The 57,671-nt window shown below is 63.4% G+C and carries 48 protein-coding genes and 1 pseudogene (2 of these 49 running past the window's edge); 39 read left to right on the top strand and 10 right to left on the bottom strand.

The genetic code is table 11. From position 1 onward, the window contains the following. The 4 genes from IG196_RS25125 to IG196_RS25110 form a co-directional block, all read left to right on the top strand. Nucleotides 1-1,024 carry the 3' portion of a CoA transferase gene (locus IG196_RS25125; RefSeq protein WP_192193493.1) on the top strand. It extends 194 nt beyond the left edge of the window, so the window shows 1,024 of its 1,218 coding nt (coding positions 195-1,218); its start codon lies off the left edge, out of view; it ends in the stop codon at nucleotides 1,022-1,024. 23 nt (nucleotides 1,025-1,047) lie between these two features. Next, complete coding sequence (locus tag IG196_RS25120) at nucleotides 1,048-2,313, top strand: DUF1254 domain-containing protein (RefSeq protein ID WP_192193492.1); 1,266 nt, start codon at nucleotides 1,048-1,050, stop codon at nucleotides 2,311-2,313. Between the two features lie 30 nt (nucleotides 2,314-2,343). Further along, on the top strand, nucleotides 2,344-3,321 hold the full coding sequence (locus tag IG196_RS25115; protein WP_192193491.1) for a Bug family tripartite tricarboxylate transporter substrate binding protein: 978 nt from the start codon (nucleotides 2,344-2,346) through the stop codon (nucleotides 3,319-3,321). A gap of 241 nt (nucleotides 3,322-3,562) precedes the next feature. Continuing rightward, nucleotides 3,563-3,703 (top strand): hypothetical protein, encoded by a 141-nt coding sequence (locus IG196_RS25110; protein ID WP_225616788.1) that lies wholly within the window; start codon nucleotides 3,563-3,565, stop codon nucleotides 3,701-3,703. 134 nt (nucleotides 3,704-3,837) lie between these two features. Here the strand turns inward: IG196_RS25110 and IG196_RS25105 are convergent, their stop codons facing one another. Next, nucleotides 3,838-4,521, bottom strand: coding sequence for a TetR/AcrR family transcriptional regulator (locus IG196_RS25105; RefSeq protein WP_192193490.1), 684 nt, complete (start codon nucleotides 4,519-4,521; stop codon nucleotides 3,838-3,840). A 220-nt stretch (nucleotides 4,522-4,741) separates the two neighbouring features. On the opposite strand from IG196_RS25105, the gene IG196_RS25100 reads away from it, so the two are divergent. From IG196_RS25100 to IG196_RS25065, 8 genes are all read left to right on the top strand, one after another. Continuing rightward, a complete protein-coding gene (locus IG196_RS25100; RefSeq protein WP_192193489.1) occupies nucleotides 4,742-6,208 on the top strand; it encodes an MFS transporter in 1,467 nt (488 codons plus the stop codon). Nucleotides 6,209-6,248: 40 nt separating this feature from the next. Then, on the top strand, nucleotides 6,249-7,229 hold the full coding sequence (locus tag IG196_RS25095; protein ID WP_192193488.1) for a Bug family tripartite tricarboxylate transporter substrate binding protein: 981 nt from the start codon (nucleotides 6,249-6,251) through the stop codon (nucleotides 7,227-7,229). Nucleotides 7,230-7,270: 41 nt separating this feature from the next. After that, nucleotides 7,271-8,092, top strand: coding sequence for a TauD/TfdA dioxygenase family protein (locus tag IG196_RS25090; protein WP_192193487.1), 822 nt, complete (start codon nucleotides 7,271-7,273; stop codon nucleotides 8,090-8,092). Between the two features lie 153 nt (nucleotides 8,093-8,245). Further along, nucleotides 8,246-9,406, top strand: a complete 1,161-nt coding sequence (locus tag IG196_RS25085) for a porin (RefSeq protein ID WP_192193486.1) — start codon at nucleotides 8,246-8,248, stop codon at nucleotides 9,404-9,406. Between the two features lie 225 nt (nucleotides 9,407-9,631). Next, nucleotides 9,632-11,968 (top strand): xanthine dehydrogenase family protein molybdopterin-binding subunit, encoded by a 2,337-nt coding sequence (locus tag IG196_RS25080; RefSeq protein ID WP_192193485.1) that lies wholly within the window; start codon nucleotides 9,632-9,634, stop codon nucleotides 11,966-11,968. Continuing rightward, entirely contained in the window at nucleotides 11,961-12,842 is an 882-nt protein-coding gene (locus IG196_RS25075) for an FAD binding domain-containing protein (RefSeq protein ID WP_192193484.1), read from the top strand. Before IG196_RS25080 ends, IG196_RS25075 begins: the two co-directional genes overlap by 8 nt. Next, on the top strand, nucleotides 12,839-13,318 hold the full coding sequence (locus tag IG196_RS25070) for a (2Fe-2S)-binding protein (RefSeq protein WP_192193483.1): 480 nt from the start codon (nucleotides 12,839-12,841) through the stop codon (nucleotides 13,316-13,318). The genes IG196_RS25075 and IG196_RS25070 overlap by 4 nt, the downstream gene beginning before the upstream one ends. Continuing rightward, nucleotides 13,308-14,150, top strand: a complete 843-nt coding sequence (locus IG196_RS25065) for a CoxG family protein (protein WP_192193482.1) — start codon at nucleotides 13,308-13,310, stop codon at nucleotides 14,148-14,150. Before IG196_RS25070 ends, IG196_RS25065 begins: the two co-directional genes overlap by 11 nt. Before the next feature lie 45 nt (nucleotides 14,151-14,195). Here the strand turns inward: IG196_RS25065 and IG196_RS25060 are convergent, their stop codons facing one another. Further along, nucleotides 14,196-15,203, bottom strand: a complete 1,008-nt coding sequence (locus IG196_RS25060; RefSeq protein WP_192193481.1) for a GlxA family transcriptional regulator — start codon at nucleotides 15,201-15,203, stop codon at nucleotides 14,196-14,198. Between the two features lie 160 nt (nucleotides 15,204-15,363). Between IG196_RS25060 and IG196_RS25055 the strand changes: the two genes are divergently transcribed. From IG196_RS25055 to IG196_RS25045, 3 genes are read left to right on the top strand one after another with little or no spacing between them, the layout of a single operon-like run. Further along, nucleotides 15,364-16,470 (top strand): S-(hydroxymethyl)glutathione dehydrogenase/class III alcohol dehydrogenase, encoded by a 1,107-nt coding sequence (locus IG196_RS25055; RefSeq protein WP_099796121.1) that lies wholly within the window; start codon nucleotides 15,364-15,366, stop codon nucleotides 16,468-16,470. Continuing rightward, nucleotides 16,470-17,333, top strand: a complete 864-nt coding sequence (fghA, locus tag IG196_RS25050; protein WP_192193480.1) for an S-formylglutathione hydrolase — start codon at nucleotides 16,470-16,472, stop codon at nucleotides 17,331-17,333. The genes IG196_RS25055 and fghA overlap by 1 nt, the downstream gene beginning before the upstream one ends. A 20-nt stretch (nucleotides 17,334-17,353) precedes the next feature. Beyond that, nucleotides 17,354-17,959 carry a glutathione S-transferase family protein gene (locus IG196_RS25045; RefSeq protein WP_192193479.1) on the top strand — a complete coding sequence of 202 codons (606 nt, stop codon included), beginning with the start codon at nucleotides 17,354-17,356 and terminating at the stop codon, nucleotides 17,957-17,959. A 304-nt stretch (nucleotides 17,960-18,263) separates the two neighbouring features. Here IG196_RS25045 and IG196_RS25040 read toward each other — a convergent pair whose 3' ends face one another. Next, nucleotides 18,264-19,427, bottom strand: a complete 1,164-nt coding sequence (locus IG196_RS25040) for a porin (protein WP_192193478.1) — start codon at nucleotides 19,425-19,427, stop codon at nucleotides 18,264-18,266. A gap of 214 nt (nucleotides 19,428-19,641) precedes the next feature. On the opposite strand from IG196_RS25040, the gene IG196_RS25035 reads away from it, so the two are divergent. The 4 genes from IG196_RS25035 (at nucleotide 19,642) to ltaE (ending at nucleotide 23,915) form a co-directional block, all read left to right on the top strand. Then, entirely contained in the window at nucleotides 19,642-20,583 is a 942-nt protein-coding gene (locus IG196_RS25035) for a LysR family transcriptional regulator (RefSeq protein ID WP_192193477.1), read from the top strand. Between the two features lie 106 nt (nucleotides 20,584-20,689). Further along, nucleotides 20,690-21,682: a tripartite tricarboxylate transporter substrate binding protein gene (locus IG196_RS25030; RefSeq protein WP_192193476.1), complete on the top strand. Its 993-nt coding sequence runs from the start codon at nucleotides 20,690-20,692 to the stop codon at nucleotides 21,680-21,682. Next, entirely contained in the window at nucleotides 21,679-22,878 is a 1,200-nt protein-coding gene (locus tag IG196_RS25025; protein WP_192193475.1) for an amidohydrolase, read from the top strand. Before IG196_RS25030 ends, IG196_RS25025 begins: the two co-directional genes overlap by 4 nt. Further along, nucleotides 22,875-23,915: a low-specificity L-threonine aldolase gene (gene ltaE / locus IG196_RS25020; protein WP_192193474.1), complete on the top strand. Its 1,041-nt coding sequence runs from the start codon at nucleotides 22,875-22,877 to the stop codon at nucleotides 23,913-23,915. Before IG196_RS25025 ends, ltaE begins: the two co-directional genes overlap by 4 nt. 141 nt (nucleotides 23,916-24,056) lie before the next feature. On the opposite strand, the gene IG196_RS25015 is transcribed toward ltaE, so the two are convergent. Then, nucleotides 24,057-24,590 carry a MarR family winged helix-turn-helix transcriptional regulator gene (locus tag IG196_RS25015; RefSeq protein WP_192193473.1) on the bottom strand — a complete coding sequence of 178 codons (534 nt, stop codon included), beginning with the start codon at nucleotides 24,588-24,590 and terminating at the stop codon, nucleotides 24,057-24,059. A 257-nt stretch (nucleotides 24,591-24,847) separates the two neighbouring features. Here IG196_RS25015 and IG196_RS25010 point away from each other — a divergent pair, with 257 nt between their 5' ends. The 11 genes from IG196_RS25010 to IG196_RS24960 all read left to right on the top strand — a co-directional run bounded on the left by IG196_RS25010 (nucleotide 24,848) and on the right by IG196_RS24960 (nucleotide 37,027). Next, complete coding sequence (locus IG196_RS25010) at nucleotides 24,848-25,834, top strand: Bug family tripartite tricarboxylate transporter substrate binding protein (protein ID WP_192193472.1); 987 nt, start codon at nucleotides 24,848-24,850, stop codon at nucleotides 25,832-25,834. Nucleotides 25,835-25,839: 5 nt separating this feature from the next. Beyond that, entirely contained in the window at nucleotides 25,840-28,137 is a 2,298-nt protein-coding gene (locus IG196_RS25005; RefSeq protein ID WP_192193471.1) for a xanthine dehydrogenase family protein molybdopterin-binding subunit, read from the top strand. Further along, nucleotides 28,130-29,017 carry an FAD binding domain-containing protein gene (locus tag IG196_RS25000; protein ID WP_192193470.1) on the top strand — a complete coding sequence of 296 codons (888 nt, stop codon included), beginning with the start codon at nucleotides 28,130-28,132 and terminating at the stop codon, nucleotides 29,015-29,017. The genes IG196_RS25005 and IG196_RS25000 overlap by 8 nt, the downstream gene beginning before the upstream one ends. Next, the gene (locus IG196_RS24995) at nucleotides 29,014-29,493 is read left to right on the top strand and encodes a (2Fe-2S)-binding protein (protein WP_192193469.1); all 480 of its coding nucleotides are present in this window, start codon (nucleotides 29,014-29,016) and stop codon (nucleotides 29,491-29,493) included. Before IG196_RS25000 ends, IG196_RS24995 begins: the two co-directional genes overlap by 4 nt. Continuing rightward, nucleotides 29,483-30,277 carry a CoxG family protein gene (locus tag IG196_RS24990; protein ID WP_192193468.1) on the top strand — a complete coding sequence of 265 codons (795 nt, stop codon included), beginning with the start codon at nucleotides 29,483-29,485 and terminating at the stop codon, nucleotides 30,275-30,277. The genes IG196_RS24995 and IG196_RS24990 overlap by 11 nt, the downstream gene beginning before the upstream one ends. A gap of 292 nt (nucleotides 30,278-30,569) precedes the next feature. Continuing rightward, a complete protein-coding gene (locus IG196_RS24985; RefSeq protein WP_192193467.1) occupies nucleotides 30,570-30,995 on the top strand; it encodes a hypothetical protein in 426 nt (141 codons plus the stop codon). Between the two features lie 284 nt (nucleotides 30,996-31,279). Then, a complete protein-coding gene (locus IG196_RS24980; protein ID WP_192193466.1) occupies nucleotides 31,280-32,230 on the top strand; it encodes a hypothetical protein in 951 nt (316 codons plus the stop codon). Between the two features lie 230 nt (nucleotides 32,231-32,460). Next, a complete protein-coding gene (locus IG196_RS24975; RefSeq protein ID WP_192193465.1) occupies nucleotides 32,461-32,673 on the top strand; it encodes an excisionase family DNA-binding protein in 213 nt (70 codons plus the stop codon). Next, a complete protein-coding gene (locus tag IG196_RS24970; protein ID WP_192193464.1) occupies nucleotides 32,670-34,322 on the top strand; it encodes a DUF927 domain-containing protein in 1,653 nt (550 codons plus the stop codon). Before IG196_RS24975 ends, IG196_RS24970 begins: the two co-directional genes overlap by 4 nt. 422 nt (nucleotides 34,323-34,744) lie before the next feature. Continuing rightward, a complete protein-coding gene (locus IG196_RS24965; protein ID WP_192193463.1) occupies nucleotides 34,745-35,821 on the top strand; it encodes a hypothetical protein in 1,077 nt (358 codons plus the stop codon). A gap of 153 nt (nucleotides 35,822-35,974) precedes the next feature. Next, nucleotides 35,975-37,027: a hypothetical protein gene (locus tag IG196_RS24960; RefSeq protein WP_192193462.1), complete on the top strand. Its 1,053-nt coding sequence runs from the start codon at nucleotides 35,975-35,977 to the stop codon at nucleotides 37,025-37,027. A 129-nt stretch (nucleotides 37,028-37,156) separates the two neighbouring features. Here the strand turns inward: IG196_RS24960 and IG196_RS24955 are convergent, their stop codons facing one another. Continuing rightward, nucleotides 37,157-37,693, bottom strand: coding sequence for a hypothetical protein (locus tag IG196_RS24955; protein ID WP_192193461.1), 537 nt, complete (start codon nucleotides 37,691-37,693; stop codon nucleotides 37,157-37,159). 179 nt (nucleotides 37,694-37,872) lie between these two features. Between IG196_RS24955 and IG196_RS24950 the strand changes: the two genes are divergently transcribed. Then, entirely contained in the window at nucleotides 37,873-38,223 is a 351-nt protein-coding gene (locus IG196_RS24950; protein WP_192193460.1) for an H-NS histone family protein, read from the top strand. 78 nt (nucleotides 38,224-38,301) lie between these two features. Here IG196_RS24950 and IG196_RS24945 read toward each other — a convergent pair whose 3' ends face one another. From IG196_RS24945 to IG196_RS24935, 3 genes are all read right to left on the bottom strand, one after another. Beyond that, a complete protein-coding gene (locus IG196_RS24945) occupies nucleotides 38,302-39,534 on the bottom strand; it encodes a hypothetical protein (protein WP_192193459.1) in 1,233 nt (410 codons plus the stop codon). A 396-nt stretch (nucleotides 39,535-39,930) separates the two neighbouring features. Then, on the bottom strand, nucleotides 39,931-40,863 hold the full coding sequence (locus IG196_RS24940) for an IS5 family transposase (RefSeq protein ID WP_192192124.1): 933 nt from the start codon (nucleotides 40,861-40,863) through the stop codon (nucleotides 39,931-39,933). A gap of 983 nt (nucleotides 40,864-41,846) precedes the next feature. Beyond that, entirely contained in the window at nucleotides 41,847-42,041 is a 195-nt protein-coding gene (locus IG196_RS24935) for a hypothetical protein (RefSeq protein ID WP_192193458.1), read from the bottom strand. Between the two features lie 691 nt (nucleotides 42,042-42,732). Here IG196_RS24935 and IG196_RS24930 point away from each other — a divergent pair. From IG196_RS24930 to IG196_RS24920, 4 genes and pseudogenes are all read left to right on the top strand, one after another. Next, nucleotides 42,733-43,677, top strand: a complete 945-nt coding sequence (locus IG196_RS24930; RefSeq protein ID WP_192193457.1) for a LysR family transcriptional regulator — start codon at nucleotides 42,733-42,735, stop codon at nucleotides 43,675-43,677. Nucleotides 43,678-44,821: 1,144 nt separating this feature from the next. Next, nucleotides 44,822-45,190, top strand: a complete 369-nt coding sequence (locus IG196_RS24925) for a hypothetical protein (RefSeq protein ID WP_192193456.1) — start codon at nucleotides 44,822-44,824, stop codon at nucleotides 45,188-45,190. Nucleotides 45,191-45,506: 316 nt separating this feature from the next. Next, nucleotides 45,507-45,647, top strand: a pseudogene (locus tag IG196_RS32395) (ESPR domain-containing protein); the annotation flags it as partial. A 3-nt stretch (nucleotides 45,648-45,650) separates the two neighbouring features. Then, the gene (locus tag IG196_RS24920) at nucleotides 45,651-51,671 is read left to right on the top strand and encodes an autotransporter domain-containing protein (RefSeq protein ID WP_263864223.1); all 6,021 of its coding nucleotides are present in this window, start codon (nucleotides 45,651-45,653) and stop codon (nucleotides 51,669-51,671) included. A 57-nt stretch (nucleotides 51,672-51,728) separates the two neighbouring features. On the opposite strand, the gene IG196_RS24915 is transcribed toward IG196_RS24920, so the two are convergent. Together IG196_RS24915 and IG196_RS24910 are read right to left on the bottom strand one after the other, a co-directional pair. Continuing rightward, nucleotides 51,729-52,046 carry a hypothetical protein gene (locus IG196_RS24915; RefSeq protein ID WP_192193454.1) on the bottom strand — a complete coding sequence of 106 codons (318 nt, stop codon included), beginning with the start codon at nucleotides 52,044-52,046 and terminating at the stop codon, nucleotides 51,729-51,731. Between the two features lie 256 nt (nucleotides 52,047-52,302). Next, nucleotides 52,303-52,839, bottom strand: coding sequence for a hypothetical protein (locus IG196_RS24910; protein WP_192193453.1), 537 nt, complete (start codon nucleotides 52,837-52,839; stop codon nucleotides 52,303-52,305). A 469-nt stretch (nucleotides 52,840-53,308) separates the two neighbouring features. On the opposite strand from IG196_RS24910, the gene IG196_RS24905 reads away from it, so the two are divergent. The 4 genes from IG196_RS24905 to IG196_RS24890 all read left to right on the top strand — a co-directional run. After that, complete coding sequence (locus IG196_RS24905; RefSeq protein WP_192193452.1) at nucleotides 53,309-54,253, top strand: LysR family transcriptional regulator; 945 nt, start codon at nucleotides 53,309-53,311, stop codon at nucleotides 54,251-54,253. Nucleotides 54,254-54,653: 400 nt separating this feature from the next. Next, nucleotides 54,654-55,538: a response regulator transcription factor gene (locus tag IG196_RS24900; RefSeq protein WP_192193451.1), complete on the top strand. Its 885-nt coding sequence runs from the start codon at nucleotides 54,654-54,656 to the stop codon at nucleotides 55,536-55,538. A gap of 687 nt (nucleotides 55,539-56,225) precedes the next feature. Next, entirely contained in the window at nucleotides 56,226-56,792 is a 567-nt protein-coding gene (locus tag IG196_RS24895; RefSeq protein WP_225616786.1) for a hypothetical protein, read from the top strand. A 197-nt stretch (nucleotides 56,793-56,989) separates the two neighbouring features. Continuing rightward, nucleotides 56,990-57,671, top strand: the beginning of a protein-coding gene (locus IG196_RS24890) for a beta strand repeat-containing protein (protein WP_192193450.1). It continues 2,246 nt past the right edge of the window; 682 of the gene's 2,928 nt are visible here — the first part of the coding sequence; it begins with the start codon at nucleotides 56,990-56,992; the stop codon falls past the right edge of the window.

Genomic DNA, 57,671 nt, shown 5'->3' with positions numbered 1-57,671 from the left:
GTCGATGATCCGCGCCTACAGCCGCGGCAAGCAGTCCATCGCGCTCAATTTGAAAAGCGAGGCGGGCCGCGAGATCGCGTGGCGACTGATTGAGAACTGCGACGTCGTGATCCAGAACCTGCGCCCCGGCGCCGTGGAAGCGCTGGGCCTGGGGCCGTCCGCGGTGCGCGAGCGCTTTCCCAAGGTCATCTACCTGTCGATCTCGGGCTTCGGGGACCTGGGGCCTTCGAGTGCACGTCCCGGCTACGACATTGCGGCACAGGCCGAGAGCGGCTTGATGTCGGTTACGGGAGAGCCGGACCGCCTCCCGCAGAAGGTGGGGGTGCCGATCATCGATGCGGCCGCGGCGCACCTGGGGGCCCAGGCGGTGCTCGCAGCGCTCTACGGGCGCGCGCAGACGGGTGTCGGCGAGACGCTGCGCACGTCGCTGCTCGAGGTGGCGCTGCATCTGCAGGCCACCACCTGGTGTGACTACCTGGGCGGCGCGCCCGAGCCCACGCGCATCGGCGACGGCCAACCCAACAACGCACCCGCTGCCGAAGTGGTGCCCACGCGCGACGGCCACATCGTGCTGTCGGCCTATGCGGACGAGCACTGGGCGCGCTTCTGTCGTGTGATGGGCCGCGAGCCGCTCGCGACCGACCCGCGCTTTTGCACCAACGCCCTGCGGGTGCAGCACCGCAGCGAGTTGCGCGTCGTGCTGCGTGAATGCCTCTCGTCCTTCACCAGCGAAGAATGCGTGACGCTGCTCAGCCGCAACCAGATCGTGGTCGGCTTTGTCCGCAGCTACCAGCAGGTGCTGCAAAGCGCAGACGTGCAGGCCAGCGGAATACTGGTCGATGCACTGGGGGCGAACGGCGAGCGCTACCCGTCGCTGGCATTGCCCTACCGGCTGGGCGACGCGCCACGTGCCACACCGCCCGCCGCGCCCGCGTGCGGGGCCGACACCGATCGGCTCCTGGCCGAACTCGGGCTCGCGTCGAACGAGATCGACGAGCTTCGCCGCGCCGGCGCGGTGGCATGACACAAGAAGAGAAGGCACCCCTCATGAATTCGAAGATCGATCCCCTCTCGCACGGCTGCGACGCCGTCGTGATCCAGACGCTGCCGCTGTTCGAGATGATGCGGATGCGCGCGGCGACCACCGCACGCCGTCACCCCGTGCTCGGTTTCGCTGCGCCGGACGCAGCGTCGGCCGTGCGGTGGGTCAACCAGTTCACCCACACGCACCGCCGCCTCGGCCCGGACGACAAGGAAGTCGTCAGCCCGAACAACGACACGGTCTACAGCAATGCCTGGCTCGATCTGTCCGAAGGCCCGGTCGTCATCGAGTCGCCCGAGATGGGCGACCGCTACTGGACCCTCGGCCTGCTGGACGCGTGGACAAATCCGTTTGCCTACGTCGGGCGCCGCACGACAGGCAACCGGCCCCAACGCACGCTGGTGCACGGCCCCGCATGGCGCGGCGTCGTCCCTTCGGACGTCACGCAGACGATTGCCGCGCCAGGCGATGACGTGTGGCTGATCGGCCGCCATCTGGTGGAGGACGACGGCGACGATGCGGCGCGCGTGCGCGAGACGCAAGCCAGGATGCGGCTCGTGCGCCTGAACGGCAGCGACGCGGCGATGCGGGTGGACACGTGGATGGACGGCCGCGATGCCGGCATTCCACCGGCCGACCTATACCTGTCGATCGTGAGCGCCGCGCTGCAGCGCAACCCGCCGATGGCAAGGGAGTGCCAGGCGTGGCCTCCTGCCGCGGCCGCGCTTGAGGCGTCGCTGCCTGCTGTCTACGACCGGCTGCGCACCAGCAACCAGCCGCACGACCTGGGCGGTGGCTGGGCGATCCCGGTGATGGTGAAGACCCACTGGGACGACGACTACCTGACGCGTGCCCGCATCGCGCGCAACTTCATCGGCGCGCTGGGCGTCGAGGAGGCGATGTATCCCACCGCCGAGGTGGACGCGCGCGGCGCGCCGCTCGACGGATCGCAGCGCTACGAGCTGCGGTTTGCGCCGGGCAAGGGACTGAAGGTGGGCGCCTTCTGGTCGCTCACGATGTACCGCCGCAGCGACTGTCTTTTTGTCGCCAACCCTATCCACCGGTACTCGATCGGCGATCGCACGCCCGGCTTGCACCACGACGCCGATGGCAGCCTGGCCCTGCGGCTGCAGGCCGACGACCCGGGGCCGGGTGTCAACTGGTTGCCCGCGCCGAAGGGCGAGTTGTTCTATGTCGTGCTGCGGCTGTATCAACCGCATGCCGACCATCTGGAACTGCGATACGACTACCCGCCGATCCAGCCGATCTGAGACCCACAAAATCAACGGAGACACGCACGCATGACCTCAATGAACCGCCGACACCTTCTTGCCGCCGCAGCCGGCCTGGCCCTGCCCTGGAGCACGTCGAGCCACGCACAGGGCTGGCCGGCGCGGCCGATCCGCATGGTCTCTCCCTACGGTGCGGGTGGGTCGAACGACATCCTGACGCGCGTGCTGGGTGACTTCCTCGGACGGCGGCTCGGCCAGGGCATCGTCATCGAGAACAAGGCCGGCGCCGGCACGCGCATTGCCAACGACTTCGTGGCCAAGGCGCCGGCAGACGGCTACACGCTGCTGCACGCGGCCGCACCCATTGCCATCGGCGAGGCGCTGTACAAGGGCCTGCCTTACGATGTGCACAAGAACTTCGCTTCGATCGCCAGCACGGCCATTGCGCCCTTGTTCCTGGTGGTCAATGCCGATGCGCCGTACAAGACGGTCGCGGAGTTCATCAAGCAGATGAAGGCCGATCCGAAGGGCGCAACCTTCGGATCGCCGGGGGCGGGCTCGGCGCCGCACCTCACGGCCGAGCTTCTGCTGCGCGCCTCGGGCACGAAGGGCATCGTGGTGCAGTACCGCGGCGATGCGCCGGCCTACACCGAGCTCCTGGCCGGGCGGATCGACGCCACCCTGACGGCCATCTCGACCGCGATTCCCCACATCCAGGCCGGCAAGCTGCGGGTGCTGGGGGTCGCCAACGAAGAGCGCTCGCCGCTGTACCCCAACGCACCGACCTTTCGCGAGCAGGGCCTGCCTTCCGTCGTGGGCTATGGCTGGTACGGCGTGCTCGCGCCGGCCGGAACGCCGGCCAACATCGTCGAGCGGTTGAATGCAGAGGTCAACGCGGCGGTGGCCGACGCGGACGTCCGTCGCAAGGCCGAAGCGGCGGGACTGCAGCTGCGCGGCGGCAGCGCTGCGGACTTCAGTGCGTTCATTGCCAGCGAAACACGCAAGTGGGCGCAGATCATCAAGGCCGCGAACATCACGGCTGAATAATGAACGGGGCGCCTTGGGTGCAGCTATGGGCTGCACGTGCGTAGGTTGCTCCCTGAACGCGTCCGATTGGAGTACGAAAGGGCGCACGGCGATGCTAGGTAAAAACGCCTGCAGGCTGTTCGATCTGCGGTGAGGTGGTGATCGGCGGTGAAGGCGTTCAGAAGTCTGAATTCTCTTGGATGCCCATCGCCGCAATGTATGGCCCGGGTGATTGGCATTGGCTCCGCGCTCTTCGGTCACGATGCCGGACGTCCAGGTGAAGATGGCCGAGCGCGGCCTCGAGATGCTCAACACGACGCCCGAGCAGTTCACTCAGAACTACAAGCGGGATTTCGAAGTGATCATCCAGCGGATGCAGGAGTTCGGCATCGAGGCGCAGTAGGTTTTCCGCGGGAGGTCGGCAGGCGCGCTGCACCCGCCAAGACGCACATTGGCGAAGGGGCGAAGCCTGTGTCGCGCTGGCTCATTCCATTGGGCCGGACAGACTCCGACATAGTTCGCGATGGTTTTCGGGGGTCAGGGGCGCTGCTGAATCCTATCCGCGAGCATCTGTGAGACGAATCGCAGGTACTTTTCTATTTCACGGTCGGCTTTCGGACCTTTGCCAAACAGGTGGTCCAGCAGGGGTTGAGCTGTCGGAATAAATGCCGAAACGCTAAGTATCGTGAGGTGGATGTGTCGTGAGTCCACGTCGGCCGGAGAGTCGTCCAAGAGCATCGCTGTCAGCTCCATGGCACGTCGGCTGATTCGCTGCAGAGAATTTCCCGTTTTACCCTGCGACCCGTTGGCATCCTCTCCGTGATAGATCTCCGACAGTGCCAGTCGCTCGAAGTGGGGGTGTTCACGCATGAATTCCAACCGAAGCAAAAGGCGCTGATACACGCGCTCGGGTAGCGGCCCGCGAGAAACCAGCGCTGCTTCCATGCGGTCCTGCAGTTGCCCCATCAGTTGCTCGGTCGCTTCCCTGAGAACCCCCCTCAGGTCACCAAAGTAGTAGCGCACCAAGGTGCGAGTTACGCCGGCGATGCCTGCGATCTCCAGGATGCTCAGATGCTCCGGCGCTCGCGTCTTCAACAGCAAGATCGTGGCGTCGAGGATGCGCTGCTGCCCCACCGCTGCATCGGCAAGAGGGCGTCCGCTTGCACGCGGAGCTTTACGTTTGGGTGTGACCTTCTTTGACGGGGCGTTTTCAGTGGACATGCGGGATGGAGAACCATGAGCAGGATTGCATGCGCAAGGCTATCACCCCAGCGAATCTGACAGCGGTAGGGGTGCGCATGGCGCGCTCGTCAACGGCCGCGCGAACAAGGAGGCTGGGCCTCAACCCCTAAAAAAGATCGCTGTGTGGGCAGTGTTTTCCCTGATTCATTTAATTGCCACTAGTGGAAATATCTGGTCCTCGAGTGCTCTTGCTGCGCTGTTGAGCGAAGCACAAACTGATTCGCAGACGGGCAAGCGCATTCGCCATCCGGTCATCCGGCGTTGTTCGCTCCACGAGGAGAAATCCATGAAAACAGCTAGCACTTCCGCCTCACCCACAACATGGGGTGACGCACGGCATCCCGCATCGCTGAACCCAGATGCTCACAACCCCGCTGCATTGGAGGTAGAGCGACAAACGATCAGAACGGTCACCTGGAAGCTGGTGCCGCTGCTGTTCATTGCCTGGTTCGTCAACTATCTGGACCGCGCCACCATCGGTGTGATGGCCTTGCAGATGAATCAGGAGATTGGCCTTGGCCCCGAGGCGTTCGGCTTTGCGGTCGGGATTTTCTATGTCGGGTACGTCCTCTTCGAGGTGCCCAGCAACATGGTCATGCATCGGGTGGGTGCACGGCGCTGGCTTTCGAGAATCCTGGTTTGCTGGGGCGTTGTGCTGATCGGCACGGCTTTCGTTCGAACGCCCATGCAATTGAATGTCGCGCGCTTCCTGCTGGGTGTCGTCGAAGCGGGGCTCCTGCCTGCGATCGTCTACTACCTGGGGCTGTGGTTTCCCGCCAAGTACTTTGGCAAGCCGGTCAGCGTGGTGTATGTCGCTTGCATCATCTCGTTGATCGTGGGGGGACCCTTCTGCACGTTCCTGATGGTCCATTTCAACGACGTCGTGGGCTTCACTGGTTGGCGTTGGACCATGGTGCTCGAAGGCGTGATGGGCGTCGCAGTGGGGGTGGTCGCGCGCTTTTACCTGGTCGATCGACCGAGCGAAGCCACGTGGTTGAGCCAGGCGCAAAGGCTTTGGCTGTCTTCCGAGATGGACAAGGTTGCGCGAGAAGCGGCAAGCCAAGGTGCATCGAGCGCGTCTGAGGCATTCAAAAGCCCGATCGTCTGGCTGATGGGGCTGCTGTACTTCTGCACCGGCATTGCGTTCTTCGGAATCTCGACGTGGTTGCCCCAGGTGATCAATCAGATGGCGAAGCTTCCGCTCCTCACGATCGGCTTTGTCTTCTCCTTCCCATTTGCCCTAGGGGCCATTGCGATGATCTTGAATGCCCGACATTCGGACCGAACGCTGGAGCGCCGTTGGCATCTGACGGGAGCGTTGGCGGTTGGCGCTATCGGCATGTTTGCAAGCGGCTGGACCTCGGCTTCGCCCGGAATCGCCTATGCGCTGATCTGCGTGGCAACCATTGGGCTCACGGCTTCGCTCGGCGTGTTTTGGGCCATTCCGTCGACCTTTCTTTCGGGCTCTGGAGCAGCCAGCGGCATGGCCCTGATCAATGCCATCAGCAGTCTTTCGGGATTGTTGGGCCCCTGGCTGATTGGCATCGTTCTCGGCAGGACTTCCGACGTCACCGAGACGCTCTATTGGATGGCGGCGAGTCTGATCGTGGCGGCCGTACTGGCTGCACTGCTTCCGTACCCGAACGGCCGCAGCCAGCGTCGCTGAGGTGCTTCGACATGCGCGCAATGCCCAAGGAGTTTCCATCGTGGTGAAAACCCGACGCCAGTGGTTCGCTGCTGCGCTGTTGTGCGCTGTGGCCTGCTTCAACGGCCACGCCTCGGAGCCGGCACAACTCGACAGGCCTGTCACGATCGTGGTGGCCTACCCTTCGGGCGGCGATACCGATGCGCTGGCAAGGCTTCTGGCCGAGAAGTTGTCGGTCAGGCTCAAGCAGCCTGTGATCGTGGACAACCGGCCTGGCGCCAGTGGTGTCATCGGAAGCAGCTATGTCGCCAAAGCACCGGCAGACGGCCACGTCCTGCTGCTGGCACCAAGCACCTTCTCGATCGCGCAGTGGGTGCTCAAGACGGGCGTAGGGAATGGATACGACGTGCTCAATGGCTTCACGCCCGTCATCGAACTCGCGTCCGTATCGCTGTTCCTTGTCGCGGGTGAGCAAGCCGGGCTCAAGACCGTTGCGCAGGCGATTGCGGCGGCAAAGGCTCGACCGATGGTCTATGCGAGCCCCGGCGCCGGTTCGCCTATGCACATTCTTGGAGAAATGCTCAACAGGACAGCGAAGGTGCGCATCGACCATGTTCCCTACAAGGGGGTCGCGCCCGCGGTCAGCGACCTGCTGGGCGGCCACGTGCCGCTCAGCTACGTCACGTTGGGCTCAGTGGCGCCCCATGTTGCGACCGGAAAGATCCGGGTGTTGGCCGTGGCCGATCCGCAGCGCTCGCCCCTGGCCCCTGACGTGCCGACGCTGCGCGAACTGGGTTATCGGGACGTGGAAATACGCGCTTGGTACGGCCTGTTCGCCCCCAAGGGGATGAAGGCCGAGACGGTGAGGGCACTGAATGCGCACCTCAACGAGATCCTCCGACTGCTCGACGTGGCGTCGCGCATGGCAACGCTTGGCGCGGTTGCGGTGGGCGGGCCTGCAGAAGTATTGGGAAAAACCAACGCGCAAGATTTTGAGCGCTTCGGCCGAATCGTCCAGGAGCTTGGCATTCGCGCCGAGTAGCACCACACGCACAGAATCATTTACATCATCGAAACAGAATCATGCATATCGAACACATGACGCCGTACATCGGCTCCGAAATCAGCGGCATCGACCTGTCAGACCCCGTCCAGGTGGAAGCCCATGCAGATCAATTGCGCGCTACGCTGCACGAGCGCCAGGTGATCTTCTTTCGCGACCAATCGCTGAGCCCCTCGGATCAAGTCCGCTTCGCTCGGCTCTTCGGCAAGGTGGACCCAGTTTCTTCCACCTTTCCCGCGCATCCGGAGGAGCCCTTCGTCGAGTTGCTCATCAGCCAGGGAACTCGGACCGGAACCGACATCTGGCATGCAGACCTGACCTGGCAAGCCGTACCGCCCGCAGGTGCGTGTCTTTATGCGGTGGATGTACCCGATGCAGGCGGCGACACGATGTGGGCCAGCATGACCCAAGCCTATGCATCGCTGGACGGTGACATGCAGAACTACCTGCGAAAACTGAGGGCCGTGCACAACTGGGAGGCCCCAGCGCTGAGCGACAACCTGGCACGTCGAGATCCGAGTGGCGCACTTTATCGCGCGGCTCGGGAAAAAAACGTTCCGATCGAGCAACCCGTGGTGCTGGAGCATCCCGTGACAGGGAAGCCGCTGGTCTTCGTGAATGCGCTCTACACCACGCACATCCGAGGTGTCACGAACGACGAGAGTTCGGCACTGATCTCCATGCTCAGCGGGCTGGCCAAAGTCCCCGAATGGCAGGTACGGTTTCGCTGGCGGAAGGGCTCTGTGGCCGTGTGGGACAACATCGCCACCCAGCACTACGCGATCAACGACTACCACCCGTCGGCGCGCCGCATGCACCGCGTCGCCATCCGCCAGGGGTAGCCAAGTCCATCGGCCTTCGAGCCGAACCACCGTTTGACATCCAGGGCGCGCATCCGTCGATGCGCTCGCCAGGGATGCGTGTCGCCCGTCTCCGCCGCGGCGGTCAAAACCGTCGTGAATCCGTTCCGATCCCTATCCAGAGGAGTTCCTCCCATGAAATACCTTGGCGCATTGCTTGCGGTCTCTGTTCCCGGCCTCGTGTGGGCCCAATCGTCGGTCACGCTGTTCGGAACGGTCGATACGGCCGTCAGCCAGCAGTCGATCACTTGGCGCGATGCTGTGACGGGGCAGCGAGTCAAGCAGAGCAAGACCAGCTTGAACACGATGGCCAATCGCCCCAGCCATATCGGGTTTCGGGGAACGGAAGATCTGGGGGGCGGGCTCGCTGCCAGCTTTTGGCTGGAGGCCCCCGTCGCGACCGACAACGGATCGACCGGCATTGCCACGTTCAGCCGCCGCTCCACGCTCAGCCTGTCCGGCGGATTCGGTGAACTGCGCGTGGGCCGCGACTACACGCCCACATCCTGGAACGATCTCGTCTTCGATCCGTTCCAGACGCTGGGCGCAGGCGCGAGCGCGATCGCGTCGGTCTCCATCGGGGCAGCGGTGAACAACAACAACTACGTTCGGGCCAGCAACACCGTCGGGTATTTCCTGCCGTCCAGCCTCGGCGGCTTCTATGGCCATCTGCAGTATGGATTTTCCGAGACGACCCGTCTGTCCGGTGCCGAACCGGGCGCCGGGGCGTCTTCGCACAAAGGGCGCTATGCCGGTGCGCGCTTCGGTTACGCGAATGGTCCACTCAACATGGCGGTCTCGTACGGCAGCACCGTGCCCGTGGACGCTGCGGTGCAAGACCGAAAGGTGGTCACCACGAACCTGGGCGCATCGTATGACTTCGGCGCTGTGGCGCTGATGATGGAGCTTTCCCGGGTGCGCAATCACACGGCGACGGCGGGGTTTCCCAGGTCCGAAAACTTCGACGGTGCGCTGTTGGGGGTGACCGCACCGGTCGGCCCGGGGCTGGTCCGGGCGTCGCTCTCGACTGTTCGCTATGACGAAGGAGGCATCTTCGTCCAGGGGCCACGTCCCCGCACCACGAAGCTCGCTCTGGGCTACGTGCACAACCTGTCGAAGCGCACCGCCCTCTATGCGACCGTTGCCCGCGTGACGAATCGCAACGACGGCCGCTATTCGGGGGCGCTCCAATCTGCCGTCTCCGCTGGCTATGCCCCGGCCGATCCCTACTTCGGTCCCGGCCAAGTGCCGCGTGGCGCGACGGGATACGACTTCGGCATCAGCCATTCCTTCTAAGGTCATGAATCAGGATCAATTGAACTCTGGACAGGCGGTCGAAGGTCGATCATTGTTCTTTCCGAAGCAGCACAGTTTCAACGCCAGATCCCGTTGCCTGCCAACGGCCTGTAACGCCTGCCAGGAGACCTCGATGCCCACCATTCGCTGTCATGTTGTGGAATCCGCCCTGGCCCAAGGTGGGCATCCGCGAGCTGGGAATCTCCATAGGGAAAGGTGGATCTGATGCAGCCCGTTGCCAAACACACAACGGCTATTGCGGCACAAGATTCGCGGTCCACCCTGGGCCTGGAAATTCCGCAGGTCACGGCGCGTGCCAAGGTGCTGGGACGCGCCGTGTATGCGGGGGACATCAAGCTGCCCGGCATGCTGCATGGCAAGGTGCTGCGCAGTCCCTATCCGCACGCGCGCATTGTGGCCATCGACACCGCGGCGGCACGGGCGCTGCCGGGGGTGAAGGCCGTGCTCACCGGTGACGACGCGCCCGCCACACTCTGGGGCGTACACCACAAGGAGCGCGCTGTGCTGGCCAAGGGACTGGTGCGCTACTGCGGCGAAGAAGTGGCCGCTGTGGCGGCTGCGTCTGAAGAAATCGCGCGCGACGCGCTGGATCTGATCCAGGTCGAGTACGAAGAGCTGCCCGCCATCCTCACCACCGCCGAGGCGATGGACGAGGATGCTCCCGGCGTGCATCCGGGGCGCGACAACATTGCGCGCGAGATTCGCTTCGACCGCGGCGACGTGGACGCAGGCTTCGCGGCGGCGCACCTCATCCACGAGGCGACCTACACCACCCATTCGCAGTACCCCGGCTACATGGAACCCATGGCGACCGTGGCCGCCCTCGATCCGGACGGACGGCTCGTGCTGTGGACTTCCACGCAGGCCGTCAACCTCGTTCGCGAGCAGGTGGCGGCGACGCTGGGCCTGTCGGTCTCGCGCGTGCGGGTAGTGCAGGCCACCACAGGCGGCGCCTTCGGCGGGAAGATCGTTGAAGACGACAACCAACTGGTGGCGGGCCTGTTGGCATTGCGCACCGGCAGCCCCGTGCGGCTGGTGAACAATCGGCTCGAAGACTTCCAGGCCTGCTGCGCGAGCGTGCCGGAGCACATCACCCTCAAGATTGGCATGGACCGCGACGGCGTGATCGTCGCCAAGCAGGTTCACATCATTGCCGAGTGCGGCGCCTACGCTGGCCTTGCGGGCGACGTGATGCACGTGAGCGCAATGCGCAGCGACAACATGCACCGCAACCCGAACATTCGTTCGCATGCGACCCTGTACTACACCAACAATCCGCCGCGCGGTGCCTTCCGCGGCTTTGGCGGCACCCAGATGCTGTTTGCACTGAACAGCCATCTGCACACCATGGCCGAGCAACTCGGCTTGGACCCGGTGGTGGTGCACAAGCGCAACGCAGTGCGGGTGGGCGAGACCACGGTGCACGGCTGGCATATTGGTAGCACGGGCCTTGTCGAATGTATCGACCAGGCCACCGAGGCCATCGGCTGGGCCGAGAAGCGAAGCAGGAATCACCAGGAAGTCGGCGTGGCGCGCCGCGGCGTGGGCATGGCCGCTGCCATGCACGTGAGCGGCAACCGGACCATCGGCAACTGGGACGGCGCCACGGTGATCGTGAAGATCAACGAAGACGGTCGCGTCTTCGTGATCAGCGGTGAGTGTGACATGGGCCAGGGGGCGACCACGATGATCAATCAGATCGTTGCGCACGAACTCGATTTGCCGCTCTCGGACCTGTATGCGGTCCCGCCCGACACCGATGTGGCGCCGGTCGCGGTGGGTTCGTTGGCCTCGCGCGTGACCATGTCTGCGGGCAATGCGGCCATCGTGGCCGCGCGCAAGGCACGCGACGAACTTTTCGCGCTGGCTGCACAGCGGTGGAGCGTGGAGCCAAATGCGCTGGCCATCGGTGGTGGCACCGTGTTCGTCGTCGACCAACCTGAGCAGCGCGCGACCGTGGCGGAGCTGGCACGCCTGCACATCTGGCGCCATGGCGGCGGTGGTATCCAGGTCAGCGGCAGTTGGGACCCCAAGACCGTCATGCCTGACGACACGCTCTTCGGCAACGTTGCTGCCGCCTATTCCTTCGCCGCCCAGGCGGTGGAAGTCGAGGTGGATACCGAAACCGGCCGCGTGACAGTGCTGGACAGCTACGTCGCAGATGACTGCGGCAAGGCGCTCAACCCGATCGCGGTCCACGGTCAGACCAACGGCGCCACCGTGCAGGCCATCGGCTGGGCGCTGTACGAAAAGCTTCACTACGAGGGTGGTCGGTTGTCGAATGGAAACTTTGCCGACTACACGATGCCCACGGCCGATGCGGTGCCCATGTTGCGGGGCGGCTTCGTTGAATCCAATGACCCGAACGGCCCCTATGGCGCCAAGGGCGCGAGCGAGACGGCCATCCTTCCGGGGGCTCCGGCCATTGCGAATGCGGTCTACGACGCCGTCGGCGTGCGCATCCGCGATCTGCCCATCACCCCAGAGAAAGTGCTTGCCGCACTGCAGGCCCAGAAAAACGAAGGGGCAGACCATGCGTGAATTTGACTACCTGGAGCCTGCCTCGGTGGCCGAGGCCAGTCGGATGCTGGCCGAGTGGGGAGACGACGCGCGCGTGATCGCCGGTGGTACGGCGTTGATGCTGGGGATGCGCCAGCGCATGCTGGCCCCCGCGTGCCTCGTTTCGGTGGCGAAGATCGAACGGCTCCGTGGCATCTCGTTCGATGCGACGCAAGGCCTGCGCATTGGCGCACTGGCTCGTCATGCAGACATCGCCCGTTCACCACTGGTGCGAGCGCATGTGCCGGTCCTTGCCAGCATGGCCGAGCGCGTGGCCAATCCGCAGGTGCGCAATCAGGGCACGATCGGCGGAAATCTTTGCTATGCCGACCCTTCCACCGATCCGCCGGGCTGTCTGCTGGCATTGGATGCCCAGGTGGTGCTCGGCAGTGTGCGCGGTGAGCGTGTGTTGTCTATCGAGGAATTTCTGGTCGACTACTACGTCACGGCGCTGGAGCCCGACGAGCTCGTCATCGAAATCCTTGTTCCGCCGTTGGCGGCCGGCATCCTTGGCGTGTACTCGCGCTTCCTGCGCACTGCTGCAGAGCACCGGCCGCTGGCCAGCGTGGCTCTCGTCGCGCGGCGTGAAGGCGCGCTGTGCCGCGAGGCGCGAATCGCGGTGGGCGCTTCGACGCCGATTCCTCGACGGTTGCGGCGGGCCGAGGCCTTTCTCGAAGGGCGTGTGGTAACGGTCGAGATCGCCGCCGAGTTGGCCGCCATCGTGGCGCAAGACATCGACCCCATGTCGGACTTGCGCGGTAGCGCGGACTACCGGCGCGAGATGGTGCGGGCGGTTGCCCGCCGGACCGTGGCTGAACTGTTCGGCCTGGATATCTACGAAGGAGCCGCGGCATGAGCACCCATCGCATCGAATGCACCGTCAACGGTGAGGCGCACAGCGTCGATGTTCCGGCCCGCCGGTTGCTGTCCGATTTCTTGCGCGACGACCTGCACCTCACCGGCACCAAACGCGGCTGCGAAACCGGCATCTGCGGCGCCTGCTCGGTGTTGCTGGACGGTGAAGTGGTCAAGTCTTGTCTGATGCTCGCGGTGCAGGTGAGCGGCCGTGAACTCACAACCATCGAGGGCCTGGCCCATGGCGACGAATTGCATCCGCTGCAAAAGAGCTTCATGCAGTGCGGTGGCCTGCAGTGTGGCTATTGCACGCCGGGCTTCATCATGGCCTCGTGCGATCTGCTCAACAACAACCCGAATCCCGACTGCGACGAAGTACGCCATGGCCTGTCCGGCAACTTGTGCCGTTGCACGGGCTACACGCAGATCGTGGAGTCGGTGCTCCATGCTGCCAAGGAGATGAATCATGGAAATTGAGAAAACGCTGCTCGTGTCGGCCGCGCGCGAACAGGTGTGGGCCTTGCTGCTGGACCCACAAGTGATGGGAGGCGCAGTGCCCGGGATGAAGTCCATCGAAGTGATCAGCCCCACCGAATACGTGGCCGTGATGCACCAGAAGATCGCGTTCATCAGTGCCAAGTTCAAGCTGCGCACCCACATCGTCGAGCAACGTGTCCCGGAGTACCTGCGCGCTGAGGGCACGGGGGAGGATGCGTCGGTGGCCAGTTCGCTCAAGCAGAGCAGCGAGGTCTTTCTCACGGCCACGCCCGAAGGCGGGACGGAGCTGCGCATCAAGGTCAACGTGGACGTGTTGGGCCGCCTGGGCACCTTCGGCCTGTCGGTGATGAAGACCAAGGCCGACCGCATGTGGGAGGAGTTCGGTGCCAACCTCAAGGCGCGAATCGAATCGGGGGAGCTGCCTGCGACCGCGACAGCCACGTCGACGCCTGCAACGACGATGCCCGCTCCGGCTGCGTCGCCCACGGTGGCCGTGGCGGGTGTCTCCGCCCCCAAGGGTCTCATCGAACCCACCCCGTCGCCCGCCGTGGTTGCGGGAACGCCAACGTCCGGCGCACCGTCTCCTGCGGCGCCTGTGCAGTCCGTGAGCGTCGCTGCATCGGCTGAATCAGGCTGGTGGTCGCGCCTGTTTGGAGGGGGCCGTGCCGGACCTGTCGACTTTCCGTCGGCCGCGCAAGGCCGAAATATTCGAATTGAAGTGCGTCAGATGAACCAGACCGTCACCATCGACTGGCCGATCGAGCAGGCACCTCAATGCCGTGAGTGGCTGCGGGAACTGCTCAACAAGTAGCACGAGAACCAAAAGGGGGAGCGTGCCGCCCCGCTGCATGCGCGCTCAGGCGACAGGAAGGCCCGAGCCGCCGAAGCGAGCCCGGTACTCGTGCGGCGTGATACCGAGATGCTTGACGAAAAGCTTGCGCATCGGCTGCTCAGAACCAAAGCCGATGCGGCCGGCGATGGACTTGAGCGGAAGGTCGCCGTCTTCTAGCAAACGCCGCGCTGCTTCAAGACGGGCGCGCTCAACGAAGCTCAATGGGCTTTCGCCGACCTCCCGACCGAACACGCGGCGGAAGTTGCGTTCGCTCATCGCGGCGCGTTCAGCCATGTCAGACAGAGCAAGCGGCTCGTCGAGGTGCGCCAGGATCCAGTCCTGCACGGCGCGGATTCCAGGATGGCTGGTGTTCTGGCTCGCCAAGTGAACGCTGAACTGCGACTGTCCTCCCGGACGCTTGAGATACACGACCAGATCGCGCGCCACTTCCAGCGCCAGGCCGCGTCCGAAATCTTCCTCGACCAGCGCCAATGCGAGGTCGATGCCCGCTGTCACACCGGCGGAAGTCCAGAGGCGCCCAGCGCGCAGATAAATGGCGTCCGCCTCGACCTGGACTTTCGGAAAACTGGTCTGAAGCAGCGTTGCGACGCTCCAGTGTGTCGTGGCACGGTGGCCGTCCAGCAGTTCGGCCGCTGCGAGAAAGAAGCTTCCCGAGCAAAGGGCGACCAGTCGATCAATGCGCGGAGCCACCGCACGCGCCCAGCGCACCAATGATGGATTGCGCTCGAGTGCCGCTTCGATCTCGCGTGCCCCGACGATCACCGCAATGTCAGGCAGGTCGGCTTCGTCGATGGCGCGGGTGGCAACGAGCGACATCAGCATGTCGGAAGGCACCGGTCCTGCGGACGTTGACGCAATCTCGATCTCGTAGCCCCTGGGTTGTCCTTGGCGCACGAGATGGATGTTGGCGTACTCGAACACACTCATGGTGCCGACGGCCTCGAGCGCCTTGAAGCCTGGGTAAACGACGATGTCGACGCGACGAGCCCGGGATGCGAAGGGCGAAGGCATGAGCGTTTGTAGTGCGATTTTTTGGGAAGTATCCGATCCGATTCGGCCAACTTGGTTTGTGTCGCGGCCAAGTTGCCGAGGGTTGCGCCGCACCTTACTACATCGACGCACTTGCGCCTCTACATTGAACGCCTTCACATATTGCGTTCAAGAGAAGAGCATGAAAACCAAAGCCGCCGTCGCCTGGCAAGCAGGCCAACCCCTCACCATCGAAACCGTGGACCTCCAGGGCCCCAAGTTCGGTGAAGTGCTGGTCGAGATCAAGGCCACCGGCATCTGCCACACCGACTACTACACGCTCTCGGGCGCCGACCCCGAAGGCATCTTCCCCGCCATCCTCGGCCATGAAGGCGCGGGCATCGTGGTCGACGTCGGCCCCGGCGTCACCACGCTGAAAAAGGGCGACCACGTCATTCCGCTGTACACGCCCGAATGCCGCCAGTGCAAGTTCTGCCTGAGCCGCAAGACCAACCTGTGCCAGCTGATCCGCGGCACGCAGGGCAAGGGCCTCATGCCCGACGCCACCTCGCGCTTCAGCCTCGACGGCAAGCCGATCTTTCACTACATGGGCACCAGCACCTTCAGCAACTACACGGTCGCGCCCGAAATTTCGCTGGCCAAGATCCGTGAAGACGCGCCCTTCGACAAGGTCTGCTACATCGGCTGCGGCGTCACCACCGGCATCGGCGCGGTGCTCTTCACGGCCAAGGTCGAAGCCGGCGCGAACGTCGTGGTGTTCGGCCTGGGCGGCATCGGCCTGAACGTGATCCAGGGCGCCAAGATGGTGGGCGCCGACAAGATCATCGGCGTCGACCTGAACCCCGAGCGCGAAGCCATGGCCCGCCAGTTCGGCATGACGCACTTCATCAACCCCAAGACCACCGAGAACGTGGTCGACGCGATCGTGCAACTGACCGACGGCGGCGCCGACTACAGCTTCGAGTGCATCGGCAACACGCAGGTGATGCGCCAGGCGTTGGAATGCACGCACAAGGGCTGGGGCCGCAGCATCATCATCGGCGTGGCCGAAGCCGGCGCCGAGATCAGCACTCGCCCGTTCCAGCTGGTCACGGGCCGCAAGTGGGAAGGCTCGGCCTTCGGCGGCGCGCGCGGCCGCACCGACGTGCCAAAGATCGTCGACTGGTACATGGAAGGCAAGATCAACATAGACGACCTGATCACGCACACCATGCCGCTGGAAGACATCAACAAGGGCTTCGACCTGATGAAGCGCGGCGAGTCGATCCGCGGCGTGGTGCTCTACTGATGTCGGGGCTGCTTCGAACACTGACTGAGCATCCTTGCTTCGGCGGGGTGCAGCGATTTATCGAACATGATGCGCACGAGATCGGACTGCCGATGCGCTTGTCGGTGTTCCTGCCGCCGCAGGCGGCGCTGGCCAAGGTGCCGGCGTTGCTCTACCTTGCCGGGCTGACTTGCAACGAAGAGACCTTTGCGGTAAAGGCCGGTGCCCAGCGGCTCGCCGCAGAGTTCGGCATCGCGCTGATCGCACCTGACACGAGCCCGCGTGGCGCAGGCGTTGCCGGCGAGGCCGACGACTGGGACTTCGGTGTCGCCGCAAGCTTCTATCTCGACGCCACGCAGGCACCGTGGGCACCGCACTGGCGCATGGAGAGCTACCTTGTACGGGAGTTGCTCCCCCTTCTTGGCGAGCGTCTGCCTATCGATGTGGAGCGGCTGGGCATCTTCGGTCACTCGATGGGCGGACACGGCGCACTCACGCTCGCGTTGCGGCACCCGGGGCTGTTCAAGTCGGTGTCGGCGTTCGCGCCGGTGTGTGCGCCTGCGCAATGTGCGTGGGGCCGCAAGGCGTTCACGGGCTATCTCGGCGGCGATACCGAAGGCTGGCAGGCCCATGACGCGAGCCGCCTGATGCAGCGCCAGCAGGCCGCGCCTTTCCCCGAGGGCATCCTGATCGACCAGGGCCTGGAAGACAAGTTTCTCGCCGACCAGCTGCATCCGCACCTGTTCGAAGCAGCCTGCCGCGAGGTCGGGCAGCGGCTCACCTTGCGCCGCCACATCGGCCACGACCACGGCTACTACTTCGTGCAGAGCTTCATGGCCGATCACCTGAAGCACCACCAACGCATTCTTTTCCAACCCTCCTGACCTCAACGAAAGAAGACACCATGCCCAAGCTCTATGACTGTGACATCTCTGGCAGCTGCTACAAGATCCGCCTTTTCTTGAACATCCTCGACGTGCCCTACGACGCGGAGCCGGTCGATTTTGTGAGCAAGGCACACAAGACGGCGTCGTACCTTGCGCTGAACCCCTTCGGTGGGATTCCGATCTTCGAAGACGGCGATCTGCGACTGCGCGACGCCCAGGCCATCCTGATCTACATCGCGCGCAAGTACGACAAGTCGGGCAGTTGGTTCCCCGAAGACGCCCGCTCGCAAGGCCAGATCGCGCAATGGCTGTCGACCGGCGGCGGCGAGGTCATGAACGCTGCGGGTGCGCGGCTGGTGAAGGTGTTGAACTATCCGCTCGATCTGGCCAAGCTGCAGGCGGGCGCGAACCGCGTGTTCGGCATCATGGACGCTCACTTGGCCGGCCGCGAGTTTCTGGAGCTGGGCCATCCCACCATCGCGGACATCGCCTGCTTCCCGTACACCGCGCTGGCGGGCGAGGGTGGCATTGACCTGGCGCCGTATCCGAACGTGCTGGCGTGGATCGAACGGATGAAGCGTCTGCCCGGATTCATTTCGATGCCGGGGATCTGCAAGGCCTGACTCCCCGAATCCGAGTTTGGCGTTTGCCTCTCCGTGGCTGACTGAAGGCGATGAGGGGCCGCATGACCGTGCGTCGTCGATGTCCCCACCGGCCATCGTTCAGCCGCCGATTGGGTGCATCGATGGTGAAGCAGATGCGGCACTGCTTCAACATCCAGTGCTCGCATTCAGTCGTGGCGCTGTCCGCGTACGCGGCAAGCGCGCGCGAATTCGGTGGTGTCCAGTGCGTTTTTTTTTTGCCGGAGCCGAACAGTGACATCGCGTGCGCCGCAGCGCAGCGAGGGTCATCATTGCTGCCAGAAGGCTAGAAGCTGTGTCGAATGCCGACGTCGTAGCCCGTTGACGTCGTCGGCACGAGCGACGCGCTGCGCATGTAGGCCGGTCCGCCGATGGTGATCGCCGCACCGTTCTTGTTGCGCAACCGGGCCACGGTGGCGTACAGCGCAGTGCGCTTCGACAGGTGGTGCATGTAGCCCAACGCGATCTTGCTGGCCTGCGGGTCGGGGCGGTTGTCGTTTTTCAGATGATCGTCGTAGACGGCCCGTGAATAGGTCGCACGGATCACGCCGACACCCACCGGCACGGTGACGCCGACCAGCGCGCTGTTGAGCGTGGCGTCGGGCAGCGGCGACATCGGCGCCTTTGCGTAGTCGCGGCCGGCCTTGCTGCGGTTGACGCCGGCATGGAACTTGGCGAAGTTGAAGTCGTAGGTCAGCCCCAGGCTCGCAAGCTGCACTTCGTCGGTGGTGCCTGCGTTGTAGTCGTCGCCGGTCGTGCTGCGTCCGACGGCGACACCGATGTCCAGCGGGCCCTTCGCGTAGCCGATGCGCGCGCCGATGTGGCGGCCGGTGCGCGTGCTGTTGGGCGGCGCCGGCGTGGTCCACAGCGTCTGCTTGGTGCCTTCGTGCAGCGCGTACATCGCCTGGCCGTAGAAGCCACCCAGGTTGGGCGGCAGGAAGTAGCCGATCGAATTGCTCGCACGTGAGACGCGGTCCAGCCGCGAGCCCGTATTGGCGATGAAGGTAAGGGCGGCTCCGGCACCGTTGAAGCTGAAGGGATCGACGAGCACGTCGTTGACGAACACCGGCATGTAGTCGCGGCCCACCCGCAATTCGCCGAAGGTGCCCAGCAGGCTCAAGGTCGAGCGGCGAGAGAACGTGGCGATGCTGGTGGCGCCGTCGTCGTTGGTGACGGGCGCTTCGAGCCAGAACGCCGCCGCCATGCCGCCACCCAGGTCTTCCTGGCCCATGAAGCCCAGCCGGCTGCTGGCGCTGCGGCTGTTGGTCAGCTCGGTCCGCGAGAGCGAGACGCTGCCGCCGAGCGGCGACAGGTTCTGCGCCCGGTTGGTGGTCGACGTGATCGACGCGTCGAGCACGCCGAAGATCGTGAGGGTGGACTGGGCGTGCGCTGCACCCGATGCGGCAAGGGCCAGGGCCAGGGTGGCCGGGGCGGTCAATCTCTTCTTCATGCGTTGTGTCTCCGTTGTGGTGCTGAGGGCTGCGTAGCCGGCCGCGATTCTTCTTTTGGCGCGAGGGCACAACAAATGAAAATTGAGGGCCAGGGGTCTGCTTTGCTTATGGCTGGGTGCCCAGGTCTCAGGGACACAACCCATGGCCGCGCGTGCAACGGGCGCTTAGCATCCGAGCTTTCCCGCCGAGGCCGTTGCGGCCTGCTCCCGTGCCATGACTCCGTCGTCTGCTGTTCTTTATGCGCGTCTCATGACGGGGGCGCGCTTTCGTCATCTGCAGGCCTTCGCTGCCATCGCCGAGTTCGGCAGTGCGCAGCGCGCGGCCGACGCGATCGGTCTCACGCAGCCCGCGGTGACGCACCTGGTGGCCGACCTGGAAGAGTTTCTTCAGTGCCCGCTGTTTCACCGCCATGCGCGCGGCATGCGCATGACGGACATGGCGCGCGAGCTGCTGCCGTTCGTGCAGCGCTCGCTCGCCACGCTCGAGGCGGGCACGCAGTTCGTGGCGTTTCGCCAGTCGAGTGGTCACAGCATCGTGCGCGTGGGCGCGATCCATGGCGCCATCAACGGCCTGCTGGTGCGCGCGCTGCCGGCCTTCGGGCAATCGAAGCCCGACATCCTCGTGCAACTGCAGGAGGCCAACGCCGCAGAGTCGAGCGCGTTGATCTCGAACCGCGAGGTCGACCTCATGCTGTGTCGCGAACCGCCCGTGTGGCCCGAGGGCTGGGAGTTCGCCGAGTTGCTGCCCGACCGGCTCGTGGTCGTTGCCGGCCCGAATCATCCGCTGGTGCGCAAGCGCGGGCTGCGCCTGCCCGACCTTCTGGATGAGATGTGGCTCATGCTGCACCCCGCGACCCATGCGCGAAAGACCTTCGACGCCCTCATGGCCGCGCACGGCACGGCGCCGCGCTACCGCAAGCTCGAGGTCCGTTCCAGCGCGATGGTGCTGGCCCAGTTGCAGAGCGAGACGCTGCTCAACTTCACGCCCTACAGCGCGATGCGTCAGTTCATCGACATGGGGCAGATCGCGCTGATCGACGTGACGGACCTGCCCGCGTTGCCGCCGTTAGGCATCCTGAGCGTGCGCGACGAGCGCGGCGAGGCGGCGAACCTGCTGAAGGAGCATCTGTTCCGCTACGCCAGGAAGCACCCCTGAAGCTATAAGTAGGATGCATGGCTGGGGGCCACAAGGCATTGGTTCACCGTGGGGCAGTCATTGAAGAATGGCATTTCCAGTTCATTCCAGCGAACACGATCCGACCATGCCAAGAAGAACCCGACTCCTCGCCGCCGCGCTGCTGTGCGCCGCGGCCTTTCACGGCCATGCGGCACCGCCCGAGGCCTACCCGAACAAGCCTGTCACGGTCGTCGTGCCGTACCCGGCGGGCGGCTCCGTCGATGCCATGGCACGAGCGCTGCACGTGGCACTGGGCAAACAGCTGGGGCAGCCGGTGCTGATCGAGAACCTCGGCGGCGGTGCCGGCGCCATCGGCGCTGCCAAGGTGGTGCGTGCCCGCGCAGACGGCTACACGCTGCTGCTCGGTTCGGTCAACGAGGTGGTGCTGGCGCCGCTGACCAACAGCGCGGTCTCGTACAAGTCGGACGACCTGACGCCGGTCGCCCGCGTCGGTGACTCCACGTTCATCCTTGTGGGGCGGCCGGGCATCGCTGCGCGCAACACCGACGACCTGATCGAGTTTGCGCGCAAGAACCCCGGCACGCTGAGCTATGCCACCTCGGGCGTCGGCACCTTGCAGCACGTGATCATGCGGGACATCCAGGAGCGCAGCGGCACGTCGATGCTGCACGTGCCGTACAAGGGCGGCTCCACACAGGTGACCGACCTGCTGGGTGGCCAGGTCGACCTGATGCTGGTGGCTCCCGCCACCTTTCCCGACGCCATCGAAAGCGGTCGCGTGCGCGGTTTCGGAACCACGGGGCTGCAGCGCGAAGAGTTGCTGAAGAATGTACCTACTCTCAATGAGAGCAAGTACCTCAAGGGCATCGACCTGAACAGTTGGCTGGGCATCTTCGTGCCGCGCAACACGCCACCGGAAGTGACCCAACGCCTGCAGGTCGCCATCGGCTTGGTGCTCGGAGACGCAAAGGTTGCTGCGCACCTCAAACGAATTGGGTTCACGCCGGCCGACGCAGGGGCGCGGCCCGGGTTTGCCGAGGTCGTGGCCGACACGCAAAGCAAGATGCAGGGCGTCGTTTCGCGCATGCCTGCCGAGAAGAGCGAGGTGACGCGATGAGCCTGCTCGACCTCGCCAGCCGGCACATCGACGAGATCGCGGCCATCCGCCGCGACATCCACGCCAACCCCGAGCTGGGGTTCGAAGAGGTGCGCACCTCCGCACTGATCGCGGGCAAGCTGCGCGACTGGGGCATCGAGACCCACGAGAAGGTCGGCAACACCGGCGTGGTCGGTGTCGTGCGCGGCCGGCGTGCGGGGGCGGGCGCCATCGGCCTGCGCGCCGACATGGACGCCCTGGCCCTGTGCGAGCAGAACACGCTGGGCCATGCGTCGACGGTTCAGGGCCGCATGCACGCCTGCGGCCACGACGGCCACACGGCGATGTTGCTCGGCGCGGCCCAGGCCCTGGCCGAGAACCCGGACTTCGGCGGCACCGTGCACCTGATCTTCCAGCCCGCGGAAGAAGGGCGGGGCGGCGCGCTGGCGATGCTCGAGGCGCAGCTGTTTGAGCGCTTTCCCTGCGACCGCATCTTCGGCATGCACAGCCTGCCCGCGTTGCCGCTGGGTCAGTTCGGTATTCGCTCGAACGCGATGATGGCGGCGTCGGGGCGATGGCAGGTGCGCTTCAACGGCACCGGCGGACATGGTGGCGCCTACCCGCACCTGTCGACCGATCTGAGCGTGGTGCTCGCGCACTTTCTGCTCGGTCTGCAGTCGATCGTCAGCCGCAACGTGGCGCCGATGGACCCGGCCACCATCAGCGTGGGCCACATCGGCGCGGGCGACCCCGAGGCCATGAACGTGATCCCCGCCGAGCTGCGCATCTCCGGCACCCTGCGTGCGTTCTCGGACGAGGTGCAGGCGCTGCTCGAAAAGCGCCTGCGTGCGCACGCCGAACTGGCCGCCGCCACCGAGGGGGCGTCGGTGCATGTGAAGTGCTGGTGGAACTCCGTGCCGCTGGTGAACGACCCCGACGTAACGCGCAACGCGGTACGCGCCGCACACGACGTGGTGGGCCTGCAGGCCGTGAACGCCGATCTGGCCCCTCTGTCGGCTGGTGATGACTTCGCCTTCTTCGCGCGCAAACGGCCCGGCGCCTACATGCTGATCGGCAATGGCCGAGGCAAAGGCGATGGCCAGGGCGACGTGCACACGCCGTACTACGACTTCAACGACAAGGCCTTGCCGCTGGGCATCGCCTATTGGCTCTCGGTCGTCAACAAGGAACTCGGCGGCACGCTGGGCGCGGCATGAACGCGTGCGTCGATCTGCGCAGCGACACGGTCACGCGGCCCACGGCCGCCATGTACGAGGCCATGCAGCGCGCGCCCGTGGGCGACGACACCTACGGCGAAGACCCGACCGTCAACGCACTGCAGGCGCGCATTGCCGGCATGCTGGGTTTCGAGGCGGCGATGTTCGTGTCGTCCGGCACGCAGGCCAATCTGTGCGCGGTGCTGGCGCATTGCGGGCGCGGCGACGAGTACATCGTCGGCCAGATGGCGCACTGCTACCGCTGGGAGGCCGGCGGCGCCGCGATGTTCGGCGGCGTGCAGCCGCAGCCGCTGGACCATGCGGAAGACGGCACCTTGCCGCTGGTGGCGATCGCTGAGGCGATCAAGCCGGACAACGAGCACTTCGCCGTCACGCGGCTTCTTGCGCTGGAGAACACGTTGGGCGGGCGATGCCTGCCCGAGGCGTACCTGAGCGCGGCGACCGATCTGGCGCGGCGGCATGGCCTGTCGACGCACCTGGACGGCGCGCGCTTGTTCAACGCGGCCACGGCCTCCGATGCGGCGTCGCCCGAGTCCGGCGCGCGGCGCATCGCGGGGCATTTCGATTCGGTGTCGGTGTGCTTTAGCAAAGGGTTGGGCGCGCCGGTCGGCAGCGCACTGTGCGGCAGTGCGGCCTTCATTGCGCGTGCGCGGCGCGTGAGAAAGGCGGCGGGCGGCGCGATGCGGCAAGCGGGTGTGCTGGCCGCTGCGGCCTTGCATGCGCTGGACCACCATGTCGAGCGACTGGCTGAAGACCATCGGCTGGCGAGGCTGCTGTACGAGGGCGTGTGTGATCATCCCGGCGTGCGCGTGGAAGCGCCGCAGACCAACATCGTGTTTCTTGACCTGGTGGATCGTGGGCAAGACACGGCGCGTGCGCTTCAACAGCACCTGCAAGAGCGGGGCATGCTTGTTTCGATGCTGTACGGCCGCTTGCGTTTTGTCATCCATCGGGACGTGCAGGAAGACGCGGTGCTGCGCGTCGTCGACGCCATACGCAAGAGCTTGGACCGGTAGCAGGCGGGTGGCTCCGTCCGAAGTGCGGTGAGCGATGGGCGTGGTCGATTGTTTGAAGATCGAGAGCGAGGCCGACGCTCATCGCGGTCGTGGCGCCAAGCGCAGTATCGGCGAGCCGCGGCGACGTTAGTCGCCAGTCGTTCAATCCTCTCCGTTTTTCGCGTCGACGTCGAGGCACTGCCGGTGAATGCGCTTCAGCGCCGCATACATCACGCGGCGCTCTTGCGACGTCATGAGCTGGATGATCGACGCCTGTGCCTTGCGCGCGACCGGAATGACCTGCGCATGCAGCGCCTCGCCGGTCGGAGTGATGCTGCAGGTAAGCCGCTTTCTCGGCGTGGGGCCTTCGGCCTCCAGCAACACCAGCCCGCGCTGCTCGAGCAGGCGCAGTGTGCGGCTCACCAGCGCCTTGTCGGAAGTCGATTGCACGACCAGTTCTGCGAAGGGCATTGAGCGCGCGTGCGCCATCAGCGCCAGGATGCGCCACTCCGACACCGTGAGTCCGAAGCGCCTGGCATAGGGCAGCGTCGTCACGCGCCGCAGCGCGTTCACGGTCTGGCTCATCACGGTGGTGATGAAGTTGTCGACAGTCAGGTCGTCGCCGGATTCGTTGAGGCCTGACCACGGATCGATGGGCGCGGCGGCGGAGCGCTCGCTCAGGGCGTCTTCTTGCATAGGTTGTCTCGTCGATGAGGTGGATTTTCGCTTTGGGTCACACTTAATAGTTATTTTCCTATATGAAAAATATCTACTGTCAATTCGATGTTTCACTTGGTTGATTGATCAACAGCTTCATTCTACGATTCGTCAGCGTTTCTTATATGGGTCATTGTTTCGTATATGAAACGTCAAGTGAGATCCCGTTGTTGATCGGATGGTGCGCCGGTTCCGCTTCGAGCGCCCCGGCGCGCACTCCTTACGAAAGCTCCAAGATGAAAGTCAGCCGTAAGTTGTTTCTTGCCCTGGGTGTTCTGGCGGGGGGTCTCTGGGGAAGTGCCGTGCACGCCCAGGCGCCGGCCTACCCGACGAAGCCGATCACCGTCGTCGTCTCATACCCGGCCGGCGGCGACACCGACGCCATGGCGCGGCTGTTTGCCGAGAAGCTGCAGGCGCGGCTGGGCCAATCGGTGATCGTGGACAACCGGCCCGGCGCTGGCGGAACGGTCGGCAACACCTATGTGGGTCGCGCGGCGCCCGATGGCTACACGCTGCTGTTCACGCCCAACCCGTTCACGACTGCGCCGCTGGTGATGAAGCTCGCGCCCGCGGCGTCGTACGACGTGGTCCACGGCTTCGCGCCGGTGATTCACTCCGCCAACCAGGCGGTGCTGCTCGTAGCGAACCCGGCCTCCGGCATCAAGAGCGTGGCGGACCTCGTGGCGCAATCGAAGGCGGGCAAGGCACTGTCGTACGGCACGCCGGGCGCCGGCTCGCCGATGCACATCGCGGGCGAGTGGCTTAACCGTGCGGCTGGCATCCAGGTGCAGCACGTGCCTTACCGCGGCGTGGCGCCGTCGGTCACTGATGTGGTTGCAGGGCACATTCCGCTGGCCTACGTGACGCTCGGCCCAGTGGCCCAGTACATTGCGCAGGGCAAGCTGGTTGCGCTCGCCATCTCCGACGCCAAGCGTTCGCCCCTGCTGCCCAATGTGCCCACGCTCGCCGAGTTGGGTTACAAGGACATCGACGCGGGCGCATGGAACGGCTTCTTCGCGCCGCGCAACACGCCACCTGCGGTGGTGAACGTGCTGAACGCCCAACTCAACGAAGTCCTGAAGATGCCCGACGTGATCGCGAAGATGGGCACCTTCGGCGCGGCGCCGGTCGGCGGGCCGCCCGCTGCGATGGCCAAGCTCAACGCTTCAGACTACGAACGTCTCAGCAAGGTCATCAAAGACCTGAACATCCAGGCCGATTGACACGCATGACCATGACGACGCAATCGACCCTGGGGCGCGACACGCCGCAGGTCACGGCGCGCGCCAAAGTACTCGGCAAGGCGCAGTACGCGGGCGACATCAAGGTCGCCGGCATGCTGCACGGCAAGGTGCTGCGCAGCCCGTACCCGCATGCGCGCATCGTCTCGGTGGACACCTCCGAGGCGCTGGCGTTAGCTGGCGTCAAGGCGGTGCTGACCGGCGCCGATGCCCCGCGCGCGCGCTGGGGCGTGAGCCATAAGGAGCGGCGAATTCTTGCGGAAGGCGTAGTGCGCTTCTGCGGCGAAGAAGTCGCCGCCGTGGCTGCGACCTCCGAAGAGATCGCCAGAGACGCCCTCGACCTGATCCGCATCGAGTACGAAGAACTCCCCGCCGTGCTGCTGCCAGAGGAGGCGATCGACGAAGAGGCGCCGAACATTCACGACGGCCGCAAGGACAACATCGCGCACGAGATCCGCTTTGAGCGCGGCAGCGTCGACGAAGGCTTTGCGCAGGCCGACCTGGTCCACGAAGCCACCTACACGACGCATGCGCAGTATCCCGGCTACCTGGAGCCGATGGGCTCGGTCGCCATGCTCGACGCGGAAGGGCGACTGGTCGTATGGACCTCGACGCAATCCGCCTTCCTGGCCCGCGCACGCCTAGCCGCGGCGCTGGAACGGCCGGTGTCCACCGTCCGCGTGATCCAGGCGACCACCGGCGGCGGCTTCGGCGGCAAGATCGTCGAAGATGCGAACCAGCTGGTCGCCGGCCTGCTCGCGGTGAAGACCGGCAAGCCGGTGCGCCTGGTCAACAACCGGCTCGAAGATTTCCTGGCCTGCCCCACGAGCGTTCCCGAGCGCATCACGCTCAAGCTCGGCATGACGCGTGACGGCCTGATTGTTGCGAAGGACGTGCGCATCGTCGCGGACTGCGGCGCCTATGCGGGCCTGGCCTCCGAGGTGATGCACGTGAGCGCCATGCGCAGCGACAACATGCACCGCCTGAAGAACGTGCGCTCGCACGCCACCATGGTCTATACCCACACGCCGCCGCACGGGGCCTTCCGCGGCTTCGGCGGCACGCAGATGCTGTTCGCGCTCAACAGCCACATCCACACGATGGCGGTGCAACTCGGGCTCGATCCGGCCGAGGTCCACAAGAAGAACGCCATCGGCGCCGGCGAGGTGTCGGTGCACGGCTGGAAGGTCGCGAGCACCGGCCTCGTCGAGTGCATCGACCAGGCGACGCGCGCGCTGCGCTGGGGCGAGCCGCGCAAAGCGGCGGCGCCGGGCAGCCCGAAACGCCGCGGCGTGGGCATGGCCGCGGCCATGCACGTGAGCGGCAACCGCACCATCGGCAACTGGGACGGCTCGACCGTGGTCGTGAAGATCAACGAAGACGGCCGCATCGTCATCCACAGCGGTGAATGCGACATGGGCCAGGGCGCGATGACGATGCTCAGCCAGATCGTCGCGCACGAGCTCGCGGTGCCGCTCTCGCACGTGCACGTGATGGCGCCCGACACCGACGTCGCACCGTTCGCCATCGGCACGCTGGCATCCCGCGTGACCATCGTCGCGGGCAATGCTGCCATCGAAGCGGCCCGCAAGGCGAAGGCGAAGCTCCTCGCGCTGGCCGCCGAACTGCTGGAAGTGCCGGCCGAAGGGCTCGATCTGACCGACGGCGCCGTCCACGTGCGCGAGGCACCCGACCGCCGGCTTGCCATCGCCGATCTTGCGCGGCAGCACCTGTGGCGCCATGGCGGTGAGGCCATCCAGGTGAGCGCGACGTGGGACGCAAAGACCACGATGCACGACGACAAGGTCTACGGCAACATTGCGCCGGCATATTCGTTCGCGGCGCAGGCGGTCGAGGTGGAGGTCGACATCGACACGGGGCAGGTCACCGTGGTCGACAGCTTTGTCTCGGACGACTGCGGCAAGGCGCTCAACCCGATGGCGATCCACGGCCAGACCAACGGCGCGACGGTGCAGGCCTTCGGCTGGGCGCTGTACGAGCAACTGCACCTGGAGGCGGGCCGCATTGCCAACGGCAACTTCGCCGACTACACGATGGCCACGGCCGATTCGGTGCCCATGCTGCGCGGCGGCTTCGTCGAATCCAACGACCCGAATGGCCCCTACGGTGCCAAGGGCGCGAGCGAGACGGCCATCCTTCCGGGGGCGCCCGCGATCGCGAACGCGGTGTACGACGCCATCGGCGTGCGTATCGTCGACTTGCCGATCACGCCCGAAAAAATACTGGCCGCCTTGCGCGAACGAAAGGAGGCCCCTGGTGCGTGATTTCGATTTCCTGCAGCCCGTGTCCGTGTCCGAGGCCACCCACATGCTGGCCGACCTGGGCGACGAATGCCGCATCATCGCGGGCGGCACCGCGCTGATGCTCGCGATGCGCCAGCGCATGCTGACGCCCACGCACCTCGTGTCGCTCGGCACGCTGCAAGACTTGAAGGGCATTGCGTACGACGAAACCAACGGCCTGCGCATTGGCGCACTGGCGCTGCATGCCGACGTGGCGTGCTCGCCGCTCGTGCAGGCGCACTACCCGATGCTGGCGAGCATGGCGTCGCGCGTGGCGAATCCGCAGGTGCGCAACCAGGGGACCATCGGCGGCAATCTCTGCTACGCCGATCCCGCGACCGACCCGCCTGGCTGCCTCATGGCGCTGGACGCCCAAGTGGTTGTCACTGGCACGCAGGGCGACCGGGTCATGGGCATCGAGGAGTTCCTCGTCGACTACTACACGACGGCGCTCGCGCCGGATGAGTTGCTGTCAGAGATCCGCATCGCACCGCCCCGGCCCGGTACAACCGGCGTGTATTCGCGCTTCCTGCGCACCGCGGCGGAGCATCGACCGCTCGCGAGCGTGGCCGCGTCGGCGCGGCGCAGCGGCGCGACCTGGCAAGACATCCGCATCGCCGTCGGCGCATCGACGCCGATTCCGTTGCGGCTCAGAAGGGCGGAGGCGTTCCTCGCGCAAGGCGAGGCGACGACCGACCGCATCGCCGAGGCCGCCGACATCGTCGCCGCCGACATCGAACCCGTGTCCGACGCACGCGGTGAGGCCGAATACCGGCGCGACATGGTGCGCGTCGTCGCCCGGCGAACCCTGCTCGAACTGTTTGGGCTGCATCACGACGAAGAACAAGGAGTTCGCCCATGAGCCAACACGAAATCGAAGTCACCGTTAACGGCGAGGTCCACACCGCGCAGGTTCCGTCCCGCCGGTTGCTCAGCGATTTTCTACGCGACGACCTGCACCTGACCGGTACTAAGCGCGGTTGTGAAACCGGCATCTGCGGTGCGTGCTCGGTTCATCTCGACGGGGAGGTCGTGAAGTCTTGCCTGATGCTTGCGGTGCAGGCCGACGGCCGCAGCATCACGACGGTCGAAGGCCTGTCGCCGGAAGGCGAAGACCTGCATCCCCTGCAGGAGAGTTTCATGGCGTGCGGTGGCCTGCAATGCGGCTACTGCACGCCGGGATTTCTCATGACCTCGTGCGCGATGCTCGCGCACAACCCGTCGCCTTCCGAAGACGAAGTGCGGCACGGCCTCAGCGGCAATCTCTGTCGCTGCACAGGCTACACACAGATCGTCGAATCCATTCTTGTTGCCGCGGAGAAGATGCGTGGAAATTGAAAAAACCGTTGTCGTTCCCGCCCCCGCGAGCCGCGTGTGGGAACTCTTGCTCGACCCCCAGGTGATGGGCGGCTGCGTGCCCGGCATGCAGTCGATCCAGGTCATCAGCGATGTCGAGTACATCGCCGAGATCAAGGTGAAGGTCTCATTCATCAGCGCAAAGTTCAAGCTCAAGACCACCATCGTCGAGCAGCGCGCGCCGCACTACCTGCGAACCGAAGGCACGGGTGAAGACGCCTCGGTCGCAAGCTCGCTCAAGCAGACCAGTGAGATCTTTCTCACGGAGCAGCCCGATGGCCAGACCGAGTTGCGCATACTCGTGAAGGTCGACGTGCTGGGCCGCCTGGGCACCTTCGGGCTGAGCGCCATGAAGACCAAGGCCGACAGGATGTGGGACGAGTTCACCGAGAAGCTCGTCGCGCGGATTACGGGCACGGGCGATGTCGCGGCGAGCGGCGTGAAGGTCACGCAGGCACCGGCGAAGCCTCCGGTCGCGGCCAAGGCTGCGATGGCGACGCCCGCCTTGCCCCCGGTTGCCCGGGTGGCTGTTGCGGCACCGATCGAAACGCCGCAGCGCACACCACCGGTCGTCGTGCAGCACGAAGCTCCCGCGCAGCCCGACACCTGGTGGTCGCGTTGGTTCGGCCGTTCTCACAAGCGCGAGTCGACGGATATCTGCATCGAGATCCATCGCGGCGCCACGGTGGTCAAGGTGCTCTGGCCGGTGCAGGGTGCAAGCGATTGCAGCCTGTGGCTGCGCGACTACCTAGCTCGACCGGAGTGACGGAGCTAGGAAGCCAAGTCGGTTCGCCTCTGAGCGGTGTACCCGCTATAGGGGGAGAACTCCGGGGCGATACGAATTGCATGCGACACGGGCTGTGCTTTCTCTGGATCTTCGGGTGCATCGAGTGACTCAATGCGCTCAGGCGTCAGATACGCCAAGGAAGAAGCAGCGTTGACGGGCGAGTGAACACATGAGGTGGTGAGGCTGGTCAAGAAGCTAGGCGAGAAGGTCTCGCGCAGTGCGATGGGCCTCGACCGCTCTCCTCTCTTTCACTCACGTCGTCTAATCAAAAATGAACAACGATTCAGCCTGCCGTACGCCGGCGCCCCAAGGGAAATTGACAGAAATCTGGCTGGACGCACATCGCTACATCGCCCGGACGCTGCGCGTGAGCGCGCACCACCTGCCGTGGGAGATCGTTCGACAGATTCATACCGGGTGCCAAAGCTTCGACGACGACGGTGCCCCCCAACCCGATCACTGCGGGCTTCGACTAATCGAACTCGACGACTTTAGTTGGCGCGCTGACGTCACGGCCGACAACATTGCGGCGACTCAGGTGCTGGGGTGGCACGCGCTGCGCCGGCTGTTGCGACTGGCGCAGACCTACGACTGCGAGGCCCTCGAACTCACTTGTGGCAGCTCGACACTGCCCGCGGCTCTCGGCTTCGAAATATTCGAATGGCCCGGTCTTCCTGGCGATCGTATGAAGGACTGATCCTCTTTCTCTTCTCTTCGATTCGCCGTCCCATATCGATATCGCCAAATCTTTGCCGACTCTCGACCAGCTTTTGCAGTGGTTCCTTTTTCTTGAGGCTACCCAAGGCTCTACCGAACCTCCGGTCCCAGTGATATCGAGAGCCGGCAGAATCAAATTTGCGATCGAGACTGGGTGGCCACAAACGTCGATGCATGCGGCTGGCTCGATTGAGCTGGTGCGGCAGGGCCTTGCAGTACTGCCTTGCCGGCGCAACAGCCAACCGCCGATAACCAGGTGTTTACGTGCCTGTGGTTATCGTCGGTTGGGTCATCCACACGGCTGTAGCGCAATGCTGCCCGCGCCTGGACGAGATTGAGGTTGCCGACCTGAATAGAATCCGCCGCATGGCAACTGGCAAAAAAAGCACATTCGCAGTGCAACGTACACCCAAAGCGAAGAAGAAGCCGAGTACCGTCAAGAAGTCCGGAAAGCTTCCGCCGCAACGGCTGAAGGCCCCCCGATGGTTTTATTGGCTTGGACGGCCAAGCGTTTCGCTACAGCAGGCGGCGCTGCTGACCATGGGTCTGGCTCCCGAGAAGGGGGTCATTGCGCTACTGAAAAACAAGGAACGAAAGAAGATCGAGTTCCGCAAGCGGGAGAAAGCGCTCGAGGCCGAATACGGAATCAGCAAATGGATTCCGCGTGCAAACACCCTGCCGCGACGAGTCACCGTGCGCAACGCGCTCGAGTTCGCGTCGGAGTCCGGATGGGCACTTGCGAAAAATGCCAAGAACGCGTTGATGCGAGCACGGCATCTTGAGCCGATGGACGGCATCGCCGACGTCCGCCAAGAAATGGATACCTCACCGATAGAGCCGATAGGCGGTGTTCGGCCGCTGCCGTTGAACGCGGCGACAGGCTCTTTCGCCTTCGCGGTGGATCGAGAGTCGAACGCGAGTGAGAAATCGAGCCGCAAGGAAGAACGCGCTATTCAAGTGCTTGGCGCGGTTCTCGTCCTTCTGCATCGCGCTGAGAAGACGATGGTGCGCCCGCGCTACCTACGCGAGGGCGCGTTCAACTTCACCACGCTCGTAGAGGAAGTCAAAGCCGTCGTCGCCGAAGAGAAAGCCACAGCTCACGATCTCGCTGGCATGAGTGACAGCAATGTTCGGAACTACCTTAGGGATGCGCTACGTGGCTACGCCATTGCGTATCCCAAGTCGAAGCCGAGTAGCGAAGCTGAGGAAGGCTAACTCCTCAGGGCCTTGTTGGCCGCTAGGTCGGGGGCCTTTCCTCGTCAATGGGTGCGCCTTCAAATAGGGTGAGAAACTAGCGCCTTGCAACCTGCAAGTTTCATTCTTGCAGGCTGCCACTCGCCCTGCAGGTTGCAAGCTGCAGGTGAGCTTTCCTTCGATCATTGATCCCGTTGCGCAACACGCCTCAGCTCCGGCTGAGATCTGTTTAAACCCATCGGAGATCACTCATGAATTCGAAACCACTGACGACCATGTCGTCTCTTCGGCAGCTTGCCGCCCGCCTCAACATTTCTCTCGGAACGGCGCGGAAGCTGGTCGACGACGGTCATCTGACCGCCATCCGCGTTGGTACTCGCTGCGTACGCATCAGCGACACCGAAATCGAGAGCTTCCTCGCCAAGCAGAAGACTTGCGGTGCCCGGAAGGAGGCAGCACTGTGAGCAAGAAAAAAGTGCACGAGTCTGCGCGACCCCTGGCGGGACCAGGACAGTTTCGCCAGCAGGTAGAGAGCGTTCGTTTTGCAGTGACCACGCGCGGCGTGGTGCTGCAAAAGATCGGCGTTCTGATCGCTGGCAACTGGCACCTCATGGACACCGAAAAACTGGCAAAGGGGCAGTCCGATGAGATCGTGACCCTCTGCCTTCGCAATGCGATTCCGGTAGATATAGGAATCAAAGATCGTCGAGAGTTGTGCGAGCAACTTCTAGCTGCGCCTGAAGGTCAAGTGATGGTGTTCGACCCCAGCGCCTATCAGAGGGTGCACTTCGAAGACCGGGATGCGGAAGCCTTTGTCTGGCGCGACGAGTTGCACTGGGTGGGAGACGAGCCAGAGCTGGATTGGTTCATCCAGGAGTCTCGGGTCAGCGTGCCTGCAGATGCGCAGGGAACCCTGAAGGAGTGGAAGGGGTTCGCAAAATGCTTCCGAGGCAATCACTATCTGGTGGTTGGGCTTGGGGCTGCGCTATCGGCCCTGCTGACCGGCCCGTTGGGTGCTGGGCCCCTGAGCCTGGTTTTCGTAGGTCGCTCGGCTATCGGAAAAAGTGCCATGCAGAGCGCGCTCCAGTCGATTATTCGTCCGCCAGGATTGGATTCTGCTTCTGGATCCCTGCGTGGCCTACAACAAGCATTGAGCGAACTTGGCGGTCAGCCGGTTTTTCTCGAGGACTTGCGGCAACTGAGCGATCCGCACGGCTGGGTTGAACTTCTGTTTGACATCGGCAATCGATCGTCGCGAGTCGTCGGTCAACCATCGCAAGTTGCCGTGACCGGCCGAGCAATGGAATGTTTGGTGATTGCGTCGAACGAACGGACGATCGCAGAAATGCTCGCCGGAAAGAAGTACGACGGCGGGCTAGATTCGCGCGTTCTGCAATTGGAGATGAGCGGAGCTTACGGTGCCTTTCACGAGTTGCCTGATGACATGGACGGTGCGCAGTTTGCCGATCATTTGAAAAGCGGCGCGAGCCGGGTCTACGGCTGCGTTTGGGATGAATGGGTGCAGGTGATCGCGAAGAATTTGTCGGAGATCCGGGAGCAGTGGTCGAGTGAAAAGGAAGCGCTTGTTGATCTACTTCTCGAAGCACGCGACCCAGTCGATGGTGCCGTTCGGCGGGTGATCGAGGGGTGCGCATTCTGGATGTTCTGTCTCAAGGTCGCGGCTGAAAACGAACTCGTTCCGCTGAGCACGACAAGGATTGAAACGTCCTTTCGCGAAGTCATTCAAGAGCATCTGGCTGCACGCCGTTCTGGTATAGCTCCTCAGGCCCAAAGGATCTTGGACGATCTCAGGTCACTGATCCGTGACCAGCCCAGCAAGTTTCCCGAACTCTCGGTCGACGCTATGGCCACAGACAAGCGGCTGGGCTTTCGAAAGACGTACAAGGGTCAGGAGTACTACCTGTTCCAACCCGACGTCCTGGTCAAGCTGATAGGGGATCGGGCGGTAGGCCGGCGAGACGTATTTCATGCCCTCAGGAGCGCAAAGTTGCTGAAAACGAGCGAAAGCCGGGACACCTTGATGATCCATATGCCCGACGGCACCAAGGTGCGAATGCTCGCGGTCAGCGCCACCGTCTTGTCGGACGAATAGCGAGCCTCTTCGGCTTGGTGGTTACCAAGTTACCGGTAACTTCTGGGGTCACGCGCAGTAACGGTAGGAGGGCAGGGGGTAACGCAGCAAGAGGGAGTATTACCCCGAGGGCCCGCAAACGAGAGGCTGGGCGGGCACTAATAAGGGGGTAACACCAGTACATGCTGGTGGGTATGCACATGGGTGTGTATGTCTGTACTCCTGCTCCCTTGCTCTATCCGATCCTCTCCTGCAGCCCCTCGGCAACATGCGCCTCGCGCAACCGATCCATATCGGCCATTACTCCTGTAGCTCCTCGACCAGTGAGTCGAAATAAGCTCTCGGGGTAACTCAGAAAGACCAAGTTGTAAATGCTGGGTGAGGTAACCGTCTCGCCCTCCGGATAGGGCCGCGCCTGCGGTCAGCAAATACGAAAGAAATTCATGCCGACGAAGAAGAATCCGCAAGAAAAGAGCAGAACCAGGCTCAAGCAGTCCGAAGCTGCGTCCCCGATCACCGTGAAAGCTCCGGTCATTGATCGCCTTGTTTTCGTTCTCCCATGGAACGTGGGCTTTGGCGTCGTGCAGCCAATCCCCGAAGACGTGAAAGAGCGAATCCACAAAGCGATAGAGAAGGACAAGTGCACCCTTTGGTACGGAAATGGCGGCCGCTACCGCAGCAATCTACGCGTCAAGATGCCGAGCGGAGCACGTGCTCAGATCGGGCTGGGAGCGAAAAATGGCACTCAGAAAGGTGCGCTCCGAATCGACATCACACCCAGCAAGATGGAGGTGGGCGATGCCGAGTATCTGCACCGCTTCTTGAGGTACCTCCTGCGCGCTGACGATTACGACGGCCTACTGCATCGTGCCTACATCAATCGCATGGACATGGCCGTCGACATCGTCAACTGCCGCCTCGATCAATTACTGGTGCACTACAAGGGCGTCCATGAGCTGACCGTCTTCTCCAAACGCTTCTGCAAGAGTCAGGCCGAAACCTTCAACTTCGGTAGCGTCAGCAGCCCGTATCGTGAAGCCGTCTATAAAAAGGACGTCCAACTGACCCACGAGGCTGTCGAAGAGCTGATCAAGAATGGCGCTGCGGATCCGCTGAGGGAAAACCTGATCCGTCAGCTGAACGCTGCGAAGAAGGGGCCGCCCATCGTGCGCATTGAAATTCGTGGCATGAAGATGGGAGGCGTGAACGTTCATGCGCTGAAAGGCGGCAGCAAGAAGAGGTTCGAACGCTTCCTTCTGGCCGACCTTTCAAGCTTGTCCGAAGTATCTGACTTCACCAAAGCCAACTTTATGGCTCTGTCCCGGGAGATCGGCCTGAAGCCTGCTGTCGAGGCCTACAAGGCGTGCCCTGATCGGGATGAACGCAAGGTCATCAAGGGCTTGCTCGAAAGCCCTCCCGCTTGGTGGGCGCCCGAGGGCCTGTGGGTGAAGGGCATTAAGGCGCTCAAGCAATCCGGCATCTTCCCCAAGAGCGCTTTCAAAGAGAAGCATGGCCATTGAAAGCCCATTTGAGATTTACTTGTAAGTACGAGCGGAGACGCTTGCCGTCAGCCAGATTGGCCGTCAGTCGGCTTCGACGGAAAACGGCCGGTGAGCAAATTACCCCATTCATCTAAAAATTCTCGCGAGAAATCTCGCTTGAAAGGATAAAAAATGTCAAGAACCAAACAGAACAACATCTTCTTCCATCAAGAGTCCGGCTTCAGCAGTGCATTTATTGATGTCGTGAAGGTGCGTGTGCCGATCAAGCATGCGCCTCTTCTTGAGATGGCGACATCGAACCCAAACATCGTTCGAGTTTATGACCGGTACTTTGTCAAGAGTCGATTCACCGATGTGCGAGCAGAGATCTGGTCTGATCCGGGCGAAAGCAGCTTGATCATCGAGGCGTCACTGCCCATGTACCTGACAGGTCAACGAGCATTTGGCATTCTCGATGTGCGTAGAGGGTGCTTTGAACTTTCAAAGGAAGTCCTGGACCGTGCTGGCTGCTCGGCGGTGGAGGAGTTTGATCATCTAGATCTGTTGAAGCTCGAATGCGTCCTGCGCATCGGGTGCAACTCCGACGCGGAATTGTTGGCGTTGAGCACTTCCATGCGGCACTTCGCGATCACGTGCCAGAGAGACCAAGGCTGTTCTGGCCTCTGGGATGCCGCACGAAACGCGCTGGGATTGCCCCATCATGCCCAGCTGGGATACGAATTGCCGCAGGGGCTGCCGCTCAACTCCGACGGGCTGCACGCCTCCCTGTGTCGAGACCTTGTTCAGGCCGTGGAGAAATCACTTCACTTCTCACTGGTTATCGGTGGCGGAAGCATTTGCCGCCTGGAGGTGGGTGATCATTGTGCTGACGATCGCGCGATCTTGACTGAGGCGCAGATGCAAGAGGCTGCGCAACAGCTTCTCGATTCGATCGCGTCGGTTGGTCGGAAAGTGCCGTTCTCAGAGCCCGTGAAAGGATTGTCGGAGACGCTGCAGCTTCGCTTCAAACTTTGGAGTCTCGGCGACCCGTACGCGTTCTACCTCCCGAGCGGAGCGAGAACCCGCCATCGTGCCACGATCCTAGAGGCCGTAGGCGTCGACATCAATGATGCCGGCCATTGGGTCGACCGCCGAACCGCTGTTCGCACAGCAGCTGACGTTGTTTCGGGGCGAGGCTCAGTGCTGGCCCGATCCGAGCTCTGGGGCGTGCTTGGACAAGGCTGAACCCACCGTCTAGAGGCGAGATCCTCGGTGGGGCTCTTTGATTGCGCGCCTTAGGCGACATCGTGTGTGACCACGGAGAACGTGCTTCCGTGGTCACGCGCTTCGCAGCAGAACGGTCCAGGGGGCCAATCAGCCTGTACAGCTACTTAGATTGGTAAAGTAGTTGAAGCTGCGCTGAAGCTCGCTAGTCCAGAGCTCAGTGTCTGATGTCAATCGAGGCGTCGAGCGGCGCAACTTGCGGGCCAGTCGAAGAAATTCCGCATTGGGCTTCCCGTTGGCTGGCCCCGATACCAGGGCGGAAGCAATGAGATCTGCACCTTTATAGGAATGAAGGCTCAGGTACGTGAGGAATTCGTCCACGACTTCCAGATCCTGTCGCCGAACCACGTTGCTGCCATCCATGTCCATATTGGGTTGATATGGTCGCCCTTCATTGATCGATGGAATGCAGAAGGTGACGTTCTTGACGAGTGCGCCATACGTCAACGTGGCTCTCTCCCGTGCCGCCAAGCCAAGTCGGTTTGCAACTATCTCAAGTGCGCCATGGTCGTGCGGCACGTACTGCCAGGAGCGCGAGGTTTCGCTGGTCAGCAGCTCTTCGCGCGCCGGATAACCGGAGCCCTCGATGCTAAGTTTGTACCTTGGAGTGTCGATGAGCGTGACCATTGAGAGAGTATTTTTTGAAGTGTCCAACGGGGCTTCAAGTAGCGCTGGATTGCGCTGCGCGCCATCTCACTTCTTGGAAAATTGATTGTACTTTCGCCTTGAACTATCGATCTGCGCTGACAAAAAGTTAACGACATTTGCGTTTAAGCTCGCGTCCTCTCTCAATTAAAGGCCGCCCTATGGCAAAAACCTTCCTCCAGGTACAGAAGCAGATCGAAGAGTTGCAGCGCGAAGCAGAGCAACTGCGAAAGAAAGAGGCTGACGGTGTGCTCAGCCGCATCAAGGAAGCCATCGCTGTGTATGGCTTCACTGCCGCTGACCTCGGCGTTGGCAAAGGCGCGGGCCGCGTAGCCGCCGCAAAGAAGGCAGAGAAAAAGACCAAGAAAGTCAAGAAGCAGACTCCCGACGCCGCAACTCCGAAGTTCAGGGACGACCAGGGCAACGTCTGGAGTGGCCGTGGCCCCCGTCCCGCCTGGTTCAAGGCCGCGCTTGAGGCGGGCAAGTCCGCTGACGAACTGCTGGTCAAGTAGCAAGACTGCCATTCGGGCATCCCCGAGTGGCAATCCGGCTCAGGCTGATCAACGTGCGGGCATGCGGCAGTTCAACCGCTAGCGTCGCAACCCAGCCGATTGATAGATGACTCGCGCTCGCTTTGCCGCCTCGGTCGCCTGAGCCTTGCTGATGTCGGGTAGCTCAAGCCCTTCGTCGCCGGCCGCGTACAGTCCCCCGCCAAAGTCGCTGTCGTAGAACTGCCCGTCTCGCTCCCCTCCATCGTGGTACGCACGCATGGTCGAGACAGTGAGGTCGTACCCATGCAGCAACGCCAGCTTCTGCCATTGCCAAGCGTCCATCGCGTTGTCCGAGTCCAGCGCTTCGGTGGCAAGCGTCCGAATCGCGTCCACATCGCCACGCGCGGCCATTTGCGTCAATGCGGTGGGATCGCCTCGCCGTGCAAGCACGGCCAGGGCGTCGGGTGCACCCTCGGCCGCGGCGACGCGGAGCCATTTCAAGCGCTGGGTGTCGTCGGGCGCAAGCTCTGCCATGCGCTGCGCGCTCACAGGTCCTTCCATCTTGTCGACCACTTCATACAGTGCCCTGCCGCCCAGTAGCTCTGCGTATTCCAGGGCGGCCATTCGATCGCCTAGTGACGCTGCAGCCTTGAGATGGCATGCGTACTTCTCGTACAGCGGCGCGGCGCGCAAGTAGCCCTCGACCCATCCCTGCTCGATCGAGGAGAGCTTTCGGCCTTTCAGCGACTCTTCATACAGATATGGGCTCGGACGTTCACAGCGGTAGAACGCCGCCAGCGCATAGTGCGCGACAGGATCGTTCGGGCGAAGCTGAGCCGCGCGCTCGAGGCTATCGAGGAGGAGGGGAGACGGGGTTGGAAGCGTTTGACTTTGCGGTTGGTGGCGCGGATTGGAGCGGGACTCGGTTTCCCATTCGTCGTCTTCCAGGTCTTCGTCCGCCAATTCATCCTCGTCATCGAGGCTCTCTCGCGAGCGTGGAGAAGACGCATGCACCGCGGCTACAAGCGCTTGCCATTCGACAAACGACAGCTGTAGCTCGCCAATCAGCTCAATCAGCGCGGCCGCCACAAGCTCCGCATCCGCTGTCGGATACTCGAGCTGAATCGCGCGGCCCACTATCAGCGCGTGAGCCTGCAGGCCCTGGCCATCAGTCCCCGCGTCTGCCAGTAGCGCGGACGCATCAAAGGCGGCCCACGATCGGAACCCCGCCGCTGCAGCAAACAGTTCGAGCACATGCCCACGCCTGATTGGCGAGCCTATGCGGGCTTGGAGACGGGACTGCGCAACATACGCTAGTTCTTTCAACGTCATTCGAAACTCCTTCGTTGTCGACACGTCGCCTCGGAAACGGTGCGCGCGTTTAAGTGCCCGAGGACGACAAGCGTCGGAAGAAGATCTGCGTTGAACGAAGCGGTGGAAAGCGGCCTTTTTCTACTCGCGCGCAAGTAAGGTTGGCACCCGGCGCGTAGTCTAGCGTAGCCTTTGTGCGTCAAGCAATACCGGCGGCGCGCGGCCAATGCCGTTATCGTGGCCTTCGTAAATTCCTGTTTATCGCCTGCTGATGCGCCGTTCGGACGCATCTATCAGTTGCGGTTTTTTCACGACTACAACAATACCGAGGGGGATCGCCATCATGAGCAAAGGGCTCAACGTGGCGCTGTTGCATAACCCGAATTCAGGGCGAGCCTCCCCTTACCCAAGACGCAGCTATGCCACGCGCACAGTCTCAGGCGTTCCCAGACTGGTGAACCTGTTGAGGATCGATGCCCGTACCTGTAGCTCGGTCACCTGCCTCTGGAAGTCCCGTGCCATCACGCGCTCGCCCAGTCTCTTGAAGCACCCCATCTTGGTCTCCACCAGGCTGCGGCGGTGATAGCCGCTCCACTTCTTCCAGATTGAACGACCAAGCTTGCGTGTCGCCCTCAGGATTTCGTTTCTTGCCTGCGCCCCAGCTTTGCCATCCGCCCAAGGCTTGGCGTTCTTGCGTGTGGGGATGATCGCCGCAGCCTGCCGACTGGCGATTGCCTCGTGGCACGCTTTGGTGTCATAGGCACCATCGGCGCTCACCGAATGCAGTTGTTCGTCCGCAGGAATCTGCGCCAGCAACTCCGGCAGCATCGGCGCATCGCCAATGGCGTTGTCCGTGATCTCGATGGCGCGGATCTCCAGCGTCTGTGCATCAATGCCCAGGTGCACCTTGCGCCACTGCCGGCGGTAGTCGGCACCGTGCTTCTTCGTCTTCCATTCGCCTTCGCCCAGCATCTTCACGCCGGTGCTGTCGATCAGCAGGTGTAGGCCCGCGCTGCTGCGGCGCGTGGCAATGGCCACACTCAATGTCTTCTGACGCCGCGACAAGGTGCTGTAGTCGGGCACGGCCCAGTCCAAGTGGGCCAACTTGATCAGGCTCTCGGCCAGGCCCGTCGCCTGGCGCAGGCCCAGCCCAAACATGCACTTCAAGGTCAGGCAGAACTGGATCGCAGCATCGCTGAACACAGCGGGCCGGCCTGAGCGACCACTGGCAGGAGCCTGCCATTGAAGGTCGGCATCGAGCCAAACCATCAATGATCCCCTGCGCTTGAGCGCCGCGTTGTACTCACTCCAGTTCGTCGTGCGGTACTTCGCCCGCGGTGGCTTGCTCATCTGTCTAGCCTAGCCTAACCACGATCGGAGGCCACTCCGGCAGGGTTATGCAACAACGCCGCTCAACGTCATAAAGGTGCCCGACCTAGTTCGGGGTGGAATCAAGGCGGCATTCGAAGAGTGGGAGGACATGTCGGATGCGTGGCTTCATACGGCACCGGAGTACCACCTGACGGTTCGAGTCGCCCAAGCGCTCGCCTGCGAATTTCCGCGAACAAAGCGGAGATTGGTGATGGAAGGGTCGGTTGCTCGCTCGCTCGAGGACGCCGGCGCAACGCAAAAAGGTGTTAAAGCGCACTCGCTTCGGCATGCAGGCCGATATGACATTTGTTCTGGGCAATGCGCGAGGGACGCCGCGAGTGATCATCGAAATCAAGAATCGTGTTTGGCACCCAAATGGAGCGTTGGTGACCAAAGACTTGACCAGAATCTGTGAGTCCCTGCTACGTGGCGTGGAGAGATCCAACTTGCTGTGTGGCGTCTTTGCCTTTTATACGGATGCGATGGCAACGCAGAGAGGAGCGGAATCCGCAAGCCAAAGATTGGAGCGCAAGTTTGGTCTCCCTTGGCGCAAGCAGCTCAAAACGTGGGGCTGGGCGCCAAAGAGCAGAAGGGGAATCTACGCCGCTCGGTTGTTGATCGATGCGACTGCTGATGTGGTGCCTCGTCAGTACCAGGGAGAGGAGCACGCGTGGGCTGCTGTGAGCGTTGTCATTCGGAGAGCCAGTAAGCGTGCGACTTAGTAGCAACTGGCAGGCGGGCAAGGTGCCAGTGCGCGCGTCACAGCGGTTGGTGTTCCACTCCTTGACCAACCATGCATGGTCGCACTATCCGCTTTGGCGTATCCCGACCACTACGTCAGTGTCGCGCGTCGCGCGTGCACATTCAGCGTGCATTGATTGTCAGTGTGCCCGAAGCTAGAGAGGACGACTGAGGCCGCGCAAGCGGAGGCCTCATGTGCGATTGGGGAACTGCGGTAGTGCTCAGCGGAAATCAGGATTCAAGAGATCGATGCCAGCGCCCTTGCACTTGATCCACGGCCCTGATGGATGGCCGCGTCCGTCCCAGGCGACGAGCGCAGCTTGAGCATCAGCTCGATGCTCGTAGCAATATCTGCGCTGATACCCGACATCGTCGAGGCCGACGACCACAGCGGTGGTGTAGTTGAACTGCTTCACTGCACACATCTGGTCTTGGAGAACGCAGATGTCCGTGTACCCACTGGCTGAAAGCACCTCTGCAAGCCTGGAGGTTGTGGCTTTGCACGGCTGAAAGGCTTGAGATTGGCTTGCAGAAGCATAGGGCGACATTTCCATATTGTGACGGCTTCGGTCCTGCCTGCGTGCTCACCTTTTCACTTCATATCCGTCGGGTTTCTTCCGCAACCGATGGCGACCTCTTCGCTGGGTCAGAACCTTCGCAAATGCCCACTTATCGTGGGTTGGTGCTGGGGCGCTGCGGCGGGGGGCGTACGGAAACCCTTTGGGGGATGGCCCGAGCCTGCTACCGGACGACCAACAACTAAAGAGAGCGGGCATGGCTTGGAATCGCTTGCCCACTGGGGTTGTCGATCTCGGACGCTGCAGCTACGTTTAACGAAGATTGATGCGAAGGTCTTCATCTCCGTTCTCGACTTGGCGAATCGGCGATTGGACGAGGCACGGAGGCCGGGGGCTCGCTATGTATCTGGTCATCTGCGCGATGTAGATGTGCTGCCGGCAGTGGTGGTGGTGCCGCGCATGGTGTAGCCTCTAATTCGGAGGTCGATGCAGGTGACGCTGAATCAGCTTCACTGGTAGTTGTACGGTTTTCCACATCTTTTTCGTGCGGTGTGTACGGCGCCTTCTTTGTTGATAGGGACTTTCAACCATGACGCCATCAGCAGCAGTCCTCTATGGGCGTCTTGTGTCTGGGGGGCGCGTTCGCCACTTGCAGGCCTTTGTTGCCGTTGCCGAGCTAGGTAGTGCCAAACGAGCGGGGGAGTCCATCGGCGCATCTCAACCCGCGGTCACGAGCCTTATCGCAGATCTCGAGCAGCTTCTCGAGTGCGCGCTATTCCTTCGCCATGCACGCGGCATGCAGATGACGGACATCGCGCAGGAGCTGCTGCCTTTCGTGCGGCGTGCACTGGCCTCGCTGGAGCGAGGAGCCGACTTCGTGACATTTCGGCGCACAAGCGAAAGCAGCATTGTGCGCGTCGGTGGCATTGTGGCTGCGCTGAATGGCCTGCTGGTACGGGCATTGCCGCCTTTCATTGGCGCGAGGCCTGACGTGAGCGTCGAAGTGCAGGAGGCTGTCATGACGGGAATCGCCTCACTGATTCTGAGGCAGGAAATTGACATGCTGCTGTGCCGTGAGCCCGCTGTGCAACCCGAAGGATGGGAGTTCGTCGAGCTGATGCAGGATCGGCTTGTGGTGGTGACTGGTCCGCAGCACCCGCTGGTGGCCAAGCCATCATTGGGCTTCGTAGACCTGTGCGATGAGGTGTGGCTGCAAATGCCCTCTCCGATCCCGGCTCGTACGGTGTTTGACACGCTCATGAATCATCACGGCATCAACCCTCAATATCGAAACGTCACTACTTTGTCGCCTTCCATCGCGATGGCACAACTTCGCAGTGAGCGGGTGGTAGGTCTTGCGCCGTATAGCGTCTTTCGCCAACTGGTCGAGCTTGGTCAGTTGGCGGTGCTTGATGTGGTCGACATGCCTCCTTTTCAGCCGCTGGGGGTGTTAAGCCCCAAGGACGAAGAAATGAGCAAGGCAGCGCTCGACTTCAAGGGCTTTCTGTTCCGCTATGCGAAGCAGCATCCGTGACTGTGAGGCGTCAGCTCTTGGCCGCCTCGGTAGAAGATGCCCATCATGTTGTGGACGGGCGGGAAAAAAGAACCCGCCGAAGCGGGCCAAAGAGGGAGGCTGCCGCCACTTGCGCGGCAGCATTGGTGTTGTAAGCCCGTGGGCTGCCCTTCGAGTTGTACGCGCTTCGTAAAGCACAGGGCCGGCGGGGAAAACTCACATTCTAGAAACCTTTGTGCCCGATCTTCTCTGCTGATGCAGTAGATCCTCGTGATTCCAAGCCGATACTTTTCGCTTGGTTCTTTCACATTGAGCAAGGTGCTTGGGATTGCATGGATATGGCCGTTATCTCTTCGCTGAAGGCGGAAGTGTTTGCGTACGACTTCGTCTTGCCGATCCCCCTCGATGGAACGATACATCGACGTTTGGAAGTCATCGGTGTGTTTCGTACCTTGCCTGCAGGTCGGGTCGACCGGTGGGTTATGGACGCCAATGGAAAGCCCCGCGCGGACAAGGAGCTTGCGGGGGAGGTCCTGGTTGAATTTCGTCGAGTTTGTGGGGCTAGCGGCCAGATAGTGCCGTTAGAAGTTGAGATGAGCCAGGTTCTCGCGTCTACGCGGGCCACGGCATCTATCGTGGCGGCTTTCCTAGCGGGGCATCCCAGGGGGGCTACGAGTAGCGCTGTGCGACAGCGGCGCAGTGGCCAGATCAAGACCCAATGGGCCTGGGGCGGAGAGGGCGGGTTGCCGGCGCGCTGAGCCCTACGAAAGAGTCGGAGGGCTGATTCGTCTTGACTGGGCCGATTTCTCGACTTGGAGCTCGAGGGGGTCGTACGGCACGGCAATCGCTCGCCCGTCGAACTCCGCTCGAACGTGGGGGTAAGTGACTCCCGCGATGGTGGCTAGCCGACCTGCACAGGCACCTCGATCTCCTCGATGGAACGTTCGACCGAACTGAGACTTGATTTGCTGAAAACTCTTCGTTGGCTTCGTGTAGGGAATTCCTGGCCTCCTTCGTGGACGCTGGAAGACTCAAGGGAGGCTGGGAGATGGACTACATGGGCTTGAGCGGCGTGTGGATCGCTTCGGCATGGGGAAGAGGCGTGCCTTATTGACGCCTGTGCCTCATCGAGGAATTCCGTGAATTTCTCGGCTGGCTGTTTCTCATGCAATTGGAGGAAGGCGGAAAAAGTCACACTGAAACCGAGCGATCACAAGTGCACGGTGGAGTGGATTCACAAGTGCGTGTAAGTTATTACCCAATGTTGTTAGCTCGTCCAAGCGGTACCGACAGGGTGCAGTCCCTTGCGACGCAGCTCGGCTGCAGCGTAGGCGAATTCGCTTCAACCTACGGCCGCATGAAACCCGCACTGCTGGGCAGCGTGTCGGGGCATTCTTCCGTGCTGGCGGAGTTCGGAGGCCGCTTTGATCGAGGAGAGAAGATCTATCTCTTTGCAAGTTGGCCAACGCTTGAGGCCGCCCTGCAGCACATCGTCGATCAGCGAAAGAAGCAAGGATCGCCCACTTCGTTGTGAAGGCGCGTCGGTCATCCCGGTCTTCCGGCTCGCCTTTACCACGGCCCGTGAAGACTCCTCTTCAACGAAGCTCCAACATTGCGAGCAGTCGGCGCGGTTCGCGTCGTCATCGTCGCTTCTCTTTGAAGACGCGCTATGCGAAGGAGCGCCCATTCGGTCTGTTAACAAATGATCATAAAACTTCGGTGAATTAGTGTGAACTAGTGAACGATTCACCTTGGCGTGGGCGCTAAAGGTGAGCATTCCTCCCTTCGATAGACACCAAAGTGGTGCGAAAGTCAGCACGGATAGATAGTTATGAAGACATATCTATTTAGTGTGCACTTTCAGGGAGCAAGAGTTGAACAAAATACATAAGAGCATCTGGAGTGACGTGTCGGGTACGTGGGTTGCCACGTCCGAAGTCACGCGTGGCAAGGCGAAATCCAGTCGCACGGCGAGGCTGCCCTCGCTGCTTGTGATGGCCGGATTTTTCGGCGCCACCGCAGGCCTGGCGCATGCGCAGGACGTGCTGGGCACCTACACCCCCGCAGGCAACAGCTACCAGACCGGCCAGCAGGCCTATTCCGACGGGGCCAACCACACGCTCACCGGCAGCTATGCCGCCGTGCAGCCCGGCACCACGAACTACTCGTACCCGACATTGGGCGCCATCGAGGCCGCAAACCTCATGACGAGCGGCACGGTGGCCGGGCGTCAGCTGGTCTACAACGACGACCCATCGCTCAACATCAGCTACCGCGATCCGATCACCGGCGCGTCGAAGACCGCTACGGTCTATGACTCGGGCAAGCTGCAGGTCTACAACTATTCGCAGCTGGCACCGAGCGGCAACACCGTGGGCAAGCTGTGGGGCCCTGGCGACATGGACGTCTATGTCGACGGTCGCATCGCCACGGTGGCCAACGGCTCGACGCTCGACGTCACCGTCGGCGACCCGGCGGCGCTGCCCAATGCCAGCGCGGCCAACAAGCTCTCGATGCTGTCTAAGCAGACGAGCGTGTTCAAGGTCGAAAGCGGCAGCACGCTGAACTACAAGACCAACACGCGCTTCGACCTCGGCAGCGGCGACCTGGCCCCGCCGCCCAGCAACGTCGATCCCGCGACGGGCATCGCATCGGTCACGAAGGTCACGCAGCAGTTCGACCGCGGCGTGAGCTTTGCCGGCGGCACGTGGACCAATCCGCTCACCGGCCAGCAGGAAACCGTGGCCGGCGGCAACGTGACTGACCTTGATAGCTACCGCCGCTACAACAACTACCTCATCGGCCAGGTGCAGGCGGGGCTCCTGTCGCCCGCCGACTATGCGGGCCGGCTGACGAGCAGCTATTCGACGCAGTCGTTCCAGGTGCAGTACCAGGCCGCGCCAGCGCAGACGGCTGGCATGAAGACCTGGATGCCGCTGGGCCGCGTGAACCTCATCGAGTCCGACGGCGGCACCGTCAACATCGACAAGGACAGCCACATCCACAATGCCAGCTGGTGGAGCGGCGGCTCGACCGCCAACCTGGTGAACGGAGCCACGCTCAACAACGCGGGCCACCTGTCGTCGCAGACCACGGCCAGCTCGCACCCGGACATCGTCGCGTCGCAGAACTCGTCGATCAGAAGCACCGGTTCGCTGTCGGTCGGCTACGACCCCGAAACCTACACCGCCAACAGCACCACCGGCATCAACAGCGGCAAGGGCGATCGCGTGGGGTCGTTCGGCGTGCTGCTGAACGACCAGGCCACGTTCATCAACGAGGGCTTCGTCAACGTGGCCAACGCGGTGACGGACCGCACCGACTTTGCCCGCGTCAACATCGGTCTGCGGGCAGCCGGCAGTTCCAGCGTCGTCAACCAGGCGCAGGGCGTGATCAACATCGGCGTCAACGAAACCGGCAACCCGGGCGACACCTACGGCGTGCAAGCCGTCGACAGCGCCACCTTCACCAACAAGGGAGCGATGTACATCGGCCGTACGGGCCAGTACGCAGCGGGGCAGGGCGCGACCGACGTGCAGAGCAACCTGGTGGCGATCCGCGGCGTGGAGGCCGCCGGTTCGGCGAAGGTGCATAACGAAGGCACGATCACTATCGGCACCGGTATCGGCAACGCCGTGGCCATGACGGCGCGCGACGGCACGGCCGGCCTGGAGCTGGTCAACGATGCGAACGGCATCATCGCGGTCAACGGCGCCGCCAACGTCGCCAGCCCGCTGATGAACATCGGCATGCAGGCCAACAGCAGCGGCGGCGCCACCGTGCGCAACGACGGCGTGATCTCGCTGAACGGCGTCAACGGCATCGCCATGCAGGCCATGGCGGCCACCGCCGACGCCACGATCAACCACACCAGCACCGGCACCATCAGCGTGGCCGGCGGTGCCAACGTGGCTACGGGCACGCGCAACATCGGCATCTGGGCCGAGGGCCTGAACGGCCACACCGCCACCGCCAAGGTCGACGGAAAGATCCAGCTCACCGGCACCGGCGCCATCGGCGTGCATGCGCGCGGCACCTCGGTCGTCGATGTGTCGGCCAACGCGGTGCCCGTGTTCTCCAACGGCACCGACCAGATCGGTTTCTTCTCGTACGGGCCCGGCTCGCGCATCAACGTGAGTGCGCAGAGCCTCGACGTGGCAACCGACCGTTCGACTATGTTCCGCGTGGCGGGCGGTGCCGCGTACACCGGCTCTTCGACTGCGGGAACGCTGACCATCAACGTGAACGGCGCGGGCGCGCGCGGTGTCGTCGCGACCGATGCGGGCACCACGCTGTCGACCGGCAACTCGGTCTACAACGTGAACGGCGCGAACGGCATCGCCATCGTGAACGAGGGCGGCGCAGCGGGCACGATCGATGCGGTAACGACCATCCACCTGACCGCCGCGGGCGCCACCGCAGGCGTCGTGGACGGGCAGGCCCACGACCTGGCCAATGCCAACCACAGCGCGCCGGTGGCGACGACCCTGACGAACCATGCGCTGATCGCGTCGAGCACCGGCGCGGTGACCGGCTTCGTGGCGCAGAACCTCGGCACGCTCGTGAACAACGGCAACGTGCAACTGACCGGCGCGGGCTCCACCGGTGTCGTGGTCGGCACACAAGGCACGGTCGACAACCGCGCCTTGGTCCAGGTGAGCAATGGCACCGGCGCCTTGGTGACAGGCGCCACCGCGACCCTCATCAACACCGGCTCCGTCGAAGCCGGCGACGGCACGGCGGCCGTGCACCTGGCCGGCAACGGCGCTTCGCTCGCCCTCTCGGGTGCCGGCCAGATCCGCGCGGGCGGCTCGGCGGCCGGCATCATCGTGGACACGGGCGCCGCCAGCCTGAGCGCGAAGGATGCGGTCATCCATGCCACCGGCACCGGCTCGGGCATCGAGAACACGGCCGAGATCGGCGCGATCCGCCTGACCAACGTCGTCATCAACGCCGGCAACGGCGCGGGCATCCGCACCGCGACCAGCCTCGACCCGGCGTCCACGGGTGTGCAACTCAACGTGGCCGGCAGCGGCACGGGCTTTGCCTTCCAGAACGCCGACGGCACCACCACCACGGGCAACCTCGCACTGGGCAGCGGCTACGCGGTCACGGTGGCGAGCGGCACAGGCTCGGGCATCGTGGCCAACACCACGGGCACCGTGACCAACGGCGCGAACGTGACGGTCAACAGCGCCACGGGCGGCCCCGCGCTGGTCGCGAAGCACTCGCCGTCGGTCACGAACACCGGCGCGCTGGTGTCGACCAGCACGGCATCGCCCGTGGTCGATCTCGGCGGCAGCGGCGGTGTGGTGTTCGACAACACGGGCACCATCAAGGCCGCCAGCACGAGCGCCGTCGCAGTGGCCGGCAATGCCGGCAGCGACACCTACACCCTGCGCGGTGGCGCCGTCACCGGCGTCGTGCGCACCGGCAACGGGACCGACACCGTGAACCTCACCGGCGGCACGCTGGCCGGTGCGATCGAAGCTGGCAACGGCGTCGGCAACAAGGTGCTGGTGCAAGGCGTGTCACTCTCCGACACCACGCACATCACCAACGGAACCGGCGCGGGCGGCCTGCTGGAGCTCAACGGCGTGACGCGCAGCGTTGGCTCGCTGACTGCGGACGACGTGGCGCGCGGCACCAACATCGGCATCGGCTGGAACCGGCTGGCGGTCACGAACGGTGCCGATGTCCGCGTCATCGATCCGCTCGTGCTGGCTGGCAGCGGATCGCAGCTCCAGGTGGGCGGCAACAGCATGCTGCGTGTGGGCGGCAGCGGCGCCACCGCCGGCAATGTCGGCAACCACGACATCGCCAACAACGGCGCGGTGGTCTTCGACAACCTCGATACCCAGACCTACGGCGGCTCGATCAGTGGCACTGGCACGTTCACGCGCGCCGCCACCGGCACTACCGTGTTCACTGGCGCGAACAGCTACACCGGCACCACGACCATCGACGCCGGCGGCACGCTGCAGCTCGGCAACGGCGGCACCACGGGCGCGCTCACTGGCGGTGGTGCCATCGTCGACAACGGCGTGCTGGCCATCAACCAGAGCGGCATCGTGACCTTGAACGGCGGCATCACCGGCACCGGCTCGTTGGCACAGATCGGCTCTGGCACCACCCGGCTGACGGGCGACAACGCCTACAGCGGCGGCACGTCGCTCGTGAAGGGGCGCATCGACGTCGGCAGCAACGGCGCGCTCGGCAGCGGCCAGCTGGCCATGAACGAGGGCACGACCCTCGGCTTCCTGGCTGACGGGCTGAACGTGGCCAACCCGATCCTGCTCACAGGCATCGCCGACCCCATCGTGGACACGGGAAGCTTCACCGAAACGCTGTCGGGCGCCCTCACGGGCGGCGGCACGCTGACCAAGAACGGCAGCGGCACGCTGATCGTGACCGGCCCCAACACCTACACGGGCGCCACGCAGGTGGCACAGGGCACGTTCAAGGCCGGCGCAGCGGGCGTCTTCAGCCCCGGCTCGGCCCACGCCGTGGCCGCGGGTGCAACGCTGGACACCGCCGGCTTCAACCAAGCCGTGGCTTCGCTGTCCAACAGCGGCACGGTCTCGCTGGTCGGCACCAAGCCGGGCTCGACACTCACCGTCAACGGCAACTACGTCGGCGGTGGCGGCCTGCTCAAGCTCGGCACCACGCTGGGCGACAGCGGCAGCGTGAGCGACCGGCTGGTGCTGAACGGACCGGGCGCGGCGGCCGCGGGCAGGACCACGGTGCAGATCACCAACATCGGCGGCCTCGGCGCCTTGACCACCGGCAACGGCATCAACGTGATCACCGCGCAGAACGGCGCGACCACCACGGCGCAGACCACGCGCGATGCGTTCTCGCTCGCGGGTGGCCATGTCGACGCGGGCGCCTACGAGTACCGCCTGCATGCGGCCGATGCCAGCGGCGCCGGTGAGAACTGGTACCTGCGCTCGACGACGACCGTGCCCGGTGGCGGCACACCGACCACGCCCACCATGCCGGGCACGCCCACGTCGCCCACATCGCCGACAGGCACACCAACGATCACCGTGCCGACCTACCGCGCCGACGTTCCGCTCTACTCGGCGTTGCCGAACATGCTGCGCCAGGGCGACCTGGCCATGCTGTCCAACCTGCATCGCCGCATGGGCGACGAGAGCGCGCCGATCAAGGGCGATGCCAACCGCCGCGGCTGGGGCCGCGCCATCGGCAGCAACACCTCGATCGCCCAGGGCGGAGCGGTCGCCAGCAGCAGCCGCGTGAGCATGGGCGGGTTCCAGACGGGCGTGGACCTCTTCGCCAACGACGCCTGGAATGCCGGCCTGTATGTGGGCCAACTGCACAGCGACGGGCGCGTGAACGGCGTCTACGGCCTGAACCTGTCGGGCGCTCAGGCGGGCCGCCTTGATGCGGAAGTGTTGTACCTGGGCGGCTACGCCACCTACGCAAAGGACGGCCGCTATGCCGACTTCGTGCTGCAGTACGGCATGCACGACGTGTCGGGCATGACGACCGCGATGGGCGCAGGCTCCGGCGCCGACGGGCACAGCATCACGGCCTCCGCCGAAGTCGGGCAGCGCTTCGCGCTCGGCGACAGCTGGGGCGTGGAGCCGCAGGCGCAGCTGATCTATAACCGCCTGAACATGGGCGATGTGGGCATCGGCGGCGCACGCGTCGAGCAGCAGACCGCCGGCGCGGTGATCGGGCGCCTGGGCGTGCGCTTCACCGGCGAGGTCATGACGCGCGCCGGGCGGCTGCAGCCGTATGCACGGTTGAACCTGTGGCATGGCTTCAAGGGCACCGACACGACGCGCTTCGTCGGCCCGGCCGGCACGACCTCGTTCGCGAACGGCATCGGCTACTCGTCGGTGGAAGTGGCGGGCGGCTTCACCCTGACGTTGACGCCGACGACCAGCGTCTACGGCGAAGTCGGCAAGCTCTTCCACGCGGGCGGTGGTGGCTTGCGCGTGAAGTCGTCGGCGCAGGGCTCAGTGGGCGTGAAGCTGCGGTTTTGACGCTTGGACGGCAGCGGGCATTGCGCCCGTTGCTGGCCCCCCTTGACGGCGTCCGTCTCAGGTCCGCTGCACGTTGACGAGCAGGCCGAGCCGTTCGTACTCCGCCGCCGTCTCCTTGCTCCAAATGCTGGAGGCGAAGCGCACGTCGAGGTAGTCGACCGTGCGCAATTTCTTCTTCCTGGTTTCGATCTGGCATTCGCCGTAGTACTGCCACCCACCGGGGCCGCCGCTGTTGCCGACGTTCACTTCACGGATCACGCCTTCGATGGCCGTGTCGTCCAGCAGCACGATGCGTGCGATGCCATCCAGGGGAATTTGCCGGGCAACAAGCCTGATCTTCAGGATGTCGTCGATCGACGAGGTCCAGCGTGCCATGTGGGTGGGGTCTCCTTGCGGGATCAAGGTCGGGGGAATTTGGGGAAACCGCTGTTCCGTGCGAGCGCTTCATCGGCGGCTTTCTGAAAGAACAACTGCGACTTGCCGCAGTTCGCGCAGCGATACAGGCCCACGCGGGGCAGCAGGCGTATCCACCCCTGTCTTGGCGACGATGCCAGATGCCTGACGTGGCACAGGCAGGCGAAGTAGGGGAGGCTCATCGCGGACAGTCGATGACGAGGCGCATGTGCGTGCCTCACACCTTCTTGTTCAGGAACGCGCTGTTGCGGGGCTTGCGCCAACCGGCCGCCATCTCGACAGCGTCCCGTTCGTCGCGCAGCCATGAAGCGATGGCGGCATGTTCGAAATAGCCGGTGGAGCGCGTGCGATCCTGCAGGTAGCGGTAGGCATCGCGGTCCACCGGTTCGTACGTGGCCAGGTCCACATCGAGCAACGCACTCCAGGTCTTCGGCGCCGAACTCCACAGCTGCACCAGTACATAGGCCGCGGCGCCGCCTGCGATGGAGAGCAGTCCCGACCCGCGCATGTCGAACATGGTCACGACGGGAACCCACCCGAGCCACTCCAGAGCGCGAGACACGGCCAGCACACCGAGGAAAGCCATCATCGACGCGACCGTAGCCTTGCTTGTGCGAGGGCCGACCGAGCTGAACCTGCGCTGCCTGCGGCGCCAGTCGATGCGCTGCAACTGTCGCAACTTGGTGTGCCAGTCCGGGGGCGGTGGCGGCCGGCTTTCGCTGCGCGACTTTCCACCTTGGATGAGTTCAAACATGCATGGGTCTCAGGGCTTGAATGGGGTGTGAGATAACTTTTAGTTCGTTTTCTTTCGTATTAAATTTTGCAGGAGAGACGGCAAGTCGCGAACGAGATTCCGGTGCGGATGGTGGACTTGATCACAAAGTTTGCAATGCACTGGCGAGACCGTGGAATAACGAGGCGCTGCGAATGTAGACGGCTTCGAATCGTTGTTGTCGAGTTGTTCATATCTTCAGAGCGGCGTTAATGTTTGTTCATAAAAAGATCAAGCTGAAACCCTCACATTGCGTCCAGAGACAGTGAGGAAGTTGACACTTCGTTGACGTTTGTAGGGTGTGCATCCGAACGACACAGTCTTTTGGAGAAGAATCGCAAAGATAGCTCGCAGGCCGGGACTTTCCATGTGCAAGCGCTGCGTCTCACGCATGTTGTTCTGTTGCGTGGGGGTGATCTCGATGCCCGGATCACTGCACGTTCAACCCACCATGACGCCATCATCAGAAATCCTCTTCGGGCGCCTCACGTCTGGTGCTCGCATCCGCCATCTGCAGGCCTATGTTTCCGTCGCCGAACTGGGCAGCGTCAAGCGCGCGGCCGACGCCATCGGGTTGTCCCAACCTGCCGTGACCAGTCTCATCGCTGACCTCGAGCAGCTGCTCGAGTGCGTGCTGTTCCAACGCCATGCGCGCGGCATGTGGATGACGGGCATTGCGAAGGAGCTGCTGCCTTTCGTGCGTCGTGCCTTGGCCTCGCTCGAAAGAGGTGCGGAGTTCGTGGCGTTCCGGCACGTGAGTGCCAACAGCATCGTGCGCATCGGCGCCATTCATGGCGCTATCTGCGGCCTGCTGGTGCGGGCCCTGCCGCCCTTTGCACTTGCTAGGCCCGAGGTGATGATCGAAGTGCAGGAGGCCAACGTGCCACGCATCGGCTCGCTGATCCTCAAGCGAGAGATCGATCTCATGCTGTGCCGCGAGCCCGCCGTGGAGCCGGAAGGGTGGGGCTTCTCGGAGCTCATGCCCGACAGGCTCGTCGTGGTTGCCGGGACGCAGCATCCCCTGGTCGCGCGGCGTTCCCTGGGCTTTGCCGACCTGTTCGACGAGACATGGCTGTTGCTGCACCCCGCGACCCATGCGCGCCGCATGTTCGACCAGCTCACCGAGCACCACGGCCTGTGCCCGAAGTACCGGAAGATCGACGCGCTGTCCACGCCGCTGGTGCTGGCCCAGTTGCAGAGCGAGCCGCTGCTGGTGCTGGCGCCGTACAGCGTCTTTCGCCAGCTGATCGAGCTGGGCCAACTGGCCCAGCTCGATGTCATCGACATTCCCCCGTTCAAGCCGCTGGGCGTGCTGAGTCCCGCGGACGGCGAGATGAGTGAGGCCGCACTCGATCTCAAGGAGTTTCTCTACCGCTACGTCAACCAGCATCCTTAGCCAGAAAAGGGACGAGCGACGCCTGCGAGGGTCGTAGTCGGTCTCACGTATAGCGTGTACTGATGTCTTCGGACGAATTCTTATTTGTCGTGAAAGATTCAGGACAGGACAATTGAGCCCTCGGCAGAAGAAGGCTGCAAGAAGCAGTCCGACGAGTTGGACACGCAAGGGAGAGTGAGACAAATCGAGGCCATGCAAGAGCCTCGCTCGGGCGTTCGCCCGCAGCACGCCGGCCACGTCAGCCGGCGCCGTCCCGCGGAATCGGCCTTGGGTGCGCCTGTCTGGAGACGGGTGATGTGAGTCGTTGCGCGCCAGGTGAGCAGGCCTGTGCGCTTGGGGGGTGGTCCGACACCGATGAATGCGCCTTCGATCCTGCTCCGGATGGCTCAAATTGATAACCATGATTCCTTCCGGAAATGATCTGCACGCAACGCACTTTGCGTTAGAGGGTTCGAACGTTTTGTCATTTTTATCGCGACGAGTCGATGCAGGGGAACCTCAAAGATCGGCAGCCGTTCTCGATGTGGAAAAGCAGGATCGAGAAAGCGCGAGCGATATCGTCAGTTCGCTTGGCTACAAGGCCGTTCAGTTCGACTGCAGTGAGGACCTGATGACGGCGCTGATGCGCGGATCTCGCTTCGATCTCTTCCTGGCGGGTTTCGATGGTCCGGAAAGCCGGTTGCTGTCTGGCGCGAAGATGCTGAGGAGTGTCCTGGGGCCGAAGGCGCCGTTGTTGCTGATGGTTCGAGAAGCGCAGCTGGGTGCTGTTTCCTCCTTGATGAAGGGGGCGAGTGAAGACTTCATCGTGATGCCGTGCAACCCGGTCGAGCTCGAAGCCCGAGTGCTGGCATTCAAGGGGCTCAGTGCGTCGGCCGAGTTGTACGGGGAGTTCCGTTGCGGGGCCTATCACTTCCAGGCCCTTGGAAGGGTCGTCAGTTTCAACAGCCAGCAGATCAAGCTTCAGCCGATCGAGTTTGATCTGGCATTGCATCTCTTTCGGAACCCCGGCCTCGTGCATTCACGAAAGTCACTGTTTGATGCGGTGTGGACGCGCGTGCGTACGGGTGAATCGGATACGAGAACGCTCGACGTTCACATCGCGCGTCTGAGAAGAAAGTTGGAGATCGGGGAGCCGAACGGCTGTGAGCTTCAAAGCGTCAGAAACATTGGCTACCGGCTTAACTTCTATGCCGAGGGAGCGAAGGGAACACTGATTCCAGATGATCGTTTGCCGTTTGGTGTCTGGGAGTCACGCGACGGCGAGTCCGGGGAGACTGAGCCATAGCTGCCTGCAGGCGCTGCTGAGGCGCGGCGCGCTGTATCGGGTATCTGCTGTCCTTTCGGACACTGCGGAAGTTGCACGGGTGCAGGGATCAAGTGCGATTGCTCCAAGGAATCCCGTGCCCTAGGCGTTGAGAGCTCTCCTGAAGGAGAGAAATCACCTCCATCGCCAGGTGAGGACGAGGCACTGAAAAGTCGCCTTCGCCGTCACCGGCGCCTGAATTTTTTCATTCCGGGCACGCGAGACCGCAGGGATCCTCGCGGGAGCACGCCTGCCCAAAGCGTTCGAGGGTTCATTCAGAAGCCGGAAATGCTGTGCTCATGTCTCCGAGAAATGGATCAGAGATCTCCAGATCTTCCAACTTTGATCGTTGGCGAAACATGTTGATTGAATTTCTCACACTTTCAGTTTCCCGAATATTAAGCAATGTTAGTAAACAGTTTTTGTAGATCTTTTCTTCCTACAGTCGCGACCGGCTTCCATGTGACATGCATGGATGCCGATGAGGGGGCTACTTGCAGGCCTGGAGATGCCTTGCGCAGCGCAACGCGTTTATGCCGCTTCACGTCTTCACTTGGCTTTTCTTTCATTCAGAGGTACTTCATGAGTTCGATTTCTTCCGCACTGCAGCGTGCACACATGCCCCAGCAGGGGCCACGAAACGCAATACGGTGGCATGTTCGCAGTGCCGTGGTCCTGAGCCTGCTGTGCGGGGCCTGGGTGTCGACGCTTGCGCAACCCGCCGTGGCCAAGCCGCCTGTGGCGGCGCGGCCTGCAGTTGCCGCGGCGGTGGTCGTCGAACTGACGCAGCACAAGGTCACGAAGAACGAGAAGGGCGAGGAGCAACTGGTGGACGCCGCTTCCGTGAAGCCCGGCGATGTCATCGAGTACCGCGCAACTTACACCAACAAGTCGACCAAGGCCGTGACCGGCCTGGTCGGAAATCTTCCGATTCCCGAAGGCCTGGAGTACCTGCCCCGCAGTGCCAAGCCCGGCGCTTCGCTGGTCAAGGCCGCGGCCGACGACGGCGTGTTCGCTGCGGAGCCGCTGGTGCGTGCCTTGCCCGGCGGCAAGACCGAGCCGCTGCCTTACAGCCAGTACCGCGCGCTGCGCTGGACGCTGGGCCAGCTGCCCGCAGGCGGCGTCACCGCCGTGAGCGCGCGCGCCAAGGTCGAGGTGGTGGTGCCCAAGGCGCCGCTGGCGCAAGGCGCCGTGCAGGTGGTTCCCGGTGCCGCGCCGTCGGCATCGAAGCCTTGAGCGCACAGGCATTCATGAAGGTGTTTCGTTCGATCTGCGACGGGCAACGCCCGGCCTCGCAGGTCGGGTTTTCGTAGCAAGTCGACTGTTCCAGTTTTCGTTTTCGTTCCGTCACGCATCCACAAATCAATAGGACAAACCAAGTGAAACCTCATCCATTCCCAGGCGCAGCCGGCTTCAGGCCGATTGCTTCGTGGGTGGCTCAGGCAACCGTTTACCTGGGGCTCGTATTTGGAGCCTCGGTCGCGTTTGCAGCGCCTCCCCCCGCTAACACCGTCATCGGCAACCAGGCCTCGGCAACGTACTCCGATGCCGGCGGCAACCAGCAACTGGCCACCTCTAACCTGGTGCAGACCACGGTACAGCAAGTGGGCTCGTTCAACCTGGACAGCTACACGACCGTCACGACCAACGTCGTGAACAACAAGACCGGCGCAGCCGGCGCCACGGTGTATGCGCCTCACGTGCTGACCAACACCGGCAACGGCAGCGATGTGTTCGACATCAAGGTCGACGCCGCAGCCGGCGGGTTCTCGCGCGTCGAGATCTTCGCGGACGCCAACGGCGACGGCCTGCCCGACAGCACCTCGGCGCTGTGCACGGCCATCCCTGCCGCCACCTGCAGCGTGCCTGGGCAGACGGTCGCCGGAAACAACGGCGTGTTCCAGTTCGTGGTGGCCTACACCATTCCCTCGACGGCCAGCACGCCGACGACACCGTACAGCTTCGGCACGGTGACCGCGACCGTTGCTGCAACGTCGCCGGTGATCACCTCGTACGCGAGCACGTCGGCGGCCGACCGCGACAACGTCAACCTGACCACTTCGGCGGCGTTCAACGTCACCAAGGCGATCGGCGTGCCGGCCGTGAAGGCTCCGG

The organism is Variovorax sp. 38R (assembly GCF_014843395.1).
Taxonomy (GTDB): Bacteria; Pseudomonadota; Gammaproteobacteria; order Burkholderiales; family Burkholderiaceae_C; genus Variovorax; species Variovorax paradoxus_H.
This window is presented reverse-complemented; position numbering and strand designations above follow the sequence as displayed.

Excerpts from the sequence above, each read along its gene's own strand:
- IG196_RS24925 (WP_192193456.1), top strand. The coding sequence starts at position 44,822 with ATGCAATTGGAGGAAGGCGGAAAAAGTCACACTGAAACCGAGCGATCA.
- IG196_RS25080 (WP_192193485.1), top strand. The coding sequence starts at position 9,632 with ATGCAGCCCGTTGCCAAACACACAACGGCTATTGCGGCACAAGATTCG.
- IG196_RS25040 (WP_192193478.1), bottom strand. The coding sequence starts at position 19,427 with ATGAAGAAGAGATTGACCGCCCCGGCCACCCTGGCCCTGGCCCTTGCC.
- IG196_RS24960 (WP_192193462.1), top strand. The coding sequence starts at position 35,975 with ATGTCAAGAACCAAACAGAACAACATCTTCTTCCATCAAGAGTCCGGC.
- IG196_RS24985 (WP_192193467.1), top strand. The coding sequence starts at position 30,570 with ATGAACAACGATTCAGCCTGCCGTACGCCGGCGCCCCAAGGGAAATTG.
- IG196_RS24915 (WP_192193454.1), bottom strand. The coding sequence starts at position 52,046 with ATGGCACGCTGGACCTCGTCGATCGACGACATCCTGAAGATCAGGCTT.
- IG196_RS24910 (WP_192193453.1), bottom strand. The coding sequence starts at position 52,839 with ATGTTTGAACTCATCCAAGGTGGAAAGTCGCGCAGCGAAAGCCGGCCG.
- IG196_RS25035 (WP_192193477.1), top strand. The coding sequence starts at position 19,642 with ATGACTCCGTCGTCTGCTGTTCTTTATGCGCGTCTCATGACGGGGGCG.
- IG196_RS25090 (WP_192193487.1), top strand. The coding sequence starts at position 7,271 with ATGCATATCGAACACATGACGCCGTACATCGGCTCCGAAATCAGCGGC.
- IG196_RS25065 (WP_192193482.1), top strand. The coding sequence starts at position 13,308 with ATGGAAATTGAGAAAACGCTGCTCGTGTCGGCCGCGCGCGAACAGGTG.
- IG196_RS25070 (WP_192193483.1), top strand. The coding sequence starts at position 12,839 with ATGAGCACCCATCGCATCGAATGCACCGTCAACGGTGAGGCGCACAGC.
- IG196_RS24965 (WP_192193463.1), top strand. The coding sequence starts at position 34,745 with ATGCCGACGAAGAAGAATCCGCAAGAAAAGAGCAGAACCAGGCTCAAG.
- IG196_RS24950 (WP_192193460.1), top strand. The coding sequence starts at position 37,873 with ATGGCAAAAACCTTCCTCCAGGTACAGAAGCAGATCGAAGAGTTGCAG.
- IG196_RS25060 (WP_192193481.1), bottom strand. The coding sequence starts at position 15,203 with ATGCCTTCGCCCTTCGCATCCCGGGCTCGTCGCGTCGACATCGTCGTT.
- IG196_RS24940 (WP_192192124.1), bottom strand. The coding sequence starts at position 40,863 with ATGAGCAAGCCACCGCGGGCGAAGTACCGCACGACGAACTGGAGTGAG.
- IG196_RS24920 (WP_263864223.1), top strand. The coding sequence starts at position 45,651 with ATGGCCGGATTTTTCGGCGCCACCGCAGGCCTGGCGCATGCGCAGGAC.
- IG196_RS25110 (WP_225616788.1), top strand. The coding sequence starts at position 3,563 with ATGCCGGACGTCCAGGTGAAGATGGCCGAGCGCGGCCTCGAGATGCTC.
- IG196_RS24955 (WP_192193461.1), bottom strand. The coding sequence starts at position 37,693 with ATGGTCACGCTCATCGACACTCCAAGGTACAAACTTAGCATCGAGGGC.
- IG196_RS25055 (WP_099796121.1), top strand. The coding sequence starts at position 15,364 with ATGAAAACCAAAGCCGCCGTCGCCTGGCAAGCAGGCCAACCCCTCACC.
- IG196_RS24905 (WP_192193452.1), top strand. The coding sequence starts at position 53,309 with ATGACGCCATCATCAGAAATCCTCTTCGGGCGCCTCACGTCTGGTGCT.
- IG196_RS25030 (WP_192193476.1), top strand. The coding sequence starts at position 20,690 with ATGCCAAGAAGAACCCGACTCCTCGCCGCCGCGCTGCTGTGCGCCGCG.
- IG196_RS25010 (WP_192193472.1), top strand. The coding sequence starts at position 24,848 with ATGAAAGTCAGCCGTAAGTTGTTTCTTGCCCTGGGTGTTCTGGCGGGG.
- IG196_RS25045 (WP_192193479.1), top strand. The coding sequence starts at position 17,354 with ATGCCCAAGCTCTATGACTGTGACATCTCTGGCAGCTGCTACAAGATC.
- IG196_RS24930 (WP_192193457.1), top strand. The coding sequence starts at position 42,733 with ATGACGCCATCAGCAGCAGTCCTCTATGGGCGTCTTGTGTCTGGGGGG.
- IG196_RS25120 (WP_192193492.1), top strand. The coding sequence starts at position 1,048 with ATGAATTCGAAGATCGATCCCCTCTCGCACGGCTGCGACGCCGTCGTG.
- IG196_RS24975 (WP_192193465.1), top strand. The coding sequence starts at position 32,461 with ATGAATTCGAAACCACTGACGACCATGTCGTCTCTTCGGCAGCTTGCC.
- ltaE (WP_192193474.1), top strand. The coding sequence starts at position 22,875 with ATGAACGCGTGCGTCGATCTGCGCAGCGACACGGTCACGCGGCCCACG.
- IG196_RS25105 (WP_192193490.1), bottom strand. The coding sequence starts at position 4,521 with ATGTCCACTGAAAACGCCCCGTCAAAGAAGGTCACACCCAAACGTAAA.
- IG196_RS24995 (WP_192193469.1), top strand. The coding sequence starts at position 29,014 with ATGAGCCAACACGAAATCGAAGTCACCGTTAACGGCGAGGTCCACACC.
- IG196_RS25075 (WP_192193484.1), top strand. The coding sequence starts at position 11,961 with ATGCGTGAATTTGACTACCTGGAGCCTGCCTCGGTGGCCGAGGCCAGT.
- IG196_RS25085 (WP_192193486.1), top strand. The coding sequence starts at position 8,246 with ATGAAATACCTTGGCGCATTGCTTGCGGTCTCTGTTCCCGGCCTCGTG.
- IG196_RS24900 (WP_192193451.1), top strand. The coding sequence starts at position 54,654 with ATGATTCCTTCCGGAAATGATCTGCACGCAACGCACTTTGCGTTAGAG.
- IG196_RS25015 (WP_192193473.1), bottom strand. The coding sequence starts at position 24,590 with ATGCAAGAAGACGCCCTGAGCGAGCGCTCCGCCGCCGCGCCCATCGAT.
- IG196_RS25115 (WP_192193491.1), top strand. The coding sequence starts at position 2,344 with ATGACCTCAATGAACCGCCGACACCTTCTTGCCGCCGCAGCCGGCCTG.
- IG196_RS24945 (WP_192193459.1), bottom strand. The coding sequence starts at position 39,534 with ATGACGTTGAAAGAACTAGCGTATGTTGCGCAGTCCCGTCTCCAAGCC.
- IG196_RS25005 (WP_192193471.1), top strand. The coding sequence starts at position 25,840 with ATGACCATGACGACGCAATCGACCCTGGGGCGCGACACGCCGCAGGTC.
- fghA (WP_192193480.1), top strand. The coding sequence starts at position 16,470 with ATGTCGGGGCTGCTTCGAACACTGACTGAGCATCCTTGCTTCGGCGGG.
- IG196_RS25025 (WP_192193475.1), top strand. The coding sequence starts at position 21,679 with ATGAGCCTGCTCGACCTCGCCAGCCGGCACATCGACGAGATCGCGGCC.